Genomic DNA, 48,978 nt, shown 5'->3' with positions numbered 1-48,978 from the left:
TAATCCTTATCGCTACAGGTTCTGAAGTTGAGCTAGCGGTTAACGCTGCGGCTGAACTGACAGCTGAAGGTAAGAAGGTACGTGTAGTATCTATGCCTGCAACTGACGCATTCGACAAGCAAGACGCTGAGTACCGTGAATCTGTACTTCCATCTGACGTAACAGCTCGTATCGCTGTAGAAGCTGGCATCGCTGACTTCTGGTACAAGTACGTTGGCTTCGGCGGCAAGATCATCGGTATGACAACGTTCGGTGAATCTGCTCCAGCAGGCGAACTGTTCAAGATGTTCGGTTTCACTACTGAAAACGTAGTAAACACAGCGAAAGAGCTTCTAGCTTAATTGCTGACTCTGAAATAGAAAGCCCCGCTAGAAGTAGCGGGGCTTTTTTTTACTCCGCACTCGACTTTTGAATTGGACAAGCCCCACTCTTCCCCATCTTCCCCATCGTCACCGATCAATTGAAACGCTTAACTTAAATTTGCTTAAAGACCGTAAAAATATGCCCCGATAAAATAGGGTTGTACAATTAATCAACGATGGCGTCCAAATGTTTAGAGCAATACTTACCTCATTCACAATCTTATTGACCTGCACAAATGCAAATGCTGCTTTTTTTAAGAAAGAACTATATTCCCCTTTAGTAGAAACCTATTATGCCAATAAATCGATCGACAAATTTTTCTCGTTGACCTGTAACCCTTGCTGGAACATGTCTACGATCATCGAGCAAAATCGTCGACTAAAAGAACTGAAAATCAATCGGGTTCACGCAATTTTTGACGACTTAACTGAGACTTCCGCAACCCTTTACTACACAGCGAAAGTGCAAGTCGACCCTGTTCCACACAGTTTGCTGTACGAACTCTTTGCCATCGTTCAATCTACTGACGACCTTAAATTGTCAGACGCTGACACTTTGTTCGCTGACTATCAATTGCTTAACCCGCAGCAATTATCAGATGATCAACGAGTGGAGGTAGAATTAATGATTCACGATTCTATAGAGTTAACTAAAAAAGCCCGAATCTCTGCTATCCCAGCTTTTGTTGTCGATGGGAAATACGTAGTAAACTTATCGAACCACCGCTCTCTTGATCAGTTCATCGACACACTGCGTCATTTGCAAAACTCTTAATGCATACCTATGAAGAAAATCTCTTGAAGTTATGTTGGCAGATTAGCGGTAAATGGAATTTTCTTAAATGAATCTATGCTGGTAGCTTGGGCCACCAGCATTTAAAGATGGGTAGAGTGTTAATCTCTTCGAATCACTAGCGTAACTTTGCCCCCTACACCATTGTTAGAGAGTAAAGCGGTTCCATCTAACACTTTAGCCAGTTCTGCTATAAGAATTAATCCTATTCCGTACCCTTGCTGCGATTTGATTTCGCCTAGTTGTCCTGCGTTGAATGCATTAATAATCTGCTTATCGATTCCACAACCATCATCACTAAAACGCAACACATCATGCCTAGGGTAACGGGCCAAAGAAACCGTAATTTGTGATTTGGCGTGCTTTAGCGCGTTAGAAATTATATTGAGGAAGACGATTCTGACAATAGCGCTATCTGTTTGAACATTGGTGTTGCAGCCATAAGTAACCAGTGTTTGATGGGACCCAATAACATTGTTGAAAGATGACAAGATATTTTGCAAATTAACTTCTGTTTTAACCGCTTGTATATCACCGCTCATCAATTTGAATAGATACAAACTGCTCTCACATAAGGTGCTCAAACTGTCGACTTGAGTAGCCAGCTTTTTGGCCAAGTACTGATTGTCACCCTGTTCATAAAGTAACATATCGCTGGTCAGCTGGATTGATGCCAAAGGAGTACGGATATCATGTGGCAAAGACGCATAGATCACTTTTTGTTTGTTTATCAAACTACTCAGAGAGTCTGCCATCATATGCTGGTTATCAATTAAGTTTTTTATCGGTTTTGGGCCGATCCTGCGGGCTCGAGTTGAAAAATTCCCTCGCATATATTCAGTCGAGAGTTTTGTCATTTCTCTCAATCCGTTAGACCAAGTTCTAAGTGATAGCAGTAGAATAATCAGTGTGCAAACGACTTGTATCAGGTCATCCAAGAGGTCTAGCCAAAGCAGCCTCTTGACGTTTGGGTCGTTCTGATAAGCTTCACTGTTAAATGAGCCAAGAATAAAACGATCGGTATCATAGCGCTTTACAATAGTGTGAATGTTATCCTTCGACTGAATCTGATCATGCTCCGCGACCACATCACACTGAAACCTCCAAACATCTGTATTACCAGAGCTTTGACTTTCATTGTGCTGTACGAACGCATCGACAACCATATCTACGCGCTTTAGATTCAGATCTTTCTCCGCTTCTTGCTTTAAAGGCAAAACGAAAAATAGTGACAGTGCCGAGCTTATGACGTAACCGATGATCACTGAAGCAACGATCTGAGCTAGAAACACATTCATATCTTTGTTACCGGAAACGCCAAATAGAATCCGCGGGAGCGCCTATTATTAATCAACTGGACATCAGGAATATGTGAATACAGTTTTTTGCGTAATGAAGAAATGCGCATATAGATAGATCGGTCTTCTACATGATGGCTAAAGCCATGAATCTTTTCAAAAATACTCCCCACAGTAACCGGAGCATTAGAGTCAATGAGTACTTCTAAAAGCTCATATTCAGACGGGATCAAACTTACAACGACATCATTGTAAATTAGCGTCATATCACACTCTCTTAGGTAGAACTGATCCATAGCTTGAGAAGACCTCTCTGTCTGGCCGGCTATGTTCAATTGGCGCTTGATGCGTTCCAGTAAAACATTACTTCGAATAGGTTTGGAAACGTAGTCATGGGCTCCCAATACAAGTGAGTTAGTTTCACTGAGTTCACTATCATTAGCCGTCATCATAATAACCGCCGCAGGCAAGTTTCTTTCCTTCATCTCTCGCAATATATCCAAACCCGATTGAACTGGAAGTTGTATATCCAACAAAACGAGTCGCGGCTGTTTTGATTCAATATGAGCGATAGCACCTTCGCCTGTTGCAAGCGTCTCCACATTAAAACTTTCGACGGTTGACAACAAATAACAGAGCATCTCCCTTAGTTCATTGTCGTCTTCAATAATCAGTATATCTAGCATTCAAAACCTACTTTCTGTGCGTGCAGTAAAACCAATCTCCCCCATGATGAGGTTACTTAATTTGAGCTCCTAAACTGTCTTACGAATCATATTCTACTTTAGCTTCAATCAACCTTCTTTAAGCCAATGTAAGCCAGTGGCAGACGTATCGGCAACTTTTTGGTTACAAATAGATATTACAACTTTAACTTCATTAGTGTCAGTTTTCTCAATAGACAATATATTGAGATAAAAATCACACTTAACTAGAGTTACAACATTGAATAAAGCAATAACCTTCCCAGCTAGCTATAACTTACTTTCCACAACTGACCTAAATAGTTATATCACCTACGCAAGTGATAACTTTTGTACGGTAGCTGGATTTAGCTATGACGAATTGGTAGGGAATCCTCACAATTTAGTGCGTCATAACGACATGCCGAAACAAGCGTTCGCCGATATGTGGTCGCATCTTCAATCAGGCAAATCATGGATGGGGATCGTAAAAAACAAGACTAAGGATGGCAATTTCTATTGGGTTGATGCGTTCGCTACGCCTATCAGAACGAATGGGCAAACGACAGAGTATCAATCTGTCAGACTTGTTGCAGACCCAACCTATATAAGGCGAGCGACAACTATCTACAAGCGCCTACAACGTGATGAAAAAATAAAACGACTGTCATTGCCGAAACTAAATCTTTGGCACAAATTTGCATTGTCGCAAACCGCAATAGCGATTGCTGCCACTTGCTTTACTTCCCTGTCAGCTGAGGTTGCTGTTTGTTTAACAGTCGCTTCAACCTCCATCTCTTTCCTACTTACAAGAAGGCTGGATAAGGTAGCAAAACAATCGAAGTCTGTTTACGACAATCCACTAGCGCAACTCATTTACACCGGTCACCTTGATGAAGTCGGTCAGATCGAGCTGGCATTAAAAATGCGCCAATCTGAATTGAACGCAGTCGTTGGCAGAATTCAAGCTTCCAACGCGGACACACTTTCTGTTGCGAAGCAGAGTATGCATGAAGCAAAGAACACGTTAGATAATATCAGCCAACAAAATGATCAGCTCTCCCAAACCGCTACCGCTATAACCGAAATGGGATGTGCAATTTCTGAAATAGCTGAAAATGCTTCAAGTACGTCTAAAGAAGCGGAGCTTTCATTGGAGACCGTGGAAAAATGTAAAACCGCTATTAATGGTACGGTCGATCATATCTCTCAAGTTTCCAATGAACTAACACACACTGCAGTATCTATGCGTAGTTTAGCTGAAAAACTGGATAGCATTGATCATGTAGTCGATTTAATAAGCAAAGTATCAGAGCAAACAAAGTTGCTCGCACTCAATGCTGCAATAGAGGCTGCTCGAGCGGGAGAGCATGGTAAGGGCTTCGCCGTCGTTGCTGACGAAGTGAGAACCCTTTCTCAGCAGAGTCAAAATGCGACCCTAAAGATAACAACACTAACATCGGAGATCCAAACACAAACACAAGAAGCCACTAGCCTCATCGATAACGCGATACTTGCTTCGAGTTCGTGCATCCAGGCATCAGATGAAACTGAACGCAAACTAGACGAAGCTTTGCTAAGTGTAAACACCATTTCCGACCGCAGTATTCAAATCGCTACAGCAATCGAAGAGATGACATCGGTGAGTAGCGAAATGAATCATTCCATTCAAAGTATCTATGATAAATCGATTGAAAACCAAAATGCCGCAGAGTCTTGTGTTGAATACAGTGATCAGCTGACTCATTTCCTAGAAGACCAAGAAAAGCTAGTCTCACAATTTAGAAAGGCGTAATCACCATTTAACTGTAATTTAAGCTCCCCTTATTTGGGGAGCTGTATGTTTTAATTTTTGTCCTAATTCTGTTTGTCTTTATACATCCGTCTGTCCACCTCAGCGAGCGCTTCGCTCAAAGACATCCCCCCTTCCTCTACAATCAAGCTTCCTATCGACGTTTCTATATCGATTTGCATTCCATCGACACAAACTTTAAAGGACTTTAACTGAAGCATTGTCTGGCTCAAACCCGGGGTGAGCTTCTTTAACAATAGAATAAATTCATCACCACCAATCCTATATGAATTACCTGGCCACCTATTCGAGATAATATGAGCGTACCGTTCAAGTACGAAATCACCGGCTTCGTGCCCATATGTATCATTGATAAATTTGAACTTATTTATATCAACGTATATTAAGACGGTGTTAGCAGCTAAATGCGCATTAGCTTTTCGATATAGCGCTCTTCTATTACCCAGATTGGTTAACTGATCTGTCAAAGACTCCTTATACAGTGCAATGATAACCAAAAACATAATCACGCCAATAATTGCGATAAGCGCCGCTCCAATGATCAGTAAGTTTTGAACCTCAATCAAAGCAGTACGCCAATTCTTTTTATCATTAAATCGACTAATTAACTTCGGGAAGTTGACAATCTCCATTGCCTCAGAAAAAAGTTTAGCATAGATCTCCCCTTGTTCGTTATTTTGAAAAGCAATAGCAATACCGTACTCAATTGGAAGAGTGAATTTTTTCATCACCTCGATGGGTAGTTGATAATCAGTTTCATACATCAACTTATTATAGTTGGCTGAGCCTATGGGCATGAAGTCTATGTCGCCGTTGACTAATGCTCTCGTTAAGTCATCTTGAGTCTCGAAAAGATATAGTGTCTTCCCTACCAGTAACTCTTGTAGCAACAATTGAAAGTAATCACCTTTAATTACCCCGATTCTTTCAGATGCGAGTTCAGACAAACTCAATTGACGCTCGCTATTCGACATATGACTAACAAAATAGACATTGGGGTAATAATAAATCTCGCTGAAATTGAAATACTTACTTCGCTTTTGTGATACTGCCATCGATGAAATCATGTCTATTTGTCTTGTTTCAAGACTGTTGTAAATACTTGCCCATGATTCATCTATTTTATTGGAAAAAACACAATTAAAGCCAAGTAAATCACAGGCACTTTCAATCGCGAGTTTGCTTACGCTAGAGTCTTTTGCGACTCCATCTCTTCTTAGATCTTCTGACTTATAATATAAAGTTGGAGAATGATTCATCCCCAGTAGCTTGACTGAAGACTTTAACGCTAATATACGAAGTTCTCGTTCCTTACGCTTAATAAAGCTTTGAGATTTAGAAAGATACTGACGGTTTTCAATCGCCAAATTTAGCAATGGAAGATATCTTTTATGCGTCCCCTTTAGAACAGCAAAACCTGCTGGAGGGATAAACCATGACTTTAACAACCTCTGCGCATAGTATCCTTGAGACAACAACTCCTCTAGTTCATTGATACTTCCTAAGACTGCTACATTGTTATCATTTTGCAAAATTGTAGGAATCTGTTCACTACGAGTATAGGTTCGTACCTTTAAGCTTGCATCTTTGCGTTTAATCAATTCAGGGTAAGCGCTGCCTTCTTTTACGTAAAATATATCAACATTGCTATTGCTAATTGGCTTATTTGAATAAACATACGAATAATCGACTGAGAACGGCAGTGTAAAGTCAAGGACTTTACCCCGCTCTTCTGTAAAGTTGATATTCGATATTAGATCAATTTCATTCGATTTAAGAGCACGCACAATAGATTCATAGCAGTTAAATCTAACTATCTTAAATTCAATTCCAGTATCGTTTGTTAATCGTCTAAGCGTGACATCAACGACCAAATCTCCATCGACTACGCCCACTCTTAGTACATTAGCAAAAGTGTTAGAACTTAAGACAACACATATGAAAATAGTAAAAATTCTAATCATCATCCATTTACCTTACGCTCGTACTTTCAGCTCAGTAAGATTTACAAATGTGTTTAAATCCATGGGTTTATAAAAATAGTAACCCTGGACCAAGCAAGGACCTAATTTATTAACTATGTTAAGTTGACTTTCATTCTCCACACCTTCAACAACTGTGATCGCCCCCAGTGCTTTTACTACCTGGACTGTTAATGAAAATATTTCCTGTCCTATTTCGCTATCTGTACTCTGAGTCAACAACCTGTCGATCTTGACTTTGTCAAATTTATACTTTGATAAATAACCTAAAGAAGAGTAACCCGAACCAAAGTCATCTAACGCGATGGATACGCCTAATTCTCTAAGTGCTGAAATCTGGACAACGGTACGAGATTCGTTGTTAATTAACACATCCTCCGTTATTTCCAACGTAATATTTTTGTAATCAAAATCATTCTTTTCTACGATTTCGACAAAATCTCTCGTAAAATAGTTGGACAAAAAAGTTAGCGGCGATACGTTAATTGAAATGTTATTTATTACCTTATCTTTTGTCTGATTTACAGTATTAACATCTGATAAAGCACGATTTATCACCCACATATCAAGGTCGACTATCATGCCTGTAAGATAAAAATCCGAAATAAATGTAGGTGGAGTTATCCTCCCATCCCTTGACTTATGACGAATCAGCGCTTCGGCGGACACTATTTCGTTTGATTCATTACTAAAAATAGGTTGGTAAAACAACTCAAAGCTACCTGTTGATTGTAGTTTTTCTATGTTACGCTGAGCGTTAATATTTTTATTTACTTGCCCTACAACATCACTAATACCTACTATTTGTCGACTATCCTCATAGTCAAAAAATTTGTCATTCGTTTTATTAGAACTAGAGTTTGAAGTTAATCTATTGATCTTTCTAAAAAATGGATAGTAAATTACAATTCCAATCATGAGGTTGATAAACTGGACCAACATTTCATTTGACATCCACCCATTCAGAACATAGGTATTATAAAAAGCTGGCATCATCCAAGAATAACTCTCGTAAACTGGTTCAATAATACCAACTTCCAATAATGAGTATGCGAAAAGTAATTCAACAATTGGAGCAAGCATAAATGGAATCATCATCAATGGGTTCAACATAATTGGAACTCCAAAAATCACAAGCTCATTGATGTTAAATATGCTTAGAACGAGAGAAATAGCCCCAACAGTTCGATAGCGTTCATTGGAGCTTAGAATCATGCATATAACTAAACTGAGCGTACTTCCCGAACCGCCTATTGACGAATATTGGTCAATGAAACTAGTTATAATGACTGAGTCATCAGGTGAATATGATTCGTACATAGGAATAAAATTAGAACCATTAACACCAAAAAACCAAGTTATATTTTTTATAATTACATAAGTAACTAAGCTTACATACTCCGGCACTTTCCAGTGTTGTCTATCAAGAAAGTTTGAACATAAATCATAGATATTGCAAAAAATCATATAGAACACATAAAAACCAAGTGCAAAAATGGTAATCATGCATATAGTCCAAATAATTAAATTCATCGTTTGCTCAATAGCCAATGGTAAATTGGACCTAACAAACAGATTCATGTCATTTATTTTTCTAAGACTATTCGCTATTAGAAGCGGAATCACTATTGAAATAAATACGGCTGATGACATGAACGTTTGAACAAGGTTTTCTCCTTGTCTATTTATTAGCAATGATTCTGATAGTATGTACATAACAGCTAGCGATGGTGTAATTACTAGAGCTCTAGATATTTTGTACGTCTTGCACAAGAAAAGCGAAAAATAGATACACAGTAAAAGCGGGTACAACTCATGTATTGTTCTGTGTGCTAAAAACAAATGTGACGACACACTTAGGTTTCCAGCGTTCGAAAAAACGTGAGATAGCAAAGCAAATATACCAGATATAATTGGTATTGGAATTAATGTAACCATGACATTACATATTCCAAGAAGTAAGTTGCTTTCTGATTTTCTAATCATTTTATTACCAATTGTGTTTTATAATTCTCGTTAAATTCTCCTTCATTCATTGGCTTTCCGTAATGCCATCCTTGTCCAAAATCTACCTTTAAATCACGAGCAATATTTAAATCGTCTATATCTTCTATGCCTTCTAGACATACATAACTTGCTTTGCTCTTTATATACTTCACTATTTCGTATATGTGGTAATTTTCACTCTCCTTATTTCTTAGTATTTGCAAAATACTCCTATCAATTTTCACCGTATCGAAATGAATTTTATCTAATATTAGCAATGAGGAGTTACCCGTAGAAAAATCGTCCAACGATATTTTAACATTCGACACCCTCCTTATTTCAGACATAAACACCTCGACCAAATCAAAGCATTCTCTTGTTAGTGTTTCTGTGATTTCAAACTCCAAGTTTTCCAAGTTTTCATACTGAGACAAAAGAGTAACAACTTTCTCCCTAAATTCAGGACGAGCAATACTTTTTGAACTAACGTTAACTGAAAAGTTCACATCAAATCTCGAATTACTAACTATATGATCTACTGTTTTATTTATCATCATATAATCAAGAAGGTGAATATTATCCCTTTCTTCTAAGATTGGAATGAACTGTTCAGGTGATATGTACGTATCGTTAATACGTAAACGTGCTAACACTTCAACGCCATAAAGGGCATTTGAATTCACATCAAACTTAGGCTGAAAGTAACAATCAAATTCTTCATTACACAATGATTCGTTGATGATTTTTTCTGTTGTTCGACTATTGATATAGTTTTTTGCGTCATTGCAATGTTCGTAATGGCAATAACCTCTATTTTTTTCATTTCTATTTGCAAACATGCTTCCAAGAGCAAATTTCACGTCAGAGTTATAGTTGCCAGATACTCCCTTTATGCCTATATCCATCGTCAATTGATGCTGATTTAGCTTACGACAAACCTCTTCTATACACCGATAAATCAACGTATCATCATCACAATCTACTAGAAGAACTACCGTATCATCTAAATACCTAAACCCTTTAAAATTTAGGCATTTAAGATAATTTAGTTGTTTTGATAATACAACCAAAGGCTCATCAGGACATACCGACTCCAAGTTTATATCATCATAATTCTCACTATATGCTTTTATACATAAAATATGGGTGTATTTTCCTCGACTGTAATAAAGTTTAATAAGCTTTTTTTTATAAAGTCTACTAATCTTATCAACCAGAAGGCATCTAATTTTGTAAAATACAAATGCGATTAAGGTTACTGAAGAAACTACATATGTGATGATCAGTTTTTGTCGTAGTGTTAGCTTATCTTGTCTTGCATTCTCCATCATATATGCATCTTTTACGACATCACTATCAATAAAACCGGTGTTTTTCGCCACTTTAATAACGTTCGACAGGGACTGATAGATTCCATCTGCATTTGGCATGCTTTTCGGTATCGCAAAAACAACAGACTCATAGGTAACCGTCTGGGTTCGATAGTTTTTATAACCTAACTTCGCTAGCGCTAAATGGCCATCTAAATCATTAGCAATAAAACCATCGATTTCGCCATTAACAAAACCATCAATCAAGTTATTAAAGCACTTGTATGGTATGGTTTTATTACCATTTATGAATTTCGTTCGTTCACTATCTTGCGCTACGCCAATTCGTTTGCTTTGATTAGGCTCTTTTAGAGTGAATAATTCGAGTTCTAGCAACCCAATGCTTTCAGTCTGATAGAAGTCTCTCGATTGCTCTTCAGAATAAAGAGTCAATCGGGATGACAAATAATGATCGCGTTCGCATTCTTCATCCTCGCACTCTATTGGGTTAATATTTAAGTTGCTGATCTTGCTAGATAAGTATGAATACTTAGACAAAATAGATATGTCACTATGATCATGACTAAAAAACGGCTCTACATCGACATCAACGATTAAATCCAAGTTAAGGACATCACTATTAGGCGTATTTACTTGCATAAAAACATTCCCTACATCTTCCAGCGCTGAATTAAACGACGCGAGTAGATCTTCTGCGAATGTTTTGGTGATGCCTATGTGTATCGCTGAGCCAGATTTGATTGGTAGCTTGTGTGGGTAAAACTTCGATAGGCTTGTATCGCCAGCAACAAATACAGGCTTACTGTAAAGCTCAGATATTGTGTCCACGTAAGTAACAGGGTTGTGATATCCGATAGAACGTAAGTAATTCTCTGCGTCTTGCCCCCACGTAGAGCCGTTTAACGCATAAACTTCGTTGGTTTGTTTCAAACCTATCTCAAAGTCTAACTGACTAAATATAAAGACAACTTCATGGCCGATGGGATCGGTAAATTCGAGTAGCTCGTTACGGGCTTCATTTATTGATAACTCGAATACCGCGTGAATTTGCTCCTTTTTAACTAAGTCTAAGAGCTCGCTGAGCGGGGCTTTAACTACATCTATTTGTGTTCCTGTAGGTAAAATTTGTTTCAAGCTATTTAAATATACCTCATACACTCGGCTGTTATCCGAGCCAGGGAGAACCTTATCTGAGGCGCTATCGGGGATCACGCCTATTCGCAAGGTGTTGTCGCCATCAATGACGCTATTGTTTTGGTTCAGCGTATTAAAAGCAAAGCTCTGGGTCACTGGGGTTAAACAGGATACAAGCATCATCAATACATACTTATATACATACGATTCGTTTATTCGCATTTGCTAGGTTCCGCAAACGGTTAAAAGATCCCGTGACACTACCCGACTACAGAAATTGCTTAAACTAACCCAATGTAAGCAACGTTAAGCTAAACATCCCCCTTTAACTCAGCTTGTTTCGCTCTGTCGCCCTTTTTATTTGGAATTTCGACTATTCCATTTTTACATTCATCAGCCAGTATCATTTCCCTAAAGCAATAACTAAGGCTGAACTTATGTCATCTCAACAGACTCTACCAACAGCATCACAAGGACTTGCTGTTAAGTTGACAAGGATTGCTAGAACGCTAGTTTCTTACGCAATGAAAGGATGTGCTGCTTTCGCTATTTTGCTAGGCGCTTCCGTTCTTCTCTCCAAACTTGGAACCGTTCACGGTAAAGATTTACCAGAAACCTATTTTTCAAATGGTTACCCTGCCATCTTAACCTTACTCGATTCAGAACTTTTCATGGGGTTCATCTTTTTCGTTACGGTTGCGATTCTTGTCTACGTTGTCTACCTGATGTGGCAGTTGCATGAAGTCGCGGTTCATCGAGCGGCTAAAATGTCGAGTGCACATACTCAGATAGTCTTTGCGCTTTCTTTGTGCGGCTTGTTCATTGATAAAACATGGTGGGTAATGGCTATCATCATCGCGTTCGCTCGTTGGGATGTTCTTGCTGCAGAAATTTCCAACATCATCCGAAACGGCCGTCAACCAGTTCAACGCATCGAGGATTAAATCATGAAAGAGATAATGCTCCCTTACGTATTTATTTGTTGGTTACTAGTGAGAACTGGAGTCGTACGTTGGACGTTGCAAAACGCAGTGATCATCGTTGGTGTCGGTGCATTACTAGCACTTTCCCTGTTTACGGCGCACCGGTTTTGGTCACCGGCTGATTTGACTGACAGCACTACTGTCAAAGCACCTCATGCGGTACTTAGCCCCTTAGTTGGGCAAGAAGTAGAACAAGTCTTTGTTGAACATAACCAAATGGTTCAAAAAGGCGATTTGATTTATACCCTACGTACGGAAGACACCGCAGCACAAGTTGAAGGGCTCACTGCACAAAAAGAGGCGGCACAGGCTGAAATCTTAGCGTTAACGCACCAAATCAATAATGATAAGAAACAATTAGAGCGCTTAACTAAACTGAATGATTTCGCTCAGGAGTCTCAGCGCGATGACTTGCGTACTCGCATTGAATCAACGGATGCCAAGATTGCAGCAGTGAATGCTCAAATCCTAAGTATTGATGCGCAAATTGCTACAGCAGATTGGCAAAATGCGCGCAGAGAGATCCGCGCGCCATTTGATGGACAGCTATCCATCACCAATATTGTAGAGGGTACTCGCGTTGGTAATATGCACCTCTACAACACCAATAAGAAGTTTGTTGAAATGCGAATTGCTGATCAAACTTACCGTAATATCAAAGTCGGTCAATTTGCCGAGTTCTATGTAGATGCATATCCCGGTGAAATATTCCGCGGAAGAGTCCACAGCTTAACGGCGGGGACAGGTGAAGCGCGAGTATCAGTGCTTAATGGTACACAACATGTTCGCCAACACGTGGGCAACAACTCGGGCTCCCACGGCAGAACGATTGTTATTGAGTTTGAAGAACCAGCAGGTTACAACGTCCCTATCGGCTCTACGGGATCTGGTTGGGTGTCAGCGAAAAAGCCACATGAAGCGCTTGGCTTTATGGATATCATTGGCGCAGCTACGGTTAGATTGAAAGCATATAAGTCTTATCTTTCGGCGCTCTAATATCTAATTCAATAAGCACCATTCAAGGTGCTTATTGTCATTTCCCACCTTTTCTCAGCGCGATATGTGCGTCCACAATAGGCACTATCTGGTCCATCAGCCATTGTTGTTTAGCGGCAGAACGCAAAGATGCTTTACAGATCAAAGCCATATCGAGATTAAGTGGCGATAGGGTTTCATCGTCATAGTAAGGTTCATAACGCAATGTAAAACAATCATCCATCAACTGATTAATAAGATGAACGCTATCAACGATAATGCCAGCTTCAAGGTCAGGATCGAGCGCTTTAAAATGGTCTTGATGTTCATTAATACCCGAAATAATGAACTTGACGTACTCACCTTGTTGATTACCTTCAAACCTCCCACTACCTGAATGGATTTTGTTTTGGTAAAACGTCTGAGGCTTATCATTTAGCACATGGAGTCCTAAGTCGACTTGTTCGTCAAGTATTAGCGCTTCACTATGCTCACTCCACTGGCGCAGCTCAATAACAGCATCGGTTTGCGAGCGGATTGTACGAATCAACTCTTTACCAATTTCAACCAGATAGGGTTCAACGATGTGAAGTGTCACTTTTGATAGGTTTCGTGGATCAAATTCTTCTGGAGCGATAGCTAGGTCCAACTGCTCCAAAGCACTTTTGATTCTCGGCTCCACTGATAACGCATAATCGGTTGGAGAAAGGCCAGAAGCATCTCTTACAAACAAAGGGTCAGACAAGTCATCACGTAATTGCGCCAACACCTTGGAAACATAAGACTGAGAGCGGCCTATTTTTTGGGCTGCTCTCTGAGTTGATCGTGTTTGCATTAATGCTATAAAAACATGTAACGCGTTTAAATCATGCATTTGGGCATTCACTTTTGAAGATTAAGTGATTATAACCTAACGAATACCTTCAAATATGCCAAGCAATTACTTCTCTTCAAACCGTTGAGCAATTCGATTAAATTCAGCTACTTGTTTCTGTAGTGCTTTAGAGTGTTCATTGACGGAATAAGTTGCTGTCAGATTTTGCTCAGCAGTCGCGGCAATTGATTGGATATGAGCATTAACCTCACTCGAAAGTTTACGTTGCGAATCCGCGGCATTATCAACACTTGCCATTAATGCCCCCATGTCCTGCATCAAGGCTTCAACTTCTTGTAACCGTTGTGCACTGATTTGAGCAACTGTGCCGCATTCATCTGTGTGCTTTTGATTCGCAATTATGTCTTTTTGCCACGCACCAATAGTCTCTAGCATTAAGTCAATGCTGTCTTTGATTTGGACTGTGGCATTGGACGTTCGGCCAGATAAGGCTCTAACTTCGTCAGCAACGACCGCAAACCCTCTTCCTTGTTCACCAGCGCGAGCCGCCTCAATCGCTGCATTTAGAGCAAGCAAATTTGTTTGCGCAGCGATACCACCAATCTCTTCCATCATCTCGCTTACTTTCTGAGCTTGCTCACTGAGCTGATAAGTCGTATTGGTCGCTCTTTCCGCTTGCTCACTCAGTAGCGCCAAATTTTGATGCGTTTGCTCAATGCTCGATTTAGCCTCATGGCAAGTATCAAGCGTCGTATCAATCAATTGATGAGCTTCTGAGGTGTTCGATGAAACGTTATCTGCGGCTAGCTCGACTTCTTCGGCCGCCTGACGGACTTGTCGAATGTTTGTTGTCTGCTGATCGAGTGCTTGGGACACTTCGGACGCAGTCGTATTTAAATTTTCGGATAAAGCATGCAGCGGTTTTACTGAGTCCGTCATTCGCCCAAGAATCGTTGTAACTTTTGCAGACATCATCTTGAGATGGAAATCCGCAACCGAAAACTGACTGCTTCCCGAATAGACTAAACGACTCACACTATCGAATCGCGATTGCAGTTTTTTTAACTGCAATGGCGTATCGATAAGTTCCTGACGAAACAAGACAGCAAGTACAGATATAGGCAATAAGTTCCCAATCCACTGATAGAGTGTTCCTGCCTCACTTAAATGAGCGGTTATCGGAGCGAGAAGGCCACCAATAAGCACAGCATAGCGAACCGTGTCTGAGATTTTTAATGACCATTGCCTACCCGACTTTTCTGCGTTAATCAGGCTTTTATAGGCGCTAGAGGCAACGTTTACCCATTCTTGCTTCGGCTTTACTCGTACAGACTGATAACCACTGATCTTACCATTGTCATAGATTGGAGTAACATACGCGTCTACCCAATAGTAACCACCAGATTTAGTACGATTTTTTACAATCCCACGCCATGCTTTTCCCTGCTTCAAGTTCGTCCACATATCTGCGAACGCCGCTTTCGGCATATCATCATGGCGAACAATATTATGGTTTTCACCTAATAGCTCTTGCGGATCGAATTCTGCTATACGACAAAAGGCATCATTACAGTAAGTAATAACGCCTTTTGTGTCTGTCGTTGAGACTAACTGTTCATGCTCGTTGAGCAGAGTTTCACGTTGTTGGGCAATAGTCATGTTATAAACTTTAGTTGTAATAGTTTGTAGCACGGCAATATAAACATTTTTTAATATATGACAAAATATGAATATCACATTTTCAAAATGTTTATGCACATGAATGACTAATTAGCTCGCTGTTTAGCCTTTTCTTTAACGATTCTTCGAACACTCTGCTCCGCCATGTGGAAATCTCACATTATTCCCCTCCGGAATAACGAAATGCCTCACGTGTCAATTCATCCAATTGCTCACTTTCCATTGCATTATGAACGACTGTAATTCTCCCTAAATAGACCAAGGGAACCTCATCTGCTCTATTCGTTAAATGATACTTAATCGCTTCAGCAGTCGCGACGCCGAGATCATCACTCATGCGCATAGGAGTCGCATCGAGTTCACCAGAGCGAATCTTTTCGATTTCTTTCGCCGTTCCACCCCATCCTGTGACATAGATATCATCCAATTGTTTTTCTTCTGCGAGCACATCGATAGCGCCCATAGTCATAGCAGTATTCGCATTGTGAATCATGGTTACTTCAGGAAAATTATCGAGTATCAGCCTAACACCGTCAGCACCGCCGATCTTTTGATATTGACCAAAATGTTCATAGCTTGTTATCCATTCTCCTTTAGCTTCAACACAATCTATAAAGCCCTGTGAACGTTGAGTATCTGTGATTCCTGGTATGCCTCGGTTGGCTGCAAACTCTATATCGTTCCCTAACCAACTCACTACATGGTCACACAGTACATTCGCCCCCATTTCGCTAGAAAAATCGAACCAAGCATCAGGTTGATGTTGCCAATCACTATTTGGAGTGTGGAAAGCCCAAATAAAGGTTTTGAACTTGTCAGATTGAGATAGCTTTTGAATGTTGTTTGCTTGGAGATCCAGCTCTGTTGGCCCAAAAATCACAAAGTCATATGGTGTATTCGCCGAAAGCACTTGGTCAGTGTACTGAGTTTGCAATGAATGCTCGATCTGCTTGGAAGTAAATTCATCGATATGGTAAGGCAACTGCAGATCCGTAAGCCTTTTAGTAAGCGCAGTGTAATTCTTAACCCAAAAGTCTGAGATATCGGCACTTGGGTAAATCACAGCAATACGCACCTTACCATCAAACTTTTTATTTATAGCGTCAGGCTCGGCGCTCACTGTTTCCTGAAAGCGCTCTAGTTTTAAACTTTCGTTTTCTGTAGCGGTAACTCCCATAGACAAACTGACAGCACAGATGCCTAGGACTAAGCTCTTCTTTAGTTGATTAGTTAAACGACGTTCCATAGATGTTACCAATTGTTTTATTGTGTAATAACATTATTATAAATATATACGTTTTATAAAACACAAATAATCATACTGATATTTTATGTATAAACTTTTTGCTCGTTTGTTTCTGCTCTTCTTGACTAGTGCCGTTGGCACTCAAGCTACTTACGCGATGGAAGATGAGTTTCTTTCCTACGCTCGTAGCCAAGTGAGCAAAGCTATCTCTGGAAGCCCTGTTTGGGATGGTCCGACTTCTGGTCCTAAAGCCGTATACGATAGAAACGTCATTTTTGTCGCCTCTGACCTACGCAACGGAGGTGTCTATGGTGTTGGGAAAGGCATGTCCGAAGCCATTTCAAACCTCGACTGGCATCTAAGATTTATCGATGGTTTGGGCTCGGAAGTTAGACAAGGTGCAGCAATAAGAAAAGCCATCGGTTTCCAACCTGATGCTATCGTTTTAGGTGGAATCGATGCCTTAAGACACAAAGAGGTACTAACATTTGCTCAAAGTCTTGGAATTGTCGTTGTGGGCTGGCATGCCACTGAATTAGCTGGAGGAAGCCCAGAAATTGGACTCTATACCAACATAACGACCGATCCACTAGACGTTGCAGAAATTGCCGCACTGCTTGCGATTGTTGACTCAAATGGACAAGCTAACACGTTAATTTTCACTGACCCAAATTATAAGATTGCCACCATTAAATCCACAGCTATGGCTGAAACCATCAAACGCTGTCATGGATGTGAACTTCTCGAAGTTAAATCGCTACATTTGGATAAAATCGCTGAGCAAATGCCTGGTACTCTGGAAAAGTTATGGGAGAAGCATGGCCAAAGAATAACGCATATCTTAGCCATCAATGATCTCTACATCGATTACGCCATTCCCTCTTTAGAATCAAATCAAGAAAAGAATAACACTCTACCTCAAAATATCTCCGCTGGAGATGGTAGTAAAGCGGCTTACAAGCGCATTAACAGTGATAAGTTTCAACTCGCTACAGTACCTGAGCCTTTATATCTGCAAGGGTGGCAAATCATTGACGAACTGAACAGAGCGTTCCATGACATGCCGCCAAGTGGTTATTCCGCGCCTGTTCATTTAGTCACGCCGAAAAACGTATCCGACTTAATTGGTGTTAAAGGAAGCGGTATTTACGACCCAGATAACGGTTATAGAGAAGCATACCTAAAGATTTGGAAGCCTTAATGAAACTACATCAGATAAACATTACGCAAAGATTACTGGTTTCGAGTCTAGTCTCACTGCTTATCGTTAGCATCGCTGTTTTGGTCGTTATTCGCTCGCTCTACTATGTTGAGTCAACACTTAAAACAGAAACCTCAACTCACGTTTCAGAGCTAATCGTCAACTCGGAAATAAGCCGCCGTGTGTTCGCATTAACTTCGCGGGTAAAGCTGCTCGAACAAACGATTCTGTTTAGTGAAACGACTTTATCCAAAGAAGCATTTAACATTGATTTTCAATTGCAGCGTTTGCGGGATCTATCCACCAACGACGAGTTTTCGCAGCGTATAGATGCGTTCATCAATAATTTTCACCGATTTCTCGGAAGTTCTCTCGCCTTGAATCGTATCCTAAAACAAACCGATAAAATTGATGCTCGGCTTTCTGACCAATTAGACAGCCTTGAGCTGGCTATCGCTAATAGCAAATTACAACATCTGACCCACAGTGACTTTAATCGTCACAACAATGAACTTGATCTTGTAAACATGCTGCGCGAATCGTATCTGACAACCGGGAAAATGGTTGGCGATATACACAGCCGAATAACACCTGAAACCGAAAAAGTTTTATTGATCGAAGTTGAAAAGGAACTTGATATCTTCCTACTTCACCTGGAAAACGTGGATATCGATACTCAAGATGTAGTAGAGCATAAAGCGAATATTTATAAGACGGTAAAGCGCTACAACTCTGCGTTAAGACGCATCAAAGCAAACCTCGAGCAGCGTTGGGTTGTTATGGACGCTTTGATAGACGCTCAAGAATCACTACTACAGATGGTGGAGAGCACTGAATCACGTGTGCTTAATCAAGCACTGGAGCTCACTAACCAACTTGAAAATGAGATATCTGCCTCTCGCTTTAATGCCATTGTAATCAGCATTTCTGCTTTCCTACTGTCAGTTCTTCTCGTTAACCTTGTGGTAAATCGACACATTCGAAAACCTTTGGATGACTTGAAAAACGGTTTTGATCGGTTAATGAGTGCTGAAACTAAAACGCCTATCGATCTAGGCCGCCAAGATGAATGGAGCCATATTGAAAATGCATACAACAATATGGCCTCTAGGCTCTCTGACGCTTATCTAGCGCTCAATGAAGAAAAAAAGAACTTCGACTACCTTGCTCACCATGATCCATTAACTCGATTGGCCAACCGCTTGCTGGCTAGTAAGAACCTAAATAATGAGATTAAGCAGTCTGAAAAGGACAATGACAAGTTTCTATTACTCTATCTGGATATAGACGAATTCAAAACCATCAACGACTCACTCGGACACGCCGTTGGGGATAATCTGCTCGTCAATGTCGCTGGTATTTTAAGCGATTTGATTGGTGAGCAAGGCTTCGTTGCACGCATGGGCGGTGACGAATTTATGGTTATCCTAAGTCGCACTGAGCTAAAAGGTGGTGAACTCATCGCAGAACAGATTAATAGTGCACTTAGAATGCCTTACCATATAGAGAACAGTACTATATTCGTTTCAGCCAGTATTGGGATTTGTGAGTTCCCTACACATGGTGTCAATGCTGATACTTTAATACGAAATGCCGATACCGCAATGTACTGCGCCAAACGAAATGGCCGAGATCAGTACCGAGTCTACACTGATCAGATGACCCACGAGGTGAATGACCTCATAGAAACAAATATTGGCCTTCACCGAGCCATTAAGGACGATGAGCTCGTCGTGTATCTTCAGCCCAAAATTGATTTAGACTCCGGCGAAACGATTGGCGCTGAAGCATTAGTCCGCTGGCAACATCCTACATTGGGATTACTTCTCCCAATTGACTTCCTCGAGGTTGCAGAGAAAACTGACTTAATCATCGAAATAGATAAATGGGTATTTAGTAAAGTCGCTAACCTCATTACCCAATGGAAACGCTCAGGCCACTTGCTCGATGACATTGTGATATCCGTTAACTTCTCCGCTCGAATGTTCTATATGGTTGACCTTGCAGAGCAACTTCAAGCAATCCTTGACGACACCGAATGCAAACCTAATCAGATTATGCTCGAAATAACAGAGCGAGATATGATGCGAGATTTCGACACGTGTGAACGCACTATAGAAAGCTTACACGAGAAAGGCTTTAGAATTGCGATTGACGATTTTGGTACTGGTTATTCTTCTCTTTCCGTACTCAAAAACCTCTCCGCTGACTGTATAAAGCTGGATCGCAGCTTTATTAAAGATATCAATCAATCAAACATCGATTTCGAAATCACGTGCGCAATCATGAAGCTAGCTCAAATACTCAATTTAACGGTTGTCGCTGAAGGCGTTGAAACGAGTGAACACGTCGACATTCTCACTAAGATTGGCTGCAACTATGCTCAAGGCTTCTACTTTGCCAAACCTCTACCAACTGAGCACTGGCTGCAATATTTGAGTAAAGTCGATATAGAGAATGTGGTGAACTAATGGTCAAGTATCACCCGTTTCTGAGTAACTTAGCAATGACAATTGGTTTTGCTCTTTACTCTACATAGATAACCCTTACAATTGACGGAAATTAAGAATTCCAAGGTTAATCCCATGTCAATCCAATGGTTTCCTGGGCATATGCACAAAGCCCGCAAAGAGATCGAAGAAGCAATTCCGCAAGTCGACGTTATTATCGAAGTGTTAGATGCTCGTATTCCATTCAGTAGCGAAAACCCGATGATTTCCGAACTCCGTGGCAACAAGCCAGTGGTAAAAGTGCTCAACAAACGCGATCTCGCAGATCCAGAGTTGACCCAGTTATGGATTGACCACTTCGAGCAAGAGAACAACGTAAAAGCGATGGCGATTACGACGACTAATGTTCAAGAAGTGAATAAGATCCTCGAATTATGTCGAAAGCTAGCCCCTAACAGAGAAGAAATCGGCAAGAACATTCGTACAATGATCATGGGCATCCCAAATGTAGGCAAATCAACCATTATCAATACGCTTGCTGGCCGAACTGTTGCTGTCACCGGCAACCAACCAGCAGTCACTCGTCGCCAACAACGCATCAACCTTCAAAATGGTATTGTTCTTTCAGATACTCCTGGGATCTTATGGCCGAAAGTTGAAAATCCACACAGTGGTTTCCGCTTGGCTGCAACAGGTGCAGTTAAAGATACCGCAATGGAATATGATGAAGTGGCATTCTACACCGTAGAGTACCTAGCTAAAGCCTACCCAGAGCGTTTGAAGGAACGCTACCAAATTGAGGACCTTCCAGAGTCTGATATCGAATTAATGGAAGAAATTGGCCGAAAGCGTGGCGCTTTGCGCTCTGGTGGACGTGTTGATTTACATAAGTGTTCAGAAATTTTATTGCATGAGTTGCGTAATGGTACATTGGGTCAAATAACACTCGAACTGCCAGAAATGATCACTCAAGAGCTAGTCGAAGTCGAAATAGAAGCCGCGCGAAAAGCTGAAGAAAAGGCTAAGAAGAAAGAAGAGCGCCGTAAGCGTTATCTAAAAAACAAGCGTTAACGATGAGGGCAGTGATTACACTGCCTTTTTTGTACCCCAATGCTGTATATTTGTTATAATATAACAAAATGAAAATCGAGAACTTTTGATGAGAATACCTACCAACATTATCACTGGATTCCTTGGAACAGGCAAAACCACCGCAATTTTAAATTTACTTCAAGAAAAACCTGAAAGTGAAAACTGGGCGGTTCTAGTCAACGAATTCGGTGAAATTGGTATCGATGGCGCAATGATGACGGACCAAGGCGCTATGATCAAAGAAGTACCAGGAGGCTGTATGTGCTGCGCTGCAGGCGTACCTATGTCTGTTGCCATTACCGCACTATTGCGAACTAACCCTGACCGTTTGATTGTTGAGCCAACAGGCTTAGGCCATGCTCATAAAGTTCTTGCGACTCTCACCTCTAGCCAATTTAAGGACTACATTGATCTTAGAGCAACAATTGGATTAGTAGACCCACGAAACCTTTCCAACCCTAAGTATCTTGAGAATCAAAACTTCAATGACCAGTTAGCGATTTCTGACATAGTCATTGGTAATAAAGTCGATGAGTGCCATGTCAGTGACATTGACGCATTCAATGACTGGGTCACCGATCAAACACCACCAAAAGTGTTTAGCCAGTTGGTAAAACAAGGTAACTTCCCAATAGAGTTACTCGATAGCCAACGCCGCTCTCCAACCTACTCCAACGATGTTGAAGCACATCACCACGAACATGCTGAGCAAGAGCCTCAATTTCAGTTACCGCCAAATCAAGCTTATATCCGCAAAGAAAACAAAGGACAAGGCTATTATAGTTGTGGCTGGATATTTGGCTCAGAAGTGGAGTTTGATTTTGATGACCTATTTTCTGTGTTATCAGATCTTACTGCAGAGCGAGTAAAAGGTGTTCTTAACACAAATAACGGTTGTTTCGCTTTCAATGTGAGTAACGGTGTCGTTTCAGTAAACCAGATGTCCTTAGAAGGCTTTGAGAGCCGTTTGGAAGTGATAGATAGCCAACTATTGCCGTGGGATCAGCTAGAGTCTGTCCTTAAAAAGATTTCTGGTTTAGAAAGCTAATAAACCTTCTCTACTCCTTAAACGACAAAAGGCGCACCAATAAGTGCGCCCTATCCCTCGTTACTCAATCGTGAGCTTGCGAATCAAGTGCTTTATCGGCCACCTGATAAAAAACGAGGAGTTTCAATTTTTATCACTGAATCCATCCAAATTGTAGGTAAGACACTTATTCCTCCATGCGGGTTGGTTCGAGATGTCTTACCATTTAACTATGGTTCAAATCCTTCATTTTGCAAGTACGGCCAACCTAGCCTTTATCCTGTTCTGTGATACTGCTCCGATAATGTCGCACCATATGACCCATTTGTTCTCACCTATGAATCATATTTGAAAATCAATATTCCATTCTTGTCGCTATAGTTACGTATAGACAGGCGTATAATTTGCCTTAGAACAATTCCCACCAGTTATTCTTACGAGGTAAATTCCTTCATGACTAAGAGAGAGAAAATTAAGCAGTCCCTACTCGCAACAATGCCCAAGGACGCCATCAATCAATTTCTCTCTAAGGACAAAACCCCCATCTCTGTACTTTTGCTATCATTGATTGTTGGGGTACTGGCTGGTCTTGTTGGTACCTTGTTCGAAATCGCTGTCCATTTTGTTTCCGAAACACGCACTGACTGGCTCAAAGATGCCATCGGCAGTGCACTTCCCTTATGGTTAGCAGCCTTCTTAATCAGTGCGTCATTGGCCTTCATTGGTTATTTTTTGGTCCACCGCTTTGCACCAGAGGCAGCAGGTTCTGGTATTCCAGAAATAGAAGGGGCGATGGACGGGATACGTCCAGTACGTTGGTGGCGAGTCATCCCGGTAAAATTCTTTGGTGGTATGGGGACGTTAGGATCTGGGATGGTACTAGGACGCGAAGGCCCAACAGTGCAAATGGGCGGCGCTATCGGTCGCATGGTCACAGATATATTTCGCGTCAAAAACGACGACACACGTCATAGTTTACTTGCCTCTGGTGCAGCAGGTGGACTTGCGGCAGCGTTTAATGCCCCTTTAGCGGGCATTATGTTTGTTGTTGAGGAGATGCGTCCTCAGTTTCGCTATTCATTAATCTCTATCCGTGCAGTCATTGTATCCGCGGTTTCGGCAAACATCGTGTTTCGCTATATCAATGGCCAATCTGCAGTCATCACGATGCCGCAATATCAACCACCAGAACTCCCTGCTCTTTGGTTATTTTTATTACTTGGAATGATGTTTGGCGTTTTTGGTGTCGCCTTCAATAAACTCGTGACATTGTCACAAGATATATTCGTTAAGATACATAAGAACGAAAGAAAGCGATACCTTATTACTGGTAGCTTAATCGGCGGTTTCTTCGGTATTACCCTACTCTATATGCCCGAGATTACCGGCGGTGGTATCGGTTTAATTCCAAACATTGCCAATGGTGACTACACTGCAGGCTTCTTGCTATTGCTTTTTGTTGCCCGCATCGCGACGACAATGATCTGTTTCGGCTCCGGTGCGCCAGGTGGCATCTTTGCACCTATGCTTGCGCTTGGCACTCTATTTGGTTATGCGTTTGGCCTAATCGCAAAAGGGCTTCTACCTGAGTTGATGATTGATCCGGGTATGTTTGCCATCGCAGGCATGGGCGCCCTGTTTGCGGCAACGGTACGCGCGCCGATTACCGGGATTTTGCTGGTTATCGAAATGACCAATAACTATTACCTCATTCTGCCGCTCATCATTACCAGCTTAGGCGCGGTTATTTTTGCGCAGCTATTAGGCGGCCAACCTATTTATAGTCAACTACTCCATCGAACTTTAAAAAATGAGAAGCTACGACAGGAAGACGTGCCAAGCGAAGCAAAATGACAATTGCACCGCAACCGTTTGGCTTGTTATGATCAGCGCTCAAGAATTGGAGCGGCTATAATAAGGTCCGACCGATTTTTAGAGCATTTACTCGCAAGTATTTAGGAATAGGTCATTGAACTGGAGACGCTTAACACAATTTCACAGTGTACCGCCATCGCAAGCTGCATTAGCATTGGGAATCATCGGGTTAGGTCACGCGTGGTCGTTGTATGTTCCAGAAATAGGCGCAACTATTCGTCCTTACCTCGCATCGTTAGGTGCCATCCTGCTGTTTCCCGTTCTCGTGAAATATTTCACGAGCGCACGAACCTTTATCAGTGATATTCGCCATCCATTGAGCGGTAGCCTAATGGCACCAATGAGTATGGCGCTATTAGTTCTTTGTGACTATTTAGCTGTTATCTCTCCGGTGATCGCCTACCCCATCTGGTTCGCAGCTCTGCTTTTGCACCTAACAATGATGATCATGTTTTTCGGTTTTCAGCTAACCAACTTTAAAATATCTAACATAGTACCAAGCTGGTTTCTTTACCCTGTAGGTTTGATTAGTAGCTCCCTTGCAGGGACTCAGTTTGGACATACTGTCTTTTCTGAAACGCTCGTAATGACGTGCATTACTATCTACTTTTTTATGTTACCGCTTGTTCTTTATCGACTCATGTTTGAAGGTACATTGCCCAAACGTGCAAGACCTACGTTAGCAATTATGGCTGCACCTATTAATTTGACGTTAGCAACATATCTAGTGAATTTTTCAGAGCCTGATCCAATTTTAACAGGTGCATTGGCAGGAATAGCAGTCACGATGACATTGTTCATCTACCTTTGCTATATCCGATTGTTAAAGCTCAAGTTTCAACCTTCGATTGCTGCAGTCACGTTTCCATCGGTGATAAGTGCCATCGCCATGCATAGGCTAACTAGCTTTTTTGAGGACTATCACCCTCATTGGCACTGGTTACATAACTTTGGTTTTTTTGAGCTCAGTGTCGCTACTGGACTCGTCATTTGGGTATCTATTGGCTACATCAAAATGTATTGGCCAGAGCTATTCTCTGCAGATAAGCAAAACCAAACGGTTAATTAATCGTTCGATTTCTACCTATATTTATACAACTTATAGCTCGTAAGCTTAGGGAAATATTCCTGTATGCATTATAGTTGATATTTTTATTTGTAACATACCACTAATTCTTCATAATTCTGCCTAGAAACAATATTAAATTTCATTCATATATTCCTTTGTCAGCTGGCTCATGGTTTTTAATAAAGGAAATGTTGATTATGAATACGCTAAACCTATGCCCCCCTTCCCCAGAATTCATTAATAAAAAGATTGAGCATCACCTGGCCCGGCTAATTAACTGCCACCAAAACGGAAAGCACCTTGTTATGGGGGCCACTCCTCAAAGCAATGACGTCGTTCTACAAAGTAACGATTATCTCGATTTAGCGAACCATCCAGACATTATTAAAACCCATGTGGACGCGATAATGGCAAAGGAAAATGCTTCATTTATGTCGGGTGTATTTCTTCAAAAAGAAGACAATAAACCCGAATTAGAATCAAAACTCGCAGCCTTCACTGGCTTTCAGTCGTGCTTACTCTCACAATCTGGCTGGTCAGCTAATTTGGCTTTACTTCAGACTATTTGTGACAGCGACACTCAGGTCTATATCGATTTTTTTGCGCACATGTCGCTATGGGAAGGCGCTCGGATAGCTGGCGCGAACATACATCCTTTCATGCACAATAACATCAAGCATTTGAATAAGTTAATTAAGCGTCATGGCCCAGGAATTGTACTAATAGACTCAATCTACAGCACTATAGGCACCCTTGCTCCATTGATTGAATTGGTCCTCACTGCAAAAGAGCATGGCTGCGCAATCGTGGTAGATGAGTCTCATTCCCTAGGCACTCATGGTAAACATGGAGAGGGCTTGCTCAAGAGTTTAAAACTAAGTCATCAGGTTGATTTTATGACAGCCAGTTTAGCTAAAACTTTTGCTTACCGCGCCGGGGCGATTTGGTGCAATAATAGAGCAAATGAGTGCATTCCTTTTGTCGGTTATCCAGCTGTATTTAGCTCAGCAATGCTTCCTTATGAAATTCAGCGACTGGATAAAACATTAGAGGTTATTCAAAAGTGTGATAATAAACGAGGCCATTTGAGGGAAATTAGTCGCTATTTAAAACAGCAATTAATTAAAATTGGTATCACTATTCGAAGTGAATCTCAAATAGTCACACTCGAAACGGGCGATGAAAGAAATACAGAAAATGTACGCAATTTTCTCGAAAGCTTAGGGGTGTTCGGTGCCGTATTTTGCCAACCCGCGACAACACCAAATAAAAATATCATACGATTTTCTTTGAGCAGCAGCACTACGAAACACCAAGTAGATAAGATTATAAACGCAGTTTCGCTCGCTCACCAACAACCTAATTTATACATAATATAGTAATAATGTACCCTCAAATCAGTCGTTCAATTATTTGAGGGTACTAAATCCAATCCGATATCTTATCGAGTAACACTCCTGTTCCAGCAGGTTTTATTACATAGTCATTCATACCAGATTCATGGATCTTATCGAGAGCCAAGGCTGTAGAGTCTCCTGTGTGGCCCAATATTGGCACATTGGCATAGGCTTCATGTGAGTTTCTAATCGCATTCGCGGCTTCTAACCCATTTAGTTGAGGCATCTCAATATCCATGATGACTAGGTCAACCGGGCTTTGTTGCAGTTTCTCTATAACTTCCTTTCCATTTTGGACCTGTATTACTTCAAACCCCTGCTGTTCAAGTAGGATTGATGTATATGTACGCAATGATTGATTGTCGTCTGCTATTACAATCGTCTTACCATGTACCTGAGCTTTCTTGGGTATAACGCCGTGGTTCGACTCTATCGATTCAAAAAACAATTCATCTAAAACACGACCTGATCGGCGTTGCATGCGATGTTTTTCCACAGGGTAGATCTCAAGTCGTTGATCAAGGCTGTCACTATAGTGTGTATCTAAATCATAGAGCGGCACAATCCTGCCTTCAGTGAAATGAAGCTTAGCTTGAAGATCAGATAGTGCGTTAGCATTAGATGCTGCTTCATCTAAATCAATAAAGAGCAAATCAAACTCGAATTCATACTCTTGCTTTTTGCTCGCAGCCTCGATATCCATTACGATCAGACGAAACCCCTTATAAAAGGCGTGTTCATTCAAGACATTGCTGATTCTGTCATTTGCGCCAACATAGAGTACAGATTTTGATTCCATCAATTCGATCTTAATTCGATCGACGATCTCAGAATCATAGATCGGGAATGTTAATGTGAAAGAAGTCCACTCATTCGGCTCAGATTTACACTCAATCGCCCCTCCTACCGCTGTCATCACCTTGTGGCAAAACGGTAACCCTAAACCATAACTTCCTGTTTTACCGAATGTATAGAAGTCCTTGAACACGTGTTCTTTTACATCAGCGGCGATGCCAATACCGTTGTCGTGAAACGTTACCTGATTTTGGCCACCGCACTGAGCCAACGTAATTGTGATTTTGAAATCATCATCTGATTGGTAGTAAAAAGCGTTCTTAAGCAGGTTGTAAAGCGCATATTTAATCAGAGTATCACTGCCAAAAAAGTCAAATTCCTGCTCTACAACTAATTCGACGGCTAATTTATCTTTTACGCTCTTATAGGCGAAACTAGACAGTGCATCTTCGATCACAACCTTAGCATTATGTTTCCTGAACGTTGAAGTTGATACTCGGTTTTCGTCAATAGAAGTGAGGAGTAAGTCTATCGCTTCGTTACCATTTTTAATCACCTCATCGGCATCATTAAGAACATCTCTAGCCATTGATAGCTCATGTGACGATATTTTTAACCCGCTATTGGCTGACTCTTTTTCAGCCGTCAGTATCGAAGACAACACATCCACTGAGGCTTTAAGCGCACTCAATGGGTTACGCATTTCATGTGCAATTCCTGCACCAAAAGACTTGGCGATGGAAACCTTACTCTCATGCTCAACTTGATTGCGAAAATAAAACAAATTGCCAAATATATATGTAAATAGAAATATAGGAATGTAAGCCCAAATCACATCTTGATACGCGCTCGAGAGGTCCGTTCCGTAAACGACGAATACAGCGATACATATTGCTAACAAAGCCTGCGCAAGGACCACTCTAGTTTGATGGACAAGCAAAATATGCAGAAAGATCGATGCCATAAAAGACATGGCCCAAATGGTAGACCAGTTGTTCATTAGCATCATGTAAAAAAAGAAAAACGGCAAACAGATGCTAATCAGTACTAAATAGTAGTGCGGCAGATAACGTCGACAATATTCGGGTAAGTAGTTTCTAAATGCGAGCCCAGCAAACAAAAACGAACAAAATGTTCTCAATACTAAACTTTCGTAAGGCTGCGGAAACAAGTACGACCATACGTAGTAATAAGTTGGAAACCCTAACAGCCCCATCCAACCTACTAGTGTAAGATTAGGTTCAGCATACTGATATATCTTATTGACAGTATCTTGAATTGCTACGCGAAATGCGTCCATTAGTCACCTTATCCAACTCGCCGACAACAACTCATTGCTCTTATAATTTTGAGTTAATTCAATTAATAATTAGCACAAATATCAGGAGCCCTCCAGATTTGGGCTCCTATTCTAGGTTTAAGCAGCCACTAGTTTGACGCAACTACCAAGTTTGGTGGGTTCTACATCAATTCGTAGAGACATTTGCTCCTTTAGTTCAGAAACATGGGAAATAAGACCAATCGTTCGACCTGACTGCTGAAGATCTATGAGTGTTTGAATGGCTAGATCAAGAGACTCGGGATCTAAACTACCGAAACCTTCATCAATAAACAGTGTATCGAGTCTAATACCACCGCTGTATGATTGAACCACGTCCGAAAGCCCTAGAGCGAGTGACAATGCCGCCATGAAAGACTCACCGCCAGATAGTGTAGCAACATCTCGAGTTTTTCCTGTATAGCCATCTTCAACAATCAAGTCTAACCCTCGACCCGCTGCCCCTTTGAAACCTTCTGTTTTACGCATCAATATATAACGGCCTTTGCTCATAAGGCTAAGTCGCTGTGAAGCTTGGACTAAAACATCGTCGAGCAGCACTCCCAGTACAAAGCGGTGCAAGCTAACACGACTTCCTGTTTTTCCACTAGCAACGTCATACAAGGTACCAAACACCTTGTATTCTCGTTCCAACTCAACGTTTTTGCTATTTAACTGCGCGATATCGTGTTTTACTTTTATGAGTCGCTCGTAGTCCGAGCGTGTTCGGTCAAGAGCCTCTCTAACGCCCTGATAAGCCGTTTCCAATTCCTTAGACAACTGATTCAAGCTATCTAAATTTGGGCGCTGTTTATCAAGGACAACAGCCTTTAAATCTTCAACCGTTTGCTCCAATTTGATTTGAGTTTGTTTGTAGCTTTCAATCTCGCTTCGCCAATGCTCAACTTGGTTTTCGTTAGCCGCTCCGTTTAAAAACGACTCTTCATTGTTAAACTGACTGCTCTCTAACGCAGTCAACCAAGTCGCTTGATGTTCACTCAAAGCCTGCTGCAACTTATGACACTGTTCATCTAGCGTCTTTATCTGCCCTTCAAGAGACGATTTATTAACATTGAGCTGATTAACATGTTGTTTAGCCGCTTCATGTGTTTGGACAGTTGTTTCAATCTTCTTCTGCAGTTGTAAGTAAGCCATATCGGCAGATTGAATATCTTGATAAGCGTCACCAATCTCTCTAGTCAGGCTTTCAATTCGCTCATCCATAGCTTTATGCTGAGCTTGTGTTGCCACCATTTGCTGCTTAAGTTCGGTAATCTTAGCTTCACCGTTTTCGCTTCGTTGGTTAAGTTCAACAACGGCTTGCTCTAATGCGTTGAGATCTAAAGCAACGATACTTCTTAGTTTTATTTCTTGCTCTTGATGCGCTTGATCTAGAATTGCCGAATCGATTGACGCCAACTCTCCTAGCTCGAGCGTTTGTTCGCCAACACGAATTTCAGTTTGTTTAACTAACGTCTTGTGTTGTTCAAGCTTATTGAGCGAACGATTGTATTCGTCTTGAGATATACGCTCAGACTGTCTCGCAGCGTCTACTTGCTGTTTAGAGATTTCATCCCCGTTGAATTGCGCTGGCGAAGGATGCTCTATACTGCCGCATACCGGACAAGGCAAGTCATCTTGTAACTTCTTCGCCAACACTGCAGCTTGAGCACTGTGCCAATGAAACTCGAGCTGGTCTGCTTCTTTTCGTCTCGCCGTTAATGTATCCAAAGATCTCGCGAGATGTTGCTCCAACGGAACCAAATCTAGCTTCTGCTGTTTCAATTCACCTTTAAGTTGAACAAGCTTACCCACATCTGTGATAGCGCGTTTTAATCTCTCGATTTCAGCCTCGACAGCAGGCTTTTCGTTAAAGAGTATGCGCGCTTTTTCTAGCTGAACTTTGCCTTCTTCCGCTTGCGTATCAAGCGATTGCTTAAGTGTTTGGTATTTTTGGAGTGTTACGCTCTGTTGGGATTCGGCCTCGACAAGCAGCGATTGCTCTTTAACCAATTGTTGCTTCTCTACGAGCTTAGTCTTTGTTGTTTCAATCGCGTATAGCTCATCTGTCCATTTAGGAACCAGCGCGGCTTTTTCTGTTTGTAACTCGAGCTGTTGCGTTGCTTTAGCGAGTTCCAAGCTAAGGTTGTCAAACTGAGCTAATGCATTGGTTTGCTCTTTTCTGTTTTCATCTACTTGTACAGTGCTTTGCTGCCATTGATTATGTGGCAACATCAGCTTATTTGCAGCAAGTGCCACATTAAGTCTGGCTTGAGATTCCTTTTGCTCACTTAGCTTAGTTTGATGAGATTCTAACGCCTGTAATGCTGCGCGCAGCTGCTCAAATCGCTCTTCAAGGCTTTTAGCTTGTTGAAGCTCTTGTTTGTGGTTTTGTAACTTGTGTAATGCTTGCTGTTCATCAGATTCAGCAAGTTTCAAAGTAGCCTTCAACCTCTCACATTGCGCATCCAACGATTGCTCCGTTTCAGCTTCGGCTACCTGTAGTGCCCCTCGAATTTGATTGTCGAAATCGTTCTTCGCTTTACTAATCGCACTCGCTTTATCTTTTAAGGCAAACTCTATTCGTTTATAGACATCGGTTTGAAACAATTGGCCAAATATTTCTTCGCGCTCTTTCGAACTTGCTAACAACAACTCTCGAAATTTTCCTTGCGGCAATACCATTACTTGGCGAAATTGGGTTTCATTTAAACCAAGCAGTTCAGTAATTTCTGTCTTCACTTGCGCAGTCTTACTGGTTATTAAGGTCTCTTCCTCCCCCAGCAGATACAATGCAGCGGTGTGTTTACGTGTTGTCATTCCTTCTCCCCGAGCTTTAGGGGCTTCTTGTTCAGGTGAGCGCGTTACACGATACAGCTTATCGTTAAGGGCAAACTCTAAGGTGATTTCAGTTGGAATCGATAAAGGTGCCAAATCACTGCGCATTTGCATGCCTAGACGCTCGTTACCAGTGGTCTCTCCATACAGAGCGAAACAAATTGCATCCAGGATTGAGGTTTTGCCCGAGCCCGTTGGGCCGTTGATAAGAAAAAGCGGATTGGAACCAAGCTGCGTAAAGTCAATTTTTTGAGCTTGAGCGAAAGGACCAAATGCCTGAATGATGAGTTTAATCGGTTTCATTTTGATCTTACTGCTTAGTTAGTTGCTTGATAATGCCACTGAGCGCGCTTTCTTGTTCATCACTCAATTGTGAATCTTGCGCTTCGGCGAAGAAGTCACGAAACATATCCATTTCGCTGCGTGCCAGCTTTGCTTTTGCCATCTGTTGTTCCACGCCTACTAACATCCCTGGTTTTTCAAGATGCAACACATTCGGATATACCACGCGAAGTTTATCCATTGGGTTTAGGATCGCGTGTTTATCTTCAAGTCTTACCAATAAGTAGTCATCAAACTTTAGATCTGTTTGACCAGCAGCCAACAGGCTTTCCATTTCCCCCTCCAATATGCGCATCTCGTGAGGTGCACATAGGTCAATGTGCGTAGTTTGCTTAAAACCATTCTGATCAAGCTCAACCAAAGTCATTCCTTTCTTTTGATGCTGCTCGGAAAAGCTATATTTCATCAAAGAGCCTGAATAACGAATGTACTCTTCACCTTTTTTTTGCGGTTGGTGTAAGTGCCCTAGAGCGACATAGTCAAATGAAGTGAAATGTTCATGGCTTACTCGATCTGAGCCACCAATCGATAGCGGACGCTCAGAATCAGATTCAATCGCACCATCAACAAAACAATGGCTAACCAACACATTCTTATGTTCTGGAAGGAAACAATTGGTAATCTCGTTAGCTAAAAAGCGGTGAGCCTCGTCATGAGTGGAGACAGGCTGTTTAAAACAGTGCCTCACAACTTCAGGATCGTTGTAAGGCATACCATAGAACGCCACTGGGCCAATGTCGGATTCAATCACTACGGGAACCAACATATCGTCAAAGCTGGATATAATGTGCAGTCCTGCGTTTTTCATTCGCTCAGAACCGAACCCGAGTCTTTGGGCACCATCGTGGTTACCAGGAATCAGTATTATTGGTAGCTTTAAATCTCCACACACTTGATTCACAAACTTGTTCATCACTTCAATTGCAGCCGTAGGCGGAACTGAACGATCGTACACATCCCCCGCGATAACCAAAGCATCAACGGGATTGTTTTGGATGTAATCAACGATTTGTCCTAGAACTGCGATTTGGTCATCAAGTAGCGAAACATTATGAAACTGCCGACCTAAATGCCAGTCAGAGGTATGAAGAAACTTCATGAAAGCCCTTTATCATTCTTATGGTTAGCCCTCTATAATACTGCTATCTCTCTGCGTTGGCTTTAGGTTTTCTCTTGTTAACGCACAAAAAACCGCGAACAAGTCGCGGTTTTCATTTACGATTGAGCTTTCTTGCCCTTTATTCAGAACGTCGTTTACAAAATTCAATCGCGTTGCTTAAGAGTTCTAATGCCGTTTTATCCGTCTCAGGTAGCGCTGCGTCACTTTCACCAATTGGCGTTACACGTTCACCCCACTTGATATGGCCCGCTCCCCACGTAAGACCAGCACCAAATGCAGCGAGCAACAAGTTGTCACCCGGCTTAACAAAACCTTGCTCTAAAGATTCGCACAGCGCAATTGGCACAGTGGCAGCTGACGTATTTCCGTATTTCTGAATGTTTACAAACGCTTTATCTTGGCTGATCCCAGCCATATCGCAAAGTGTTTGAATAATACGGATATTTGCTTGGTGAGGGATGACGACATCAATATCATCAGTAGCAAGTTGGCTGCGAGATAACACGCTATGTGCTGCCGCTCCCATCCCTTTTACTGCGCGCTTGAAGATTTCTTTGCCAACAAAGTTAAAGTCCCAATGACCATTATCGGCAGCAAAACGATCCATTGATGTGCCGAATTTAGGTACAGCAAGAATATCTCGACCCGCAGAGTCACAACCTAATTGGGCATGTTGTAAACCGACTTGTTGCTCTGTTCGCGTTAGTACAACCGCACCTGCCCCATCACCAAACAACACAGCCGTATCTCGTTTAGTCCAATCGATATAGAAAGACAAACGTTCCGCTCCGATCACAATAGCGTTTTTATAACTGCCTGCTTGAATCATTCGGGTTGCGGTTTCTAACCCATAAACAAAACCAGTACATGCTGCGTTCAAATCAAACGCTGTGGTGGCTTTCATCCCAAGGTTTTGTGAAACTTTTGAGGCAATATTTGGAATCAACGAATCAGGTGAACACGTCGCGACTATCAGTAAATCGACTTCGTCGGCACTAATCCCGGCACAAGCGAGTGCATGCTTGGCGGCTACTGTCGCCATATCTGACGTGTCGACATGGCTAATTCGACGATTCTCAATGCCCGTACGCGTACGGATCCACTCGTCAGAAGTATCGATAAAGGTGCTTAAATCATCGTTAGAGAGCGTAGCTGGCGGTAGGCACTTACCCCAGCCAGTAATTTCTGCAAAAAATGTTGTCATTCTGAGCCTTTTTATTTTCTTATTTGAGTCACTCGACCTTTTCAGAGTATAACTAGCCTTGGTGGGTGGTGTCATCTTCTTGAAAGAATCACTGTCACAGCAATTACAAATACAAAGAGAAAAGTCATGTCTACATTTAATACAAGATGCCCTTCGTGCTCAGGTTTAAACCGTGTTCCCGTCGAGCGAGTGTCCGAAAGCCCAAACTGCGGTAAATGCCAAAACCCATTATTGGACGGCAACCCCATCGAAGGAACAGAGCAAAATTTAGACACATTGCTCCAATCTAAACAGCCTGTAGTTATCGATTTTTGGGCGCCTTGGTGTAACCCATGCGTTGGGTTTGCCCCCGTATTCTCAGACGTAGCAGCTGAGCGAGCAAAAAACGTTCGCTTTGTAAAAGTTGATACCGAATCTCAGCAATCTATCGCCGCTAAATATCAAATTCGAAGCATTCCAACGGTCATGGTCTTTAAAGAGGGTAAAAGAGTCGATGTTATCAACGGCGCACTGCCTAAAGGTCAATTTGATCAGTGGTTAAACCAAGCATTAATTAAATAACCACGTCACCAACAGTTCAATTTAAGGAGCCATTTTCGTTTAAAATTGGCTCTTTTTTTACTTACTTTTAGAACTTAGGCTTCGATAAATACTATTTATCGTGTCGAGAAAAATTTATCGTTTTACCCATCTCCCAAATACATCCATAGTCGCGCCGAAATTTGATTACTTTTGCTTCATCAACTAGAGGTCACGACGTTGGAAAACACCCTTGCTCCTGCTCCAAAAGCACGCATTTCTGTACCTGTTATTGCGCTTGCTCTTTATGCGGTAGCGTCAGGCTATTTAATGAGCCTGATTCCATTAATGCTGCCACATTACGGGCTGGAGTCTTCTCTCGCCAGTTGGCTTGCTAGTGTTTTCTATGCTGGTTTACTTGTCGGCGCGGTGGTAATTGAGCCAGTTGTAACAAAAGTTGGTCATAGAAACGCATTTGTGTACTGTTTAGCGGCATTTATCGCGACCATTGCTGTACTACCTGCATTGAACTCAGCAACGGTTTGGCTTGTCGCTCGCTTCATCGCTGGTATTGCAGTCGCTGGTGTATTCGTGATTGTCGAATCTTGGTTGCTTCACGGAGATGAGTCAGCACGCGCAAAACGCTTAGGGCTATATATGGGCTCACTATACGGTGGAACATCACTTGGCCAACTAGGCATTGGTGTACTGGGTATTACTGGTGGCGTACCTTTTATCGCCATTTTTACCATGCTATTGATTGCGATTGTTGTTTTGCTATTCGGAGAAACAGACCAGCCAGAAAGTCAGCATAGCACTCCACTTTCATTAAAGCAGATCGCTAAGCTCAACCACGCTGCAATTATTGGCTGCATTGTTTCAGGATTAACGTTAGGAGCGATTTACGGCTTAATGCCACTAGAACTGTCTCAACGTGGTATTGCCAATGATAACCTAGGAAGCCTAATGGCTCTTGTGATTCTTGGCGGCATGGCTGTTCAACCTATCGTTCCATGGATGTCCAAATTCTTCGGGCGTACGTTCCTAATGGCTGTCTTTTGTATGTTAGGGGTTGCCGCGATTGCACTTACAACAACGTATAGCGGTATTCAGGTGTTGGGTTCGGGGCTATTTCTACTTGGTATGGCGGTATTCGCTCTCTACCCTGTGGCGATCAACCTAGGTTGTGACAAATTAGAAGCAAGTTACATTGTGTCAGCCACTCAAGTAATGCTATTTAGCTACAGCGTCGGTTCTGTCGCAGGACCAGTATTGGCCGATTGGTTTATGAGCGGAGAGCAAGGTCTTATGGGTTACTTGTTCGCAACATTACTCGCGACCTGTATCTATATGCTTGTAGCAAGTATTAAAACTAAACGCCAAGCAATTGCGGGTGAATAGTTGGATGCGAGGAGGACAATATGTCCTCCTTTTTCTTTTCCAACAGCGAATTAACCCTCTGACAAATAACAGTAGTCTTTTATTTGCTCGGCTATCAACATCAAACTTTCTGTAATGTAGTCGACTCGTTTTTCGGCATGCTCTGTAATGCCACGCGCGCTGTCATTTTCTAGCTCTTTCGCCACCTTAGAAAGACCATCACAACCAAGATACAAGGCACTGCCCTTAATCCGATGCGCGACATCTTTAAGCGCGGGCCAATCTTTTTTTACGATAACGTCATTGATCTCTTCTATATCGCTCTGATAGTTATCCAGAAATGTTTGCAATATATCTTTGGCTATCGCCTCGTCTCCTCCACTCATATCAAGCACATGCTCGGGAGAAAACGGTTGATGCGCCGGAAGAAAGTCAACTTTAGTTTCCGGGCTCGGTTCATCACATTCTTGATTTACCAACTCGTCTAATAAACTCTCCAAGCTTATAAGACTTTCCTGTTTGGCCTGCAGGCCTTCACTCTCGGATTGCTGGTTCAGCCATGTAATATCATCAAGTTTAGGTATGGTCTTCTGATTATCAAACGTGCTCTGCTCAATTACCGACGATGGTTCCACCAGCCAGACCATATCATGGCTTTTGTCCTCATCAGCGACACCAAAACTTGGTACTTGATGATCTTCAGATAAGGTATGTTCCGAGTCCGCTTCGTATTCTGAAAACTCATTTAGCCAGCTCATTTCATCTTCTACATTTGCTAAGTCACTCAAATGGTCTTCCGAACGATTCTCTATAACATTTGATGTCGATACAGCTGCTAATTTATTGTGAAGTACATCTAATGGGCATGGCTTCGATATGTAGTCATCAAAACCGGCCGCCAAGCAGCGTTTTGCTGCCCCGCTCAAGGCATCAGCAGTAATTGCTATAAGATAAGGACGGTTGTTTTTCCGCTGAGCTGCGATATTTCCCGCTAGAGTGAAACCATCCATCTCAGGCATATGGCAATCGGACAGCACAACGTCATAAACAGGGTTTGACTCAAACATCTCCAACGCAATCGCACCATTCTCCGCAACATCGTAGCTTATACCCAAACGCTTTAATTGCCCTCCGATGACTTTTCGATTCACTTCGTTATCTTCGGCAAACAGAACACGCAACTCTTCAAGATTGCAAAGCTGGACATCTTGGTCTTCATGACTGACATTTTTGTCTAAATTTGCTTGAGGCGCTCGTTTCATCGGCAACACAATCGCAAATAGACTTCCGGCTCCGGCTACAGAACTCACGTTAATCTGGCCGCCCATTTCCGTTACGATTTCCTTGCTAATACTTAAACCTAATCCTGTGCCCCCAAAGCGGCGAGTTATGTCTCCATCGGCCTGAACAAATGGATCAAACAGTTCCTTTAGTTTCTCTTTAGGAATACCGATTCCACTGTCCCGAATATGGAAGGCAACCAAATCAATTGGCGATCCATCGGGCGATTCTCCGTGATCAACAGAAATCAAACTTGCCGTGATTTCTACATAACCTTCCTCAGTAAACTTAACGGAGTTAGAGATTAAATTATTTAACACCTGCATAAGCCGCGTAGAATCAGCCACATAACTTCGATTGATTTGGCTATCTACGTTATGTGTTAGCGTCAGACCTTTTGCACTCGCTTTATGTATAAAGTTACCTTTAACACTTTCAAGCAAACTGGATATATCACAAACAACATTCTCCAGTGTTAACTTGCCCGCATCCATTTTTGAAAAGTCGAGTACGTCGTTAAGCAGCGCCATTAAATTGCGTGCAGAGCCATTTAACGTCATCAGCAAATCAGATTGCTCTCGGTCTAAATGAGTAAACGACAGCGCTTCTGCCATACCCAATACACCGTTCATCGGTGTACGTATCTCGTGGCTCATACGTGCTAAGAAGTCTGACTTAGCGTGCGCCATTTCCTCCGCTTCACTTTTGGCTTGCTTCGCTTCGCTCAGCGCTTTTTCTAGCGTTTGTTGAATTTTCTCACGTCTTTGCAGCTGTATTCGATAACCAACAAAGCCGACGATACCTATAGTTGAAAAACACCCTACGATAAACAAGGTTTGTCGGTAGACTCTCGACTTCTGTTCACCCTGATAGTTCGCTTCGACTGTTTTTTTCCATTGACTACCCAATTCTTGCTGATAGTTATCCCCTAACAAATAAATACCTAAGTTAAGAATTTCTCCCAACTGTTCACTACCTTTTGCGTATGCAACTCTAGGCCAGAGTGCATTTTCAACATCTCTCGCCACTTTGACGGTTAGTGTGTAATGCTTATTCCTGTCAACGAGGTAGATACTGTTCAGTAGTTTTCCCACAAATGCATCGGTATCGCCCCTAGCTACTGAATTTATCGCATCTTCTGCAGTATCAAAGAACTCCACTCTTGCCAGTGGAGCCAACTTAGACACATAGTCGTTTTCGTGAAACCCGCGTACTAAAGCGATATGTTTATCCGCTAGGCTCTCTATGTTTGAATATCCGTTCTCACTGACTATTGAGACAAATGCTTTATCAATTGGTGCAGTAAAATCTAAATAGTTATCACGGACTTCGGTTTGGTAAATTCCTGGAAAAATGTCGACTTCTTTACGCTTAATCGCGTTCAGAGCATCTTGAAAAGAATCATAGGGCATGCCAACAAAGCTCACACCAAGCTTTTCAGAAATGTCTTTTAAAACATCGACAGCGTATCCGCGTAACTCGAAACCATCTGTAATAAAGTAAGGTTCTTCACCTTCCTGAATATATGCGTAAGTTAATGTTGAGTTTTCAGCGATAAAGCGCTGTGCAAGTCCACCTAAGTTTTGGTGGTAGTCGCCGAACTTTAAGTTAAACGCTATCTCTTCATTCGGGTGCTCTTTGATCCATTGAGTAACGATTTCTTCATTTGGTATCTGGCGAATATCCTCATTAATTGCCATTAACAACGCTTTATTTTCTTTGCGTACCATAAACCTAATAGGCGCACCTTCCGTATTTGCCCTTAATACGAAGTCATCTAGGGCATCGCTATTCGCCTTTACTCTCTCCATACGCTTAGGGCTCCAGGAGTAAATAAAGTTTACAGCGCTTGCACTTGCTATCGTTTGTTCGAGATCTGCACCGTGATAAAGCGCTTGCTGGGAGGAATTGAAGTGGTTGGGCAACATAACCTTCGCCATATCGATTGCAACTGGTCTACCCTCAAACTTCTCATCTATTCGCTCATAAAGGACTGCCTCGTTATAGGCATAAGGTATACTGTGTAAAAAGTCACTGTTGCTCAAGTTTCCTGAAGACGTCGCCAGCACATCAATCTTACCCAGTTTCAGTTGCTGCATAAGTTTGCTTCGCTCAGCATAGGCAAACTCGATCTTTAACTGTCGCTTTTCCCTTAACGCTCCCCAAAATAGCTCTATCAAACCGTGAAGCTGCTTTATTTGCTGACTCGAATGGTACGACTTACCACCACTCTCAACATGTGGGATACCAATAACTATTGGCCGTGGCTCACTCACCACTTTTAGGGAGACGATGACAAATAGTAGAGGTGTTAATAGCAACGCCTTTTGGAATAGATGCTTCACAAAATCAAACTCACCACGATATCAGTACGACAGACAGTATATTATTTAAAGAGGTGCGCCTCTGCTCTTTAGGGAACAGGCTTCTGTATAAAAAAGAAAATAATAGCACTTTGTAATTAGATTTTTGTGGACTGTAGACTTTGGCACACAGTATTGACTCAAACCGCCCTGTTCTCATCGTTGACGATAGCCCTATGTACCGCACGGCGGCAAAAGGAATGTTACAGCGTTTGGGTTACCCTAATCAGAGAATTGATTTTGCTCAGGACGCTAAAGAAGCGAGACTGCGTTGTGCTGAAAGTAATTACGCATTGATCTTGTTTGACTACAACCTCGGTAAACAAGCCAATGGTTATCAATTAATTGATCAGCTGAAGTTTGAAGACCTTCTTAGCCCTGATTGTGTGATTATTATTGTTACCGGTGATGGTACACCAGAAGTAGTTCGTGGTTTTATGGAACTAGAGCCTGACGGCTACCTACTTAAGCCTTTGAGCTACGATATGCTTAAAGAGCGCCTTCCCCAGTTTTGTCTTAAAAAGCGCCACCTATCTGGAGTGCTTAATCAGATCGGCCTAGGTAAATATCAAAGCGCTATCGATATGATAGATCAAGCTTTTTATCGCAATGACGAAGTCATCACTCGAGGCCAGTTACTAAAAGCACGAGCGCTACTAAAACTTGGTCAACTCGATGACGCGCGCAATGTTCTTATCAACTTGAAGGGCTCTAGTGACCATCCATCCGTTTTACTAGAACTGGCAAAACTTGCTTGTATCCAACGACAATATAAACAGGGGTTGTTTCTTACCGAGTTGATGAAAAAGGATGCTTTACGGCGCGCATTAGCACACGACATCGCTTGTGATATTCACGCCCTACAGCACCAATATCAAGCCGCATTAGAAGAAATGGAAGCAGCCATTGAGATTTCTCCCAAGATGCTTTCACGCCATGAGAAAAAGGTAGCTATCCATGTTGCACAAGGACAATTACCTGACGCTATCGTTAGCTTAAAGGTTCTAAGCTCTGAATCGAAGAACTCGTTTAGAGAGTCCGTAGATCATCTGTTACTAACAGCGTCTCTACACCTAGATTTAGCTCAATTTGGCGGCTCTGAATCGCTCCAAGGCCAATTTGCTCGATGTGCTCGCTTAGTTGAGCAGTGGCGTCAAAACTTCACACGCGATCAATACAAGGCTTACGAGGCATTGTTCTTTTGCCGTATATTCCACCTGAAAAGTGAATTTAATAAAAGTCGAGCTTTCTACACGAAATACAAAGAACTCACCTTAGATATAGAGGAGCACACTCCCTCTCTATTTGAGAGCATGGAGTTAGCAAAAGCAGCTTTTTTAATGAATGACTTAGAGCAATACAAGGCAGCTGTGATTAAAGTGAACCAGTTATTAGAGCAGCATACAAGCGATTGCATTCGACAAGGGTGGACTCGATATTTTCATCAATATCGCACTAACGCAGAGCAAAGTTACGCTGAGCTGAAAAAAGTAAAAGAATACGCGAAAGCGCATATCTCAAACCGTCATTATGACAAAGCAATAAATCTACTTGGAAAGTCGGTCAAAGATAACAGAGTGGACAGTGAGTTGTGTCTTCTCACGTTAGAAGCTATGACAAAGTCTTGGCCTCATAGTTGGAGTAAATCCCAAGTCGCCAAAGTAGCTATGGTCTGTAAAGAACATTTGCGTGGAACTCCACAATCAAAAACCCGAATTTTTCAAACAGCATGTAACACATTAGCAAAACAGCTTGATTTCAGTGAGCTTAGAGTTACATCAGATATAGCGGCGTAACCTATGGCAATAAAACATATTCTTATTATTGAAGATGACTCTTTTCATGCTGCCGTGTTGAAGAAAATTCTCACCACACTTACAGATGCAATTGTAAGAATCTGCGGTAATGGATTGGAAGCACTCGACTACGTTACACGACAAGAGCCAGACATTATTTTTTGTGATTTAAACATGCCTAGCATGGATGGCGTTGAGTTTCTTAGGCGTCTTTCTGGAATCAGTATTCAACCCTACATTGTCATCACAAGTGGCATGACCAATGACGTGCTTCACTCGGTGATGGACATGGCGAAGTCATATGGCTTAAAGCACGTATTTAAACTTCCAAAACCAGTAAGCAGAGAAGCGCTTTGTAACCTACTAACTTTGCAGATTAAACATTCGCAACAACAGTCACAACATCATACTTCTCGCGTAGATATTAGCCCTTCGGAAGTAAGAAATGCTTTACTACTCGATACTTTTGAGCCCTTTTTTCAAGGCCATTACTGTGCGTGTAGCGGTGAACTCGTTGGAGCGGAAGCATTAGTTCGTTGGAACCACCCCTCATATGGATTCCTCACACCCGATAAATTTTTACCTTCAATCCTGGAGCAAAACCTTAGCTACGCATTAAGTTGTCAAATGCTCCGTTCAAGTTTGGAGGTCGCAGCAAAATGGCACCGCCTCGGTAAGAAAATTCAAATTGCCATTAATGTTTCGCCTTCAGATATTGAGCGGGAAGATTTTGCGGACAAGGTATTTCAAGCGGTTGAAGAAGCTCGATTTCCCGCCAACAAGTTAACCCTAGAGGTGACCGAAGCTCAGATCACCAGCGACCTAGCGAAAACCCTCGAAAACATGTCTCGCTTGAGGATGCGTGGAATCACTATATCTATTGATGATTTTGGTACCGGTTTCTCGTCCATAAGCCAGTTGATAAACAGCCCGTTCAGCGAACTAAAAATTGATCAATCTTTCGTGAGCCGAATGTCGGATAGTCCTAAGCACTTCGCAGCGCTAAAGTGTATGGTGAATTTGGGAAAAAGCTTGGATTTGAAGCTTGTAGCGGAAGGCATTGAAACCCAGTCACAAGCAAAAATGATGTCAAAATTGGGGTGTCACACTCTACAAGGCTATTTGTTTAATAAACCAATGAGCTCGCAAGAGTTTCTTCGCTTATGTATTATGCCCCTATGCCAAACAAGCCTTAATCCCACTAGTTAAGCTGTTTATGTCGAGTCGGAGCGTCCGTGAAATTTGGAGTACATACAATTGGATAACCTTAGAGATACCTTTAGTTGGCCATGTGAACTACCAGAAGAAACAAAGCGCAGTATCGTGCTTAGTGCAATCAAGTTAAATCAGTTGCCACAGACGACGCATAGTACTGAACACATAGCAGGTATCGTATACGTAAAAAGCGGAATTGCGTGTATCACTTTTGGTTCCGATCAAACAAATACCATGAACTCTGGGATCTATGGCTCGGGTACTTGGCTAGGTGGTAGCATGATCAACCATGACTTGAAACTTCACGCGACTATCGAGGAAATCGAACCCATTAGTATTATCTATTTCCCCAAAGACAAAATTGATCATCTTGCTCAGCAAGATCCTTTTATCTATAAGTGGCTATACAACTGTTCATTATCGACCCAAAAACAGTGGTTAATGGCTCAAGTTGTCTCACTGTATGACCGGGAAACTCGTGTCGTCTACACTTTGCTTGAAATTGCAAAACATACCAAACAGATCCAAGGGAGCAAAACTAAGCTCCATGCTTCCCAAAAACAATTGAGCATTATTACCGGCATCTCTCGTCCGAGACTAAACGAAGTGCTGAAAAATCTAGAGTCTAATCAAGAGATCAGCGTCAGCCGAGGTGCTATCCATTTGTTAGATGAGGAAAGACTCCAACAACGCCTCATGTCGATTCGCTCTACTGTATATAACTAGTTAGGGTTTCCTACGTAAGTGGCGGTTAGACGCATTTTCGGCGGGTTTACCTGGTACTGGCTTTCGCTCTAATAGAAGATGTCGAATAGATAAAATGGGATGAGGCATTAGCATCCTTGGGCCAGAGTACCTCATCACCTCTCTCATCATCTCTTTCTGCTCAGGCTTATAACAGTGAATGGGGCATTTATTACAAGTTGGCTTGTCTTGGCCATAAGGACAGCGGTCCAACCTTATCTCAGCGTAAGCTAACAATTCCCTACACTCGACACATAATTCTCCTTTTGAACCATGTTTGTCACGACAATAGATAGCCATCATCGCTGCAACAGTTTTATGTTCAGTTAACAAAGCTCCTTGAAGGATGTTACTGTGGAGATGTTTCATCATCGATTAGCTTCAATTGATAAAGTAATAGTTCAATTGTATCGCTAATCTTGTTTTGAAGTTTGATATAGGTAAAGCCAAGCTTATTTAACAGACGTTGACTGGGTATGTTGTCAGAAGTGGTAATCGCGACAAGCTCCTCTATATCACCGCGCTGTTTAGCATAATTGATGACTCCCATCGATGCTTCATAACCATAGCCTTGTCCATAGACATCGGGAAGAAATCCGTAACCGATGTCATACGCATCAAGTTGTTCACGCTTAATCAAGCCGCATACCCCTAGAGGAATAGCGTCGATCTTTGTTTCGACTATCAAAAGGCAAACACCTTTCTCACTATGCATTTTAAGGATGTTTTGCTCGATATAATCCCTAGCGTCACACTTGGTGCGTAGTTTCTTATCTCCTACAAACTGGAGAAAGTCCGGTGTGTTGTAGAGCTCCAATATAAACGGAGCGTCCTCCAAAGTAGCTAAGCGTAATACTAGCCTCTCCGTTGCTATCTTTTCCATACTTCTTATTTGGTTTAGTTGAGGTAATTAGCGATCTTAGCACCTACAATTATCGTATAAAAATTACATTCATATCGGTGCCACAAAATGCGACCGGGAGGCTCAAATGCGTAAGCTAACGTTGTTAATATCACTTTTTATATTGACACAAATGTGTTTTGCCTATCCTGCGGATTCAGAAAAATGGGCGCATCGGAGCGTCATTTACTTCGCTCCAACCAATGACGAACATGTGAAGCAGTTCCTACTCGAAAGCCTGATGATAGAATGTGAACTTGCAGAACGTGACGTGGTCACGCTGGTAATCACCGAAGATGGATTTACTGTTCCCGGTTGGGTAAGAGATGAATTTAATCTAAGTGGCATGTTTCACATTTATGATGTCGTTCCAGGTGAGCACACTGCTGTGTTAGTTGGTAAAGATGGTATGGAGAAACTTCGCTGGGGTAAGAAAACCAACTGGGACTCGATTAAGTCAACCATTGATAAAATGCCTGTCAGGCAATATGAAATGGCTCAAAATACGAGTCCATGCTCAGCTTAGCTGATATCAAATAAGAAAAATCCGGCTATCCGCCGGATTTTTCTTTTAAGCCTAAAAGTGAATAGTGAGTTTCGTATCAGTATCTTGAAGTAAGTGTTCGAGACTTACAGTCAGTTGGTTGCCCGTTTGAGACCAAGTTACCTCTTGATCGCCATTATTCACCACTTGCTTCACCTGAACGTCATTTTCCAGGTACCAGTTCAATTCTAATGCCCGCTGTTGAGGCATTCCTTGATACCCACCAGTGGTGCTCACAGTTAGACGAGCACTGTATTCGAAAGCGTCCACCTTAACCGAAGTTTGTCTTAGCGCTCCCTTTAGATAAGCCGTCGTTTCGCCGTCATCTTCAAATACAGTGAATTCATTGCTTGCTAGCCCAAACACTTTTAAGGTTAAGTTTTCAGGGACATCACTGGTCCAGTTGCCACCATCCCCTTTAGCTACAGGAATAATGGCTCCGTCTCTCGCATAAAGTGGTAGCTGAAAGCGATTCTCGTTATTGTACAAGGCTGCGCGGTAAACCCTATTCTCATCACCACGTACTGGTAAACCTGTACGGAAATCAAACCATTCGCCCTTCGGGAAATAGACATCAACACTCTTCGCACCCAATTTAGCGACCACTGCGCTCATCAAGCCCTCGCCGATCATTTTTTGATTATCAACATCATAGGTGACGGCGTCATTATCAAACTCATAACTTAGCGGAGTAAAGACAGCTTTCCCTTGTCGATGCGCCATGTGAGCAAGCGAATACATATAAGGGATTAATTCATATCGCAATGCGAGATTGTTTCGATTACTCAGCAAGTCGCCAACACGGTCTGGCGCAGTTTCTTTACAGTTGCATAAGTTTTCCGTATGGGGCCTTACAGGTACATCAAACAAGCTACTGTAAGCAAACCACTGCGTATACGTTTCATTAAGTACCGCTGGCTTCTCATCGCCGATAACACCAAGCCCTTTACGATGGAACCCGCCTATATCTGAGCCATAGTAATCAATTCCTGACAGCATCATATTGGTTTGCTGTCCAATATGTGTCGCCAAACTGGTTAAATTCGAACCTATGTCCGCAGACCACATTGAAGCACCAAACTTCTGAATACCAGTCGTTCCTGAACGGGACATCATAAAAGGTCTCGCTTTTACTTGGTTAGCTTTGTAGCCCTCATAAATCCCTTCTAGCCAATAGTAATTGAACAAATTATGGATTTCATCGTGTGGCTGATCGTTAAAATAGCGCGCTTTATGGTTATACATCTCAGGCTCACCGAGATCTGTCCAATGTCCCATAACACCCATATCAACAAGAGGCTGACGCTTCCAATCATGCCAATAGGCACTTACATCGGGGTTTGACCAATCGATCATACCGCCTTTCCCCCACCAGCTTCCGCCACCGTGTGGGTTTACGTTGGAAGCTAAGCCTGTTTCGGGATCTGTTGCAAGAAAGCCGCGCTTCTCAAGGTCCTTAAACTCGTTAAGCCCTTGGCTTACATAACTTTCTTCGATTAAGACCATCCCGATGCCCTGCTGTTTCAACTGCGCAATTTTACGCTCAGGGTTAGGGAAATTATCTCTATCCCAAGTTAAAGTGCCCATTTGACTATCTGGGTCATTGCCAATCACATTACCAAACCATTGTAGGTCCATTACCACTCCATCAAGTGGAAACTGATTTTCGGCAAGTGTACTCAGTTTATTGTCCATCTCTCGCCAATTATCAAAACCATACTCAGACAGCCACAAGCCAAACATTTTCCTTGGCGGAACCAGCGGCTTCCCAGCCATTTGCATAAACTGCTCGCGAAGCGTCTTTTGATCAGGAGCTGTCATTACGATAACTTCACTAACTCCTTTGGATGCAGTCACTTCAACGTTTCTATCATTAAACGACCACTCAGAGCTGTATAGGTTGTTCATGTATAACGCAAAGTCTTTATTGGTCGCGCTCGCAGCATACAAGACAGGAATGATCGTGTTGCCCGTCGCTCCGCCATTAAACCCTTCCATTTTGTTTCCAGCATGGCGCGTACGTTGGTTCCATCGACCATCCAAATTTCCCGGGCTCTGAAACTCTTGCCCTAATCCATGGTATTGGTAATCACTGTCAGTGTTAAGTGAGAAACCTGGTGATTCCGTCGGACACACTTGATTAACCCCATTACCGTCAATGTCACTTAGACTTACACACAAAGTTTTTGGATCAACACCAATACGTAACTTATTCGTCATCCATTGTGTGTCATTAACTTGCTTTAGACTTGAAGCGTTTAAGCTACTAAGGTTGAGGAGTTGCTGCTTCGCTGGAACCTGTCGGTCACCAAAACGGATTCGCAGTGTATTGTCTGAGAGAAATTCAACAAACAGGCTTTCAGGATCAACAAGCGCATTTTGTTTCAATTTACCGTAGATCTCATCATCAAGGACACGCGTAAATTGACGAAGAATAGCCGATTGGAACTCACCCTCAGTGTAATAACGCTTTCCATATAAAGGTTTAAGCGTTTTTACTAAATCCCTCTGTTTTAACTGTTTACTTAGTCGAAAAACATCCGCAGCATTTAGCTGGTAGCTCGATTGGCCTTGAAATGAAAAAGAAGCAGGTTCAAGTACATTAGTCGTACAACCTGAAAGTAACATGGCTAACGCCACGCCATTTAATACTGGTCTCAAACGCATTTTAAATTTCCAACAATCAATAAATTGCGTTCAGTTTAACGAGCCCAAATCGTGCTGAAAAATAGGCTATTTCTAACTTGATATAGGTAAAAGATATATCACTAACGTCTGTTAGCGTTTACAAATCAAATACATTAAGAATGTATAATTGATGAAAACTATAATTTGTGAGGCGTACAACGAAGTGTGTTGATGGCTAACACAAGAACTGCGCTAGCCAGTAAAAGCTCGTGAGATGCTAAAGCACTTATTTGCGAGATGTTCTGGGTAGGCCTATAACGAGGCGATTTCTTTTTCAATTTGGTATTTGTTGTCAGTAACGATTCGCTCGAGTACTTCGACTCTATGCTTAAGGTCTTCCACCTGGTGCTGTAACGCATCTTTATCTTGCGTATTCAATTGGCTGCGTTCTTTTATCTCAAGCTTTTTGACTTCTTTACGGTGATCGAGCACCAGCTTGATAATACGCCCGCCAAACAGAGCTCCGAATATAATCGCAACAATGAGTACATCTTCCATCATCAATTCCTTTTCTACTAACCTATATCACTGATTTATAAATTAAACATAGATAGCGCGAATAGCAAATGCAGATTACGAGAATTTATACCAATCAAGATTTAAGACAGTTTTTGGAAGCAGAAAACGAAAAAAGCCCGTCATGATGACGAGCTTTCAAAATAGTGGAGGCGCCTCCCGGAGTCGAACCGAGGTCCACGGATTTGCAATCCGCTGCATA

Annotated in this window: 35 protein-coding genes; 18 read left to right on the top strand and 17 right to left on the bottom strand. The window is 41.9% G+C overall.

All coding sequences use genetic code 11. From position 1 onward, the window contains the following. Both AC4MRV_RS14590 and AC4MRV_RS14585 read left to right on the top strand, forming a co-directional pair. A partial coding sequence (locus AC4MRV_RS14590) for a transketolase-like TK C-terminal-containing protein (protein ID WP_491188059.1) occupies positions 1–341 on the top strand: 341 nt, incomplete at its 5' end. A gap of 370 nt (positions 342–711) precedes the next feature. Further along, a complete protein-coding gene (locus AC4MRV_RS14585; RefSeq protein ID WP_491188058.1) occupies positions 712–1,137 on the top strand; it encodes a thioredoxin domain-containing protein in 426 nt (141 codons plus the stop codon). A 119-nt stretch (positions 1,138–1,256) separates the two neighbouring features. Here the strand turns inward: AC4MRV_RS14585 and AC4MRV_RS14580 are convergent, their stop codons facing one another. Next, positions 1,257–2,453: a sensor histidine kinase gene (locus AC4MRV_RS14580; RefSeq protein WP_491188057.1), complete on the bottom strand. Its 1,197-nt coding sequence runs from the start codon at positions 2,451–2,453 to the stop codon at positions 1,257–1,259. Then, positions 2,450–3,139 (bottom strand): response regulator transcription factor, encoded by a 690-nt coding sequence (locus AC4MRV_RS14575; protein ID WP_491188056.1) that lies wholly within the window; start codon positions 3,137–3,139, stop codon positions 2,450–2,452. Before AC4MRV_RS14575 ends, AC4MRV_RS14580 begins: the two co-directional genes overlap by 4 nt. 259 nt (positions 3,140–3,398) lie before the next feature. Here AC4MRV_RS14575 and AC4MRV_RS14570 point away from each other — a divergent pair, with 259 nt between their 5' ends. Beyond that, positions 3,399–4,931, top strand: coding sequence for a methyl-accepting chemotaxis protein (locus AC4MRV_RS14570; RefSeq protein WP_491188055.1), 1,533 nt, complete (start codon positions 3,399–3,401; stop codon positions 4,929–4,931). Between the two features lie 62 nt (positions 4,932–4,993). Here the strand turns inward: AC4MRV_RS14570 and AC4MRV_RS14565 are convergent, their stop codons facing one another. Genes AC4MRV_RS14565 through AC4MRV_RS14555 form a run of 3 tightly spaced genes read right to left on the bottom strand, consistent with a single transcriptional unit; the run spans position 4,994 to position 11,565 of the window. Further along, positions 4,994–6,916 (bottom strand): transporter substrate-binding domain-containing diguanylate cyclase, encoded by a 1,923-nt coding sequence (locus AC4MRV_RS14565; protein ID WP_491188054.1) that lies wholly within the window; start codon positions 6,914–6,916, stop codon positions 4,994–4,996. Between the two features lie 9 nt (positions 6,917–6,925). Next, positions 6,926–8,869 (bottom strand): EAL domain-containing protein, encoded by a 1,944-nt coding sequence (locus AC4MRV_RS14560; protein ID WP_491188063.1) that lies wholly within the window; start codon positions 8,867–8,869, stop codon positions 6,926–6,928. A 44-nt stretch (positions 8,870–8,913) separates the two neighbouring features. Then, positions 8,914–11,565 carry an EAL domain-containing protein gene (locus tag AC4MRV_RS14555; protein WP_491188053.1) on the bottom strand — a complete coding sequence of 884 codons (2,652 nt, stop codon included), beginning with the start codon at positions 11,563–11,565 and terminating at the stop codon, positions 8,914–8,916. Positions 11,566–11,819: 254 nt separating this feature from the next. Between AC4MRV_RS14555 and AC4MRV_RS14550 the strand changes: the two genes are divergently transcribed. Both AC4MRV_RS14550 and AC4MRV_RS14545 read left to right on the top strand, forming a co-directional pair. Beyond that, positions 11,820–12,326 carry a magnesium transporter gene (locus tag AC4MRV_RS14550; RefSeq protein WP_491188052.1) on the top strand — a complete coding sequence of 169 codons (507 nt, stop codon included), beginning with the start codon at positions 11,820–11,822 and terminating at the stop codon, positions 12,324–12,326. A gap of 3 nt (positions 12,327–12,329) precedes the next feature. Continuing rightward, on the top strand, positions 12,330–13,361 hold the full coding sequence (locus AC4MRV_RS14545; RefSeq protein WP_491188051.1) for an HlyD family secretion protein: 1,032 nt from the start codon (positions 12,330–12,332) through the stop codon (positions 13,359–13,361). A gap of 37 nt (positions 13,362–13,398) precedes the next feature. On the opposite strand, the gene AC4MRV_RS14540 is transcribed toward AC4MRV_RS14545, so the two are convergent. From AC4MRV_RS14540 to AC4MRV_RS14530, 3 genes are all read right to left on the bottom strand, one after another. Further along, positions 13,399–14,214 carry a LysR family transcriptional regulator gene (locus tag AC4MRV_RS14540; RefSeq protein ID WP_491188050.1) on the bottom strand — a complete coding sequence of 272 codons (816 nt, stop codon included), beginning with the start codon at positions 14,212–14,214 and terminating at the stop codon, positions 13,399–13,401. A 66-nt stretch (positions 14,215–14,280) separates the two neighbouring features. Next, positions 14,281–15,834, bottom strand: a complete 1,554-nt coding sequence (locus tag AC4MRV_RS14535; RefSeq protein WP_491188049.1) for a methyl-accepting chemotaxis protein — start codon at positions 15,832–15,834, stop codon at positions 14,281–14,283. Between the two features lie 181 nt (positions 15,835–16,015). Beyond that, positions 16,016–17,032, bottom strand: a complete 1,017-nt coding sequence (locus tag AC4MRV_RS14530) for a substrate-binding domain-containing protein (RefSeq protein WP_491188062.1) — start codon at positions 17,030–17,032, stop codon at positions 16,016–16,018. 226 nt (positions 17,033–17,258) lie between these two features. Between AC4MRV_RS14530 and AC4MRV_RS14525 the strand changes: the two genes are divergently transcribed. The 7 genes from AC4MRV_RS14525 to cqsA all read left to right on the top strand — a co-directional run bounded on the left by AC4MRV_RS14525 (position 17,259) and on the right by cqsA (position 27,194). Further along, positions 17,259–18,302 (top strand): substrate-binding domain-containing protein, encoded by a 1,044-nt coding sequence (locus AC4MRV_RS14525; RefSeq protein WP_491188061.1) that lies wholly within the window; start codon positions 17,259–17,261, stop codon positions 18,300–18,302. Continuing rightward, positions 18,302–20,773, top strand: coding sequence for a putative bifunctional diguanylate cyclase/phosphodiesterase (locus AC4MRV_RS14520; protein ID WP_491188048.1), 2,472 nt, complete (start codon positions 18,302–18,304; stop codon positions 20,771–20,773). Before AC4MRV_RS14525 ends, AC4MRV_RS14520 begins: the two co-directional genes overlap by 1 nt. Positions 20,774–20,887: 114 nt before the next feature. Then, positions 20,888–21,823 (top strand): ribosome biogenesis GTPase YlqF, encoded by a 936-nt coding sequence (ylqF, locus tag AC4MRV_RS14515; protein WP_491188047.1) that lies wholly within the window; start codon positions 20,888–20,890, stop codon positions 21,821–21,823. Positions 21,824–21,911: 88 nt separating this feature from the next. After that, entirely contained in the window at positions 21,912–22,892 is a 981-nt protein-coding gene (locus AC4MRV_RS14510) for a CobW family GTP-binding protein (RefSeq protein ID WP_491188046.1), read from the top strand. A gap of 432 nt (positions 22,893–23,324) precedes the next feature. Then, positions 23,325–24,725: a H(+)/Cl(-) exchange transporter ClcA gene (gene clcA, locus AC4MRV_RS14505; protein ID WP_491188045.1), complete on the top strand. Its 1,401-nt coding sequence runs from the start codon at positions 23,325–23,327 to the stop codon at positions 24,723–24,725. 115 nt (positions 24,726–24,840) lie between these two features. Further along, positions 24,841–25,815: a TDT family transporter gene (locus tag AC4MRV_RS14500; RefSeq protein ID WP_491188044.1), complete on the top strand. Its 975-nt coding sequence runs from the start codon at positions 24,841–24,843 to the stop codon at positions 25,813–25,815. Positions 25,816–26,012: 197 nt separating this feature from the next. Then, positions 26,013–27,194, top strand: a complete 1,182-nt coding sequence (cqsA, locus tag AC4MRV_RS14495) for an alpha-hydroxyketone-type quorum-sensing autoinducer synthase (protein ID WP_491188043.1) — start codon at positions 26,013–26,015, stop codon at positions 27,192–27,194. A gap of 43 nt (positions 27,195–27,237) precedes the next feature. Here the strand turns inward: cqsA and AC4MRV_RS14490 are convergent, their stop codons facing one another. The 4 genes from AC4MRV_RS14490 to AC4MRV_RS14475 all read right to left on the bottom strand — a co-directional run bounded on the left by AC4MRV_RS14490 (position 27,238) and on the right by AC4MRV_RS14475 (position 34,829). Next, complete coding sequence (locus tag AC4MRV_RS14490) at positions 27,238–29,307, bottom strand: hybrid sensor histidine kinase/response regulator (protein ID WP_491188042.1); 2,070 nt, start codon at positions 29,305–29,307, stop codon at positions 27,238–27,240. 117 nt (positions 29,308–29,424) lie between these two features. Beyond that, positions 29,425–32,466, bottom strand: coding sequence for an AAA family ATPase (locus AC4MRV_RS14485; RefSeq protein ID WP_491188041.1), 3,042 nt, complete (start codon positions 32,464–32,466; stop codon positions 29,425–29,427). Positions 32,467–32,473: 7 nt separating this feature from the next. Beyond that, the gene (locus AC4MRV_RS14480; RefSeq protein ID WP_491188040.1) at positions 32,474–33,604 is read right to left on the bottom strand and encodes an exonuclease SbcCD subunit D; all 1,131 of its coding nucleotides are present in this window, start codon (positions 33,602–33,604) and stop codon (positions 32,474–32,476) included. A 139-nt stretch (positions 33,605–33,743) separates the two neighbouring features. Continuing rightward, positions 33,744–34,829, bottom strand: coding sequence for a ketoacyl-ACP synthase III (locus tag AC4MRV_RS14475; RefSeq protein ID WP_491188039.1), 1,086 nt, complete (start codon positions 34,827–34,829; stop codon positions 33,744–33,746). Positions 34,830–34,955: 126 nt separating this feature from the next. On the opposite strand from AC4MRV_RS14475, the gene trxC reads away from it, so the two are divergent. Then, a complete protein-coding gene (gene trxC, locus AC4MRV_RS14470; RefSeq protein ID WP_491188038.1) occupies positions 34,956–35,390 on the top strand; it encodes a thioredoxin TrxC in 435 nt (144 codons plus the stop codon). Positions 35,391–35,588: 198 nt separating this feature from the next. Next, the gene (locus AC4MRV_RS14465) at positions 35,589–36,749 is read left to right on the top strand and encodes an MFS transporter (protein ID WP_491188037.1); all 1,161 of its coding nucleotides are present in this window, start codon (positions 35,589–35,591) and stop codon (positions 36,747–36,749) included. 50 nt (positions 36,750–36,799) lie between these two features. On the opposite strand, the gene AC4MRV_RS14460 is transcribed toward AC4MRV_RS14465, so the two are convergent. Beyond that, entirely contained in the window at positions 36,800–40,354 is a 3,555-nt protein-coding gene (locus AC4MRV_RS14460; protein ID WP_491188036.1) for an ATP-binding protein, read from the bottom strand. 140 nt (positions 40,355–40,494) lie between these two features. Here AC4MRV_RS14460 and AC4MRV_RS14455 point away from each other — a divergent pair, with 140 nt between their 5' ends. Genes AC4MRV_RS14455 through AC4MRV_RS14445 form a run of 3 tightly spaced genes read left to right on the top strand, consistent with a single transcriptional unit; the run spans position 40,495 to position 44,109 of the window. Beyond that, positions 40,495–42,168, top strand: coding sequence for a response regulator (locus AC4MRV_RS14455; protein WP_491188035.1), 1,674 nt, complete (start codon positions 40,495–40,497; stop codon positions 42,166–42,168). 3 nt (positions 42,169–42,171) lie between these two features. Continuing rightward, positions 42,172–43,377 (top strand): two-component system response regulator, encoded by a 1,206-nt coding sequence (locus AC4MRV_RS14450; protein ID WP_491188034.1) that lies wholly within the window; start codon positions 42,172–42,174, stop codon positions 43,375–43,377. 48 nt (positions 43,378–43,425) lie between these two features. After that, entirely contained in the window at positions 43,426–44,109 is a 684-nt protein-coding gene (locus AC4MRV_RS14445; protein WP_491188033.1) for a Crp/Fnr family transcriptional regulator, read from the top strand. Here the strand turns inward: AC4MRV_RS14445 and AC4MRV_RS14440 are convergent, their stop codons facing one another. Beyond that, the gene (locus tag AC4MRV_RS14440; RefSeq protein ID WP_491188060.1) at positions 44,110–44,496 is read right to left on the bottom strand and encodes a nitrous oxide-stimulated promoter family protein; all 387 of its coding nucleotides are present in this window, start codon (positions 44,494–44,496) and stop codon (positions 44,110–44,112) included. Next, entirely contained in the window at positions 44,477–45,010 is a 534-nt protein-coding gene (locus AC4MRV_RS14435; RefSeq protein WP_491188032.1) for a GNAT family N-acetyltransferase, read from the bottom strand. Before AC4MRV_RS14435 ends, AC4MRV_RS14440 begins: the two co-directional genes overlap by 20 nt. A 106-nt stretch (positions 45,011–45,116) precedes the next feature. Between AC4MRV_RS14435 and AC4MRV_RS14430 the strand changes: the two genes are divergently transcribed. Next, positions 45,117–45,554 carry a DUF4174 domain-containing protein gene (locus AC4MRV_RS14430; RefSeq protein WP_491188031.1) on the top strand — a complete coding sequence of 146 codons (438 nt, stop codon included), beginning with the start codon at positions 45,117–45,119 and terminating at the stop codon, positions 45,552–45,554. A 51-nt stretch (positions 45,555–45,605) separates the two neighbouring features. On the opposite strand, the gene AC4MRV_RS14425 is transcribed toward AC4MRV_RS14430, so the two are convergent. Both AC4MRV_RS14425 and AC4MRV_RS14420 read right to left on the bottom strand, forming a co-directional pair. After that, positions 45,606–48,239 (bottom strand): glycoside hydrolase family 31 protein, encoded by a 2,634-nt coding sequence (locus AC4MRV_RS14425; RefSeq protein WP_491188030.1) that lies wholly within the window; start codon positions 48,237–48,239, stop codon positions 45,606–45,608. A gap of 273 nt (positions 48,240–48,512) precedes the next feature. Further along, positions 48,513–48,758, bottom strand: coding sequence for a nitrite reductase (locus AC4MRV_RS14420; protein ID WP_491188029.1), 246 nt, complete (start codon positions 48,756–48,758; stop codon positions 48,513–48,515). Positions 48,759–48,978 lie beyond the last annotated feature (220 nt).

The organism is Vibrio sp. (assembly GCF_984391705.1).
Note: the sequence above shows the minus strand (reverse complement) of the source record. Positions and strands in the feature narration are given on the sequence as shown.

Excerpts from the sequence above, each read along its gene's own strand:
- AC4MRV_RS14585 (WP_491188058.1), top strand. The coding sequence starts at position 712 with ATGTCTACGATCATCGAGCAAAATCGTCGACTAAAAGAACTGAAAATC.
- AC4MRV_RS14580 (WP_491188057.1), bottom strand. The coding sequence starts at position 2,453 with ATGAATGTGTTTCTAGCTCAGATCGTTGCTTCAGTGATCATCGGTTAC.
- AC4MRV_RS14575 (WP_491188056.1), bottom strand. The coding sequence starts at position 3,139 with ATGCTAGATATACTGATTATTGAAGACGACAATGAACTAAGGGAGATG.
- AC4MRV_RS14565 (WP_491188054.1), bottom strand. The coding sequence starts at position 6,916 with ATGATGATTAGAATTTTTACTATTTTCATATGTGTTGTCTTAAGTTCT.
- AC4MRV_RS14560 (WP_491188063.1), bottom strand. The coding sequence starts at position 8,869 with ATGGTTACATTAATTCCAATACCAATTATATCTGGTATATTTGCTTTG.
- AC4MRV_RS14555 (WP_491188053.1), bottom strand. The coding sequence starts at position 11,565 with ATGATGCTTGTATCCTGTTTAACCCCAGTGACCCAGAGCTTTGCTTTT.
- AC4MRV_RS14550 (WP_491188052.1), top strand. The coding sequence starts at position 11,820 with ATGTCATCTCAACAGACTCTACCAACAGCATCACAAGGACTTGCTGTT.
- AC4MRV_RS14545 (WP_491188051.1), top strand. The coding sequence starts at position 12,330 with ATGAAAGAGATAATGCTCCCTTACGTATTTATTTGTTGGTTACTAGTG.
- AC4MRV_RS14540 (WP_491188050.1), bottom strand. The coding sequence starts at position 14,214 with ATGCATGATTTAAACGCGTTACATGTTTTTATAGCATTAATGCAAACA.
- AC4MRV_RS14535 (WP_491188049.1), bottom strand. The coding sequence starts at position 15,834 with ATGACTATTGCCCAACAACGTGAAACTCTGCTCAACGAGCATGAACAG.
- AC4MRV_RS14530 (WP_491188062.1), bottom strand. The coding sequence starts at position 17,032 with ATGGGAGTTACCGCTACAGAAAACGAAAGTTTAAAACTAGAGCGCTTT.
- AC4MRV_RS14525 (WP_491188061.1), top strand. The coding sequence starts at position 17,259 with ATGGAAGATGAGTTTCTTTCCTACGCTCGTAGCCAAGTGAGCAAAGCT.
- AC4MRV_RS14520 (WP_491188048.1), top strand. The coding sequence starts at position 18,302 with ATGAAACTACATCAGATAAACATTACGCAAAGATTACTGGTTTCGAGT.
- ylqF (WP_491188047.1), top strand. The coding sequence starts at position 20,888 with ATGTCAATCCAATGGTTTCCTGGGCATATGCACAAAGCCCGCAAAGAG.
- AC4MRV_RS14510 (WP_491188046.1), top strand. The coding sequence starts at position 21,912 with ATGAGAATACCTACCAACATTATCACTGGATTCCTTGGAACAGGCAAA.
- clcA (WP_491188045.1), top strand. The coding sequence starts at position 23,325 with ATGACTAAGAGAGAGAAAATTAAGCAGTCCCTACTCGCAACAATGCCC.
- cqsA (WP_491188043.1), top strand. The coding sequence starts at position 26,013 with ATGAATACGCTAAACCTATGCCCCCCTTCCCCAGAATTCATTAATAAA.
- AC4MRV_RS14490 (WP_491188042.1), bottom strand. The coding sequence starts at position 29,307 with ATGGACGCATTTCGCGTAGCAATTCAAGATACTGTCAATAAGATATAT.
- AC4MRV_RS14485 (WP_491188041.1), bottom strand. The coding sequence starts at position 32,466 with ATGAAACCGATTAAACTCATCATTCAGGCATTTGGTCCTTTCGCTCAA.
- AC4MRV_RS14480 (WP_491188040.1), bottom strand. The coding sequence starts at position 33,604 with ATGAAGTTTCTTCATACCTCTGACTGGCATTTAGGTCGGCAGTTTCAT.
- AC4MRV_RS14475 (WP_491188039.1), bottom strand. The coding sequence starts at position 34,829 with ATGACAACATTTTTTGCAGAAATTACTGGCTGGGGTAAGTGCCTACCG.
- trxC (WP_491188038.1), top strand. The coding sequence starts at position 34,956 with ATGTCTACATTTAATACAAGATGCCCTTCGTGCTCAGGTTTAAACCGT.
- AC4MRV_RS14450 (WP_491188034.1), top strand. The coding sequence starts at position 42,172 with ATGGCAATAAAACATATTCTTATTATTGAAGATGACTCTTTTCATGCT.
- AC4MRV_RS14440 (WP_491188060.1), bottom strand. The coding sequence starts at position 44,496 with ATGAAACATCTCCACAGTAACATCCTTCAAGGAGCTTTGTTAACTGAA.
- AC4MRV_RS14435 (WP_491188032.1), bottom strand. The coding sequence starts at position 45,010 with ATGGAAAAGATAGCAACGGAGAGGCTAGTATTACGCTTAGCTACTTTG.
- AC4MRV_RS14430 (WP_491188031.1), top strand. The coding sequence starts at position 45,117 with ATGCGTAAGCTAACGTTGTTAATATCACTTTTTATATTGACACAAATG.
- AC4MRV_RS14425 (WP_491188030.1), bottom strand. The coding sequence starts at position 48,239 with ATGCGTTTGAGACCAGTATTAAATGGCGTGGCGTTAGCCATGTTACTT.
- AC4MRV_RS14420 (WP_491188029.1), bottom strand. The coding sequence starts at position 48,758 with ATGGAAGATGTACTCATTGTTGCGATTATATTCGGAGCTCTGTTTGGC.